The sequence below is a fragment of the Clostridium sp. DFI.1.208 genome (genome assembly GCF_024463855.1).
In the GTDB taxonomy this organism is placed as follows: domain Bacteria; phylum Bacillota_I; class Bacilli_A; order Erysipelotrichales; family Erysipelotrichaceae; genus Clostridium_AQ.
The window spans coordinates 1-57,671 of record NZ_JANGCA010000009.1 but is presented as its reverse complement, the minus strand read 5'-3'; the positions used below and the strand labels follow the sequence as shown (position 1 = coordinate 57,671).

Genomic DNA, 57,671 nt, shown 5'->3' with positions numbered 1-57,671 from the left:
GCTTCGGCTATATTGCAAGCTGGAGTCAGGGCAAGGAACTGAAAGAGCTGAGAGCCAGTTTGGAAACCATCAACAAGACCTCCGGCACTTTGATCTCTGACATTGAGCGCCACTATAAGGAAATCTGCAAAGAGCGTGGAATTGACCCCAATGCAAAAAAAGAGCCGGAAATGGCGGTTCTTGATGCGGAGGCAAACCAGCAGGAGGCTTTGTTTCTAATTGACGATGCCACCTATCTTCATATCCAGCCTTGTGACAGCGGCTGGGACTACACCATTTACGATGCCGCGTCCATGAAAGAGCTGGATGGCGGTCAGCTGGATATGCCGGAGCTTTCCCGCATGAAGGCAGTTCTCCAGATTTGTGATGACAACGATCTGGACAGAGACTCTGTAAAATACGCACCGTTGTCCATGATCGAGACTTTGCAGGAAGCTGCCTACCAGCAGATGCAGGCAGAGGCCAGTCAGATGACTGCTTCTTCTCAGCTGCCGGAAGCACAAGAGCAGGCGCTGGATGAATACCCTATGCCTGATGAGCAGGTATCCACACCGGATATGCAGGAATACGGCTACTTCTATGATGGGATGCTCCCTGTCACCAGAGAACGGGCGCTGGAACTGGATGCCGCTGGTTTGACCGTCTATGTGCTGCATGAGGACAATACGGAGAGCATGGTGTTTGACCCGCAGGAAATCATGGATCATGGCGGTCTTTTTGGCGTGGACCGTGAGGAATGGGAGAAAAGCCCTCAGTTCCACGAAAAGGTCATGGAGCGTCAGGAACATCAGCAGGAACGAGAACAGGCATTTCTCTCCCAGAATAGAGATTGCTTTGCCATCTATCAGGTAAGCCGTGACGATCCGCAGAATGTGCGCTTTATGAATCTGGATTGGTTAAAGTCCCATGACATTTCCATAGACCGCAGCAATTATGACCTAATCTACACCGCTCCGCTGAGTGAGTCTGGCACTGTGCCGGAGCAGCTGGAAAAACTCTATCAGCAATTCAATCTGGAAAAACCCGTGGACTTTCACAGTCCCTCCATGAGCGTCAGCGACATCGTTGCGATCAAGCAGGACGGTAAGGTATCCTGTCATTACTGTGACAGCGTTGGTTTTACCCAGATCCCCGGATTCTTGCCGCAAAATCCGCTGAAAAATGCGGAAATGGCCATGGAGGACGATTACGGCATGATCGACGGTATCATCAACAATGGCCCAAAAGAGCCGACCGTGGCAGAGCTGGAACAGCAGGCCCGAAGCGGTCAGCCCATTTCCCTGATGGACTTGACTGACGCCATTCATCGGAAGGAACGGGAAAAGAAAAAGTCCGTCATGGAGCAGCTGAAAAGCCAGCCCAAAGCAGAACACAAAAAGACAGCGCAAAAAAAGAGCGCAGAAAGGGAGATTTGATATGGGAAACTTTACTTTTGAGGAAATGAACCTGATGTGCATTTACAATACCGGCAGCCGCACCGGGCTGATCGACAGCCTGCGTGAAATGCGCGGCGAGCTTTCGCCGGAGGAAACGGAACTGAGGGAGCTAACCGACAGCGCCCTTACGAAGCTCTGTGCGATGACCGATGAGGACTTTGACCAGCTGGAGCTGTACCCGGATTTTGACCAGTAAACACCATAACCGCAGGGATGGGGTGGCAATTTGCCACCCCACCTTTTACCCCAAAACTGAAAGGAGGACAGAATACCATGCCAACCAAAGCTGAACTATATGCACAGATGGCGGACAAGGTGGCAACACAGCTCACGGGGAGCTGGCAGGAATGGGCAGAGTTTCTCACCACTGCTTCTCGCCTTTACAAGTACCCGTTCCATGAGCAGCTGATGATCTACGCCCAGCGACCGGACGCTACCGCCTGTGCAGAGTACGATTTGTGGAATGAAAAGATGGGCCGATATGTAAGGCGCGGTTCCAAGGGAATCGCTCTGGTGGATGATTCCGGGGACAGACCTCGCCTGCGTTATGTCTTTGACATTTCAGACACCGGAACCCGTGAACATTCCCGCACTCCCTGGCTGTGGCAGCTGGAGGAGCGCCATCTGGATTCAGTGCAGGCCATGCTGGAGCGCACCTATGATGTTTCCGGTGATGACCTTGCAGGACAGCTTACCGAGGTAGCCGGAAAACTGGCTGAGGAATACTGGACGGAGCATCAGCAGGACTTCTTCTATATCGTTGACGGTTCCTTTTTGGAGGAATATGATGAGTATAACATCGGAGTGCAGTTCAAGGCAGCCGCCACCGTCAGCATCACTTACGCTTTGATGTCCCGCTGCGGACTGGAGCCGGAACGCTACTTCGACCACGAAGATTTCATGGCGATCTTTGATTTCAACACCCCGTCCACCATCGGGGCGCTGGGAACAGCGGTCAGCCAGATCAACCAACAGGTGCTGCGGCAGATCGGCGTCACCGTCCGAAATGCAGAGCGCGAAGCCAACCAAGAAAGGAGCAAACAAGATGAACAATCCCATGACCTATATCCAGAACGGAGACTATCTGATTCCCGACCTGAAGCTGAGCCAGCAGCCGGAGAAACCTCTGGGCAAGTACGGCAGGATGAGGAAAACCTACCTGAAGGAACACCATCCCATCCTCTACAACCAGATGTTGCTGAGCGAGAAGCTGTACCCGCACCTTCTGGAGATCGACGAGACCGCCCAGAACAGACTGGAGCAGATGATACCCCAGCTGGCGAAGGAAGCAGGAGCCACCGAGGAACTGAAAGCCAGCGATCCCATGAAGTGGGTGGGGCTGATGAACACCTGCAAAGCCCAGGCAGAGGAAATCCTGATGGCGGAGCTTATCAACAGCTGACCCTAAACCTGTTCCTCTCCGAAGCGGAACAGATCCAATCCATAGATGAAGCAGAGAATGTAGCGCATACATCCTCTGCTTTTTCTTTTACCCAAAACGACATTGACCATGTGCTGCGTTTGGGCGGCAATACAGACCGCCAGAGGGAGTGTGTGGTTGCAGCCTTTGAAAAGCAGAAAACCACCGCTGAGATTGCCGAGATACTGAAAACGCTGTACCACGGCGGCAACGGCCTTGGTAGTGTGAGCGCATGGTATGCTGAGGATGGTATCCATCTTTCCCACGGGAAGTCTGTCCGTTATGACAGGTCTGCTCAGGTTGTTTCCTGGGAGAGCGCCGCAGAGCGTATCGGGGAGCTTTTGGAGAGCGGCCAGTTTGCCTCCAATGTGGAACTTGCAGAAGCGGCAGGCTATGAACGCTCCCTCCTTGCCACAAAGTTCTGGAACCTATATCACGATCTCAGTGAGGACGCCAGAGAAGCCGGATATTTGTCCTGCCTGTCAGAGATCAAAGGCAATGGGTTCCCGGAGGAGACCCACCGCCTGACGGAGCAGTTGAATGACCCGGCTTTCCGCCAGACACTCAAGGAAGAATACGCCGCCTTCTGGACTGCCTATCAGCAGGACCGTGACCTGTTGCGCTTTCATTACCATAGGCCAAGGGAAATCTGGGAGAACCTGAAAGACCTTGACCTGCCCCGCAGGACTTTTTCTTCGGACCTTTCCCAAGTGCCAACCGTCCAGCATTTCATTACAGAGGATGAGATCGACACCGCCATGACCGGCGGCAGCAGTTTTGCCGGAGGAAAAGGCCGTATCTATGCGTTCTTCATGGAAAACCATACGGATAAGGAAAAAGTGAGATTCCTTAAAGACGAGTATGGCATTGGCGGACGCTCTCATGCCCTGTCCGGCGCAACACACAGCGGCGAAGATCACGATGGGAAAGGACTGCACTATAAAAAGCAGGACTGCCCGGATGTTCACTTGAACTGGGAAAAGGTTGCCAAGCGCATTACCTTACTTGTCCAGAAAGGCCGCTATCTTACCGAACAGGAACAGGCGCAGTATGACAAAATCCAGGCTGAAAAGGAATTGGCCGAAGAAGATGCCATCCAAGCCCAGCAGCCGGAGGTGGAGGAAGAAACGCCAAAGCCTACCCTTCGGGAGCAGTTTGAGCAGTATAAGCCTGTGGTGACTGCCGCCATATCTGAGGATGTGGCATATCGAAATGCCTGCGGTCATTCCGACCGTGAAAATGCTGTCATCGAGGGCAATGCCGCTGTGCGCCGTGCGGTTCTTGGCTCTAAGGATATGGAGCTGATCCGCCTTTATTCGGATGTGCCGGAGTTCCGCCAGCGCCTGCACCGGGAAGTGATCGACGAAACCTATCCAAAGCTCCATGAGCTTCTGCGCCCTCTTTCTCAGGAGGATATTGACAAAGCTCTCTGTGTTTGGAACGGCAATATCGAGAGTAAACACGCTGTCGTCCGTTATATGAAAGACCATGCAAGAGAGAAGGATACAGCTGCATGGCTGGCTCAGGAATACGGTGGCAGCAACAGCCCGTTCGTTGTCCGTGCCGGAAGCCCGGAGGAAACACAGCTGCCCTGGCCGAAGGTACAGCGCAGGCTTGCCCAGCTGATTCAGGAGGACCGGTTCTATACCGAAGAAGAACAGGATCGTTTTGACAATATCGACCCTATCGCCATCCGGGAAGCTCTGGAAGAAAGAGGAATCGTCAACGGACAGGTGACAGACCCGGAAAAACTGGACAATGATCCGTTTATCCAACAGGTGATGTCGGATGCCGAGCAGATCGCAGCTGCCGAGACAGAACAGACTTTCGAGGTTTCCATTTCCGATGAGGAATATGATGCAGTTCGCCGCCCGACTCCGCGAAGAACCTCCTATGATCCTGCCGCCCCGGTTTATGCCGTGGGCGATACCGTGTATATCGAGGATGACGCCTATCAGATCACCGAGCTGCGGGATGACACCGTGCAGCTTCTGCCTACCGGCATGGTATATCCCATCTATCGGGCAGAGCGCAAAGAACAGTTCGAGCAGCTGCTTCGGGCAGACCGCCGCAATGCTTACTATACCGAGTTTCTTCCCATTGACCCGGACAAGGCAGATCAAGACTTGCGGGATGTATTGTCCCATGGACTGATGGATGAAGCAGATAAACAGCAGCTTTCCACGCTACTGCAATCCGGCAGGAGCAACAGCGAGATCGCCTACTGGCTGAGTAGAAACTATCCCCGTGAGATCGAGACCCTGAATCTGGAGACCGGCGATATTGCCGATTACCGTACCACGACACAGGGCATGGAGCTGGAAGTCATGGATGCAGAGGAAAAGCGTCTGGCTGTGCTGTATTTCCGCTGGGATGAGGTTGCGCCTTTGCTGCGCGGGATGTATGCCCGTCAGCTGGATGGCTTTGGACAAGAACAGCCCCAACCGTCTGCTGAATCCCCGGCCTTTCATTCCGAGACCGTGGCCGTCTATCCGGGCGATAAGAACCATCTACCTTATGATGTGGTGGTGGAACGGTTGCATATTGAGGAGCCGGAGCCGCCAGCCCCTGTAACAGAGCCGGAGAAAACCTTTGAGGAAGTTCTGGATGAACACCCGGTTTCCATTCAGGTCAACGGCCAGTGGCAGACCTTCCCCAATGCCAAAACTGCCGAGGAAGCCTCCTATGAGGAATACAAGGCTAACCTGCGCCGCAATGCACAGAACTTCCGCATTACCGATGAGCATTTGGGTGAAGGCGGTCCAAAAGCCAAGTTCCAGGCAAATGTTAATGCCATTCGTTTGCTGAAAGAGCTGGAATCTGCCGGACAGCAGGCAAGCCCCGAACAACAGGAGATTCTTTCCCGTTATGTGGGCTGGGGCGGTCTTTCAGATGCCTTTGACCCGGAAAAACCGGCATGGGTTTCCGAGTATGCCCAGCTGAAAGAGCTGCTGACCCCGGAGGAATATGCCGCCGCCAGAAGCTCCACCCTCAATGCCCATTACACCAGCCCTACGGTTATCCAGGCAATCTATGAAGCGGTGGGGCGCATGGGCTTTGAGACCGGAAATATTTTGGAGCCATCTATGGGTGTGGGCAATTTCTTCGGTATGCTGCCGGAGGAAATGCGAAACAGCCGTTTGTACGGTGTGGAGCTTGACCCGGTTTCCGGGCGTATCGCAAAGCAGCTCTATCCCAAGGCGGACATCACAGTAGGCGGCTTTGAGACCACTGACAGGCGGGACTTCTTTGACCTTGCCATCGGCAATGTGCCTTTTGGTCAGTATCAGGTCAATGACAAAGCCTACAACAAGCTGAATTTCAACATTCATAATTACTTTTTCGCCAAAGCACTGGATCAGGTGCGTCCCGGCGGTGTGGTAGCTTTTGTGACCTCCCGCTATACCATGGATGCCAAGGATTCCACCGTGCGCCGCTATCTTGCCCAGCGTGCCGAGCTGCTGGGAGCGATCCGTCTGCCTAATGACGCGTTCAAAAAGAATGCCGGTGCCGAGGTTGTATCGGACATTATCTTTCTCCAAAAGCGGGACCGTCCGCTGGACATTGCACCAGAGTGGACGCAGACCGGCATTATCAGGGTTCCCGCAAAGTCGCAAGACTTTGTGGGAGAAGGAGGAGCGACGGAGCAAGCGAGCTTTTCGCCGCAAGGCGGAAACGAGCAGGCGCAGTCCGCGACGACGCAGGATGGGTTTGCCATCAACCGGTATTTTATCGACCACCCGGAAATGGTGCTGGGCAGACAGGAGCCGGTAAGCACTGCTCATGGTATGGACTACACCGTGAACCCTATCGAGGGACTGGAGCTTTCCGACCAGCTGCATGATGCTGTGAAGTACATTCATGGCACTTATCAGGAGGCAGAGCTGCCGGAGCTGGGCGAAGGCGAAGCTATTGACACCTCCATTCCTGCCGACCCCAATGTGAAGAACTATTCCTATGCCATTGTAGACGGGCAGGTGTACTACCGGGAAAACAGCCGTATGGTGCGCCCTGACCTCAACGCCACCGCCGAAGCCCGCGTGAAAGGTCTTGTGGGACTGCGTGATTGTGTGCAGGAACTGATCGACCTTCAGATGGATGCAGCGGTTCCAGACAGCACCATTACCCAAAAGCAGGCGGAACTGAACAGCCTCTATGATAGCTTTTCTGCAAAATATGGCCTTATCAATGACCGTGCAAACCGACTGGCCTATGCAGACGATTCTTCCTATTACCTGCTCTGTGCGCTGGAAGTCATCGACGAGGACGGGAAACTGGAACGTAAGGCAGATATGTTCACCAAGCGGACCATCAAGCCCCATCAGGCGGTGGCTGTGGTGGATACGGCAAGTGAAGCACTGGCGGTGTCCATCTCGGAAAAAGCCTGCGTGGATATGGACTATATGAGCCAGCTTACCGAAAAAACAAAAGAAGAACTGGCCGGAGAGCTGCAAGGCGTAATCTTCCGTGTACCGGGACAGTTGGAGCAGGACAGAACGCCCCATTATGTGACTGCTGATGAATACCTCTCTGGCAATGTACGCCGAAAGCTGCGTCAGGCACAGCGGGCAGCACAGCAGGACCCGGTTTATGCAGTCAATGTGGAAGCTCTTACCGCCGCCCAGCCCAAAGACCTGGATGCGTCGGAGATCGAGGTGCGTCTGGGCGCTACCTGGATTGACAAGGAATATATCCAGCAGTTTATGTATGAGACTTTTAATACCCCGTTTTATCTCCAGCGCAGTATCGAGGTCAACTATTCGTCCTTTACCGCTGAATGGCAGATCAAGGGAAAATCTTCTGTATCCTACAACGATGTGGCAGCTTATACCACCTATGGGACCAGCCGCGCCAACGCCTACAAGATTCTGGAGGATTCCTTAAACCTGCGGGATGTCCGCATCTATGACACCATAGAGGATGCGGATGGAAAAGAGCGCCGCGTGCTGAACGCCAAGGAGACCACTCTGGCTGCCCAAAAACAGCAGGCTATCCGGGAAGCCTTTAGGGACTGGATCTGGAGAGACCCGGAGCGCCGCCAGACTTTGGTGCGCCAGTACAACGAGGAAATGAACTCTACCCGTCCCCGTGAATATGATGGCAGCCACATCACTTTTGGAGGCATGAACCCGGCCATTACCCTGCGGGAACACCAGAAAAGCGCTATCGCCCATGTGCTGTATGGAGGAAATACCCTGTTGGCACATGAAGTAGGCGCAGGCAAAACTTTTGAAATGGTAGCTGCTTCGATGGAAGCCAAACGCCTGGGACTGTGCCAGAAATCTCTCTTTGTGGTTCCAAACCATCTGACAGAGCAGTGGGCGTCGGAGTTTCTGCGTCTCTATCCTTCCGCCAATATCTTAGTCACCACCAAAAAGGACTTTGAGACCCATAACCGAAAGAAGTTCTGCGCACGTATTGCGACGGGTGATTATGATGCCATCATCATGGGACACAGCCAGTTTGAGCGTATCCCCATCAGCCGGGAGCGTCAGGAACGGCTTCTCTATGAACAGATCGACGAGATCACTGAGGGGATTGCAGAGGTACAGGCCAGTGGCGGCGAGCGTTTTACCGTCAAACAGCTGGAGCGTACCAGAAAGTCTCTGGAAGCCAGACTGGAAAAGCTGCAAGCCGAGGGGCGAAAAGACGATGTGGTAACCTTCGAGCAGCTGGGTGTGGACCGTTTGTTTGTGGACGAGGCCCACAACTATAAAAACCTGTTTCTATACACAAAAATGCGGAATGTGGCTGGTCTTTCCACATCGGACGCGCAGAAATCCTCCGATATGTTTGCCAAGTGCCGCTATATGGATGAGATCACCGGAAACCGTGGCGTGATTTTTGCCACCGGCACCCCGGTCAGCAACTCCATGACCGAGCTTTACACCATGCAGCGTTACCTTCAGTATGAACGCCTGCAAGAACTGAACATGACCCACTTCGACTGCTGGGCTTCCAGATTTGGGGAGACCGTCACAGCATTGGAGCTGGCACCGGAAGGCACCGGCTACCGGGCAAGAACGAGATTCAGCAAGTTCTTTAATCTGCCAGAGCTGATGAACCTGTTCAAAGAAGTGGCGGACATCAAGACCGCCGACCAACTGAACCTGCCCACCCCGGAGGTGGAATACCACAACATCGTGGCGCAGCCTACCGAACATCAGCAGGAAATGGTGAAGGCACTCTCTGAGCGCGCTTCCGAAGTACACAGAGGCAGTGTGGACCCGTCGGTGGATAATATGCTCAAAATCACCTCGGATGGCCGCAAGCTGGGACTGGACCAGAGGATCGTCAACCAGATGCTGCCGGATGAACCTGGCACAAAGGTCAATCAGTGCGTGGACAACATCATGCAGATCTGGCGGGATGGCGAAGCTGACAAGCTGACCCAGCTGGTGTTCTGCGACATTTCTACACCGCAGGCAAAAGCTACTGCAAGCAAGGCGGCGAAAACGCTGGATAATCCACTGCTTCACGCACTGGAAGGTGCCGTGCCTCTGCCGGAGCAGGAACCGACCTTTACGGTATATGACGATATTCGTCAGAAACTCATTGCTCAGGGGATGCCTGCCGACCAGATCGCTTTTATCCATGAAGCCAACACCGAAGTGCGGAAAAAGGAGTTGTTCTCTAAAGTCCGTACCGGTCAGGTGCGTGTCCTTTTGGGCAGCACCGCCAAGATGGGCGCAGGCACCAATGTGCAGGACCGTCTGGTGGCACTTCATGACCTGGACTGTCCGTGGAGACCGGGAGACCTTGCCCAGCGCAAGGGCCGTATCGAGCGCCAGGGTAACCAGAATCCTCTTGTCCATGTGTACCGCTATGTGACCGAAGGAACCTTTGACGCATACCTCTGGCAGACGGTGGAGAATAAGCAAAAATTCATTAGTCAGATCATGACTTCTAAATCGCCGGTACGCTCCTGCGATGATGTGGATGAAACCGCCCTCAGTTTTGCAGAGATCAAGGCTTTGTGTGCCGGAGATCCCCGCATCAAGGAGCGTATGGATTTGGATGTGGAGGTATCCCGCCTGAAGCTGATGAAAGCCGACCACCAGAGCAAGCAATATCGTCTGGAGGACCAGCTGCTCAAATACTTCCCGGAGGAGATTGAAAAGCACAAGGGCTTTATCAAGGGCTTTGAATCTGATCTGGAGGTTTTGGCAGCTCACCCGCACCCGGAGGACGGCTTTGCCGGTATGGAGATCCGTGGAGATCTGCTGACCGATAAGGAGAACGCCGGTGCTGCCCTTTTGGATGCCTGCAAGGAGGTCAAAACCTCCGATCCGGTACAGATCGGCAGCTACCGGGGCTATGCCATGTCCGTGGAATTTTCCGCTTGGAAACAGGAATATACGCTCCTGTTGAAAGGCCAGATGACCCACAGGGCAACCCTTGGTACAGACCCTCGCGGAAATCTTACCCGCATCGACAATGCCCTCGCCCAGATGCCACAGCGTCTGGAGGCGGCAAAGGCCCAGCTGGATAACCTTTGTCAGCAGCAGGCTGCCGCAAAGGAGGAAGTTGGAAAGCCATTCCTTTATGAAGAAGAACTGAGAAGCAAAAACGCCCGTCTGGTGGAGCTGGATACCCTGCTCAACATCGACGGAAAGGGACCGGCACACGATGAAGCTGTCGTTGCCAAAAGCACACGGCCTTCGGTATTGGATCATCTGAAACGCCCGGTGCCGCCCCGCAGTACTGACAAGAAACCAAAACAACATGAGGAGGTGCGATAACATGAATACCAACGATTTGAATATGGCCCTTTATGAAAAGATGGCCGCTGAGCAGGACAAATACAGGGACTGGCTGAAAAGCCAGCCCCCGGAAGAAATTCTGCACCACACCTATGAGTACACCATCCGTGAGGACATCGTGATGGCGATGGAGGAACTGGAGCTGACCGATGCCCAGGCAGAGGCGCTTTTGGAATCTCCCTCGCCGCTGGCGGATGTGTACCGCTATTTTGAAAAGCTGGAGACCGGCCACATGGATGTGATCCGGGACAGCATTGAGAACCGTGCCAATGATGTGTGCAGAGCTAAAGAGGAACTGCGAACAACACCGGTCTATCCCCACTCTGCCGCCTATGCGAGAGAACATGGGGAGCTGGAGCAGTACCGAGCTTTCAACAATGTAAATCTCCAATGCAAGGAGTCCATTGAAGCGGCGGTGCGGGAACACTTCGACGGAATGTATCTCAGTCACGATGCGGCAAAGGGTGTGATCGAGACCTATGGCATGGAGCGTGTGGCTTTGGTTCTGGCCAACACCGTCCAGCTTCAGGACTGGGATGGGCGCTACTCCCGACGCAATAAGGAATGGGCTAAGACCATTCCCAACGAGAACCCCGAAACCGTCCGTTGTGGTTATGTCCTGAACAGCCACCCTGCTGTACTGGATGGCTTTATTGATCTGGTGCGTGAAGAACAGCAGCGTAGCCGTACTCAGGGAGAAAAACTGCAACCGTCCCGTCCCTCAGTACGGGATAAGCTCAAACAGGAGCTGCCGGCCCATAAGCCCGCCGCCTCAAAGAAACGGGAGCCGGAGCGATAACTATGGCAAAGCGTAAGCGGGATATGCAATTAAACTTTAGAGTTTCAGCGGAGGAGCTTGCTGTGATTGAGCAAAAAATGTCTCAGTTTGGAACCTCCAACCGTGAAGCCTATCTAAGAAAAATGGCGCTGGATGGGTATGTAGTCAAGCTGGAGCTGCCGGAGCTGAAGGAGCTTGTTTCCCTGATGCGCCGAAGCAGCAACAACTTAAACCAGCTGACCCGTAAAGTGCATGAGACTGGGCGGGTTTATGATGCTGACTTGGAGGATATATCCCAGCGGCAGGAACAGTTATGGGAGGGCGTAAAGGAAATCCTTACCCAGCTTTCCAAACTTTTATAACGGGGATAGATACTCCATTTGCGGAGGGAGGAACGGCATTACTTCGCTGCTCCTCTCTCCGCTTTTTCTTTTTATCGGTATCCTTGTCTTTTGCCTGCCCATGCCGGATAATATGATTAGAAAAGATACCAAGAACGCTGCAAGGAGGAAATGACATGAAGATTTTGAAAGGGCTTTTGATGATTATAACTGCACCGGTCATTTTGGTTCTGACACTTTTTGTCTGGCTCTGCACAGGGCTGATCTACATATCCGGTCTGGTGCTCGGCCTGTTCAGTACCGTGATTGCTCTGCTTGGTGTGGCTGTGCTGCTTACCTATTCCCCGCAGAATGGTGTGATTTTGCTGGTTATGGCATTTTTGATTAGCCCTATGGGGCTGCCGTTGGCTGCAATCTGGCTGATGGGTAAGGTGCAGAGTTTGAAATTTGCAATTCAGGAGTTGGTTTATGGATAAAAATACGCAAAACCATAAAAATGCCAGACACCGTCTGTTAAATTTGGAAAGAGAAACTATATATCCACGACTTTACTTTTGAACTAATATCGCGTATAATATTAGTGCGAAAGGAAGTGATATGATGGGACAATTTGAACAGCTGGATCAGATGCTAACAGAACAAGAAGGAATGCTGCGAACATCGCAGGTCGTATCTTCTGGAATTTCAAAGCCGGTATTTTATGATTATGTGCGTTCACGAGATTTGGATAGAGTCGCACATGGGATTTATCTGTCCAAAGATTCCTGGGTGGATGCCATGTATCTGCTTCATTTGCGATTTGAACAAGCAGTATTTTCACATGAAACAGCTTTATTTTTTCACGATCTGACAGATCGTGAACCAATAGAATATACAGTTACGGTCAAAACTGGATGCAATCCAAGCAAAATGAAAGCAGAAGGCATTCAAGTTTTTACGATTAAAGCAGACTTACATGATGTAGGACTTACAACAGCGAAAACTCCGTTCGGGCATACTGTGCCGGTTTATGATATGGAGCGAACAATCTGTGATTTGCTCAGAAGCCGTAGCAGAATTGAAATTCAGACCTTTCAGGGAGCACTGAAAGCGTATGCCCGTAGAAAAGATAAGAACCTGCGAGCTTTAATGCAATATGCTGGGATGTTCAAGGTGGAAAAAATTTTACGACAGTATTTGGAGGTACTTTTATGATAAAAACAGCAAGACAGCTTAAAGATTTAATACGAAACCTTTCCAGAGAAAAATCCGCAGATGCTCAGATTTTAATGAGGAACTACATGATGGAGCGTTTTTTGGAGCGTATTTCTCTTTCTGAGTATCGTGATAAGTTTATCTTGAAGGGTGGTATGTTGGTAGCGGCTATGGTTGGATTGGATGCCCGCTCTACGATGGATTTGGATGCAACCATAAAAGGAGCTAATGTTAATGTGGAGGATATTGAGAATCTAATTTCATCAATCGTAACTGTTCCGATTGATGATGGTGTTAAATTTCAGCTGAAAAGTATTTCGGAGATTATGGATGAAGCAGAGTATCCGGGGATTCGTGTCAGCATGAGTACAACATTCGATGGTGTAGTGACCCCTTTGAAAATTGATATTTCTACGGGAGATGCAATCACTCCAAGAGAGGTTCGGTATTCATTCAAACTTATGCTGGAAGATCGCTCCATTGATATTTGGGCTTATAATTTAGAAACTGTGCTGGCAGAAAAACTGGAAACCATTATTACTAGAACCACAACCAATACCCGCATGAGAGATTTCTACGATATTTACATTTTAGAACAGCTGCATGGAACCACGCTGAACCCGAAAATTTTACATGATGCGCTTCTGGCAACTGCTCATAAACGGGGATCGGAGAAGTATCTTAACCAGGCTGAAGAAGTTTTTGACGAAGTGGAAAATGATTCGGTTATGCAAAAACTTTGGGAGGCATACCGTAAAAAGTTTTCTTATGCTTCTGATTTGGAATGGGATGTGATTATGAAAGCAATTCGCAGGTTATATGTTCTTTGTGAGAAGGGCATCAGCTTATGAAAAAGCATGGACACTATTGTAAAGTTTGTGGTGAATACAAAGCCAACGAAAATTTTTCAGGCAAAGGTCATGCATCCCACATTTGTAAATCCTGTGCTTCGCTACCAGCAGAAAAGCAGGCTGAACTGATGACACTGAATCGTCTTTTGAATCTTCCATGGAGGCTATCGAAAGAGCAGTTGTCCTGGCTGAAAAATCGACTAAAGAATAGGCGGCCTGATGTCCGTGCATTGGCGCAAGAGCAATATGAAATGAGATTTCCACCAAGACACTTAGAAGATGATGAGTTCAATTTTTTCGATGAAGAAAGTTTTATAGAATAGTGAAAGCGGTCTGCTATGGCAGGCCGTTTTCTTTTCGGGAAGGAGGTCTGACCTATGGCAACCACAAGAATCATGCCGCTTCATGTCGGCAAGGGCCGCACAGAAAGTCGGGCGATCAGTGACATCATCGACTATGTGGCCAATCCCAAAAAAACAGATAATGGCAGGCTCATTACCGGCTATGCGTGTGACAGCAGGACTGCGGATGCAGAGTTCCTTCTGGCAAAGCGGCAGTACCTTGCCGCGACCGGACGAGTGCGAGGTGCGGATGATGTGATCGCCTATCATGTGCGCCAGTCGTTCCGCCCCGGTGAGATCACACCGGAGGAAGCCAATCGGCTGGGTGTGGAATTTGCCAAGCGATTCACCAAGGGCAATCATGCCTTTGTGGTCTGCACCCACATAGACAAGTCGCACATTCACAATCACATTATCTGGTCATCGGTCAGCTTAGAATATGACCGGAAATTCCGAAACTTTTGGGGCAGCACCAAGGCAGTCCGACAGTTAAGTGACACCATCTGCGTCGAAAACGGACTATCCATTGTGGAGAATCCGAAACCTCACGGAAAGAGCTATAACAAGTGGCTGGGCGATCAGGCAAAGCCCTCTCACCGAGAGCTGCTGCGTGTAGCGATTGACAACGCATTATCACAAAGTCCTGCTAATTTTGAGGAACTGCTGAAGCTGCTAAAAGAGTCCGGCTGTGAAGTATCAAAGCGCGGAAAATCGTATCGTTTGAAACTCCCCGGCTGGGAGAAAGCCGCCCGAATGGACAGCCTGGGCGAAGGATATGGATTAGATGATTTGCAGGCGGTTCTCTCCGGGAAGAAAGCGCATACCCCACGAAAGAAAATAGTTACACAGGCAGAGACGCAGAAGGTCAATCTGCTGGTGGACATTCAGGCAAAATTGCAGGCTGGAAAAGGTGCTGGCTATGCTCGATGGGCCAAGGTGTTCAACCTCAAGCAGATGGCGCAGACCATGAATTACTTGTCAGAGAATAACCTGCTGGAGTATGCGGTTTTGGAAGAAAAGGCTGCGGCTGCCACGGCACATCACAATGAGCTTTCGGCGCAGATCAAAGCGGCTGAAAAGCGCATGGCAGAGATTGCTGTTCTGCGTACTCACATTGTAAATTATGCCAAGACCCGTGAGGTCTATGTGGCATACCGCAAGGCAGGCTACTCTAAGAAATTCCGGGAGGAACATGAGGAAGAAATTCTGCTCCACCAGGCTGCTAAGAATGCCTTTGATGAGATGGGCGTCAAGAAGCTGCCCAAGGTCAAAGAGTTACAGACGGAGTACGCGAAATTGCTGGAAGAAAAGAAAAAGACCTATGCCGAGTACCGGCGTTCCCGTGAGGAAATGCGGGAGCTTTTAACGGCAAAGGCCAATGTGGATCGAGTGCTGAAAATGGAGGTAGAACAGGATGTTGAAAAAGAAAAAGACCACGGCCAGCGATAAGCTGGTCCTGGTCAAAAGCGTTCGTAGAACGCGCAGCCACAGAATGAAATTCTGTGTTCAAAGGGGCTTGGGGGCACTGCCCTCAACAAGCAGTTTGTGGCGAAATGGATAGCCACAAGCATTGCTTGCCACAATATGCTGCGCATAAAATGAAAAACTAACGACGGGACGCTTACTGCCTCCTATCGTTAGTTTTCTGTGTTTAAGCGACTTATAAAACCAATCAGCATAATCAAATCGTCATCTGACATCTTTCTCATTCCGTCCAAAGCCTTCTTGATAAGCTGAGGGTTATTTTCCTGTGCATCAAAAAATTGAAGCGGTGTGATTTCAAAATACTCACAGATGTTGAGGAACTGCTTCATAGACGGCATAGAACGCCCAGAGGAAATCGCCTGAATATAGCTTCTGTTCTGCCCTAACTCCATGCTCATCTGATATTCTGAAACACCTTTTTTCAATCGCAATTCTGTGATCCGATTGCGGATAAATTCTTCGTCCATACGCTCACCTCTCTGCTCTTTTAGCATAGCAGAAAGCAATTCTTGATACTTCGTATGTATTGTGTTATAATTTTATAGTACAACCTTTATACGCATTATTATTTGCGTTATTTTTGCTTTATATGCGTAATCAAGGCAGTTATCAAGGGTGATTTATATGAATCAGTATGCCTGCGCCATTACCGGCCACCGACCAACAAGATTTTGCTTTGGATATAATGAGGAAGATCCCCTATGCCAAAAATTAAAAGAATGTCTCCTGGAGCAGTTTCGGATACTTCATGACGAGAAATTTGTCCGTACTTTTTTTGTCGGCGGTGCTCTTGGTGTGGATATGTGGGCTGGAGAACAGCTGCTGACATTGAGGGCACAAACGGGATACGAAGATATTAAAATTGTCGTTGTAGTTCCCTTCATCGGTTATGACTCTAAATGGCCGGATCAGAGTAGACATAGATTGAAAAAGCTGATCCAAAACGCAAACGATTCCATTGTTATTTCACATTCTGCGGATGTTTCCAGTTATAAAAAAAGGAATTACTATATGGTCGATCATGCAGAGTACCTTATCGGTGTGTTTGATAATCAGAAAAAGCTGCGCTCAGGTACATCACAGACAGTCAACTATGCCTTGCATAAAGGAAAAGCAATCACTCTAATCCATCCAGATACTATGGCAATAACACCCCTTGCGACTTAACAAATTCACAAAAATTTTTCATTGGCATTTCCAACAAAATATTTTCATTGAAGGAGTGCTGTGATATAATAAGATATAAAACTACGCTCAGAACAAATGGTGCCGCTATGAACAAATATATTGGACAGCAATTTGCTGCTTTAAGATACGAAAAAAATATTTTGGTTGTTGAAGAAACTACATCCGCTGGTGGATGCGGCTCCTTCAACGCGGCTTCTTCATGTCCTGCGTCAGCCTGTCTTTATGACAGTGCGGCGTGGGGCTTTTTTATTGTCTGAAAAGAGGTGATCAAGCATGAGTTTGCCAAAACGCGACGGCGTACATGACCGCTACTATCTGATTCATAAACCGGACACTTCCCCGGAGGTGCTGGCGGAGGCGGATCTCTGCATTCAGGATGTGCTGAACGGAACCGCTCGTGAAAATCACTCTGCCTACCCGACCGTGGTGCGAAATCACAACGGGACACCGTTTCTTCCCGATCAACTGCTGGAGCGGTATTTGACCGGACTGCTGCTGAAGAAATTTCCCTGTGAGGATGCTGTTTCCGTCTGCGATGCCATGCGGCGGCTGGTTGGCTGGGAAGAGATCCGCTATACATTGGAGAAGTACATAGAAAAGCAGGTGCAGGAGCGGTTCTTCCTTGTGGGAGAGCGGGACGATGGCTTTACAGTCTTTCCGCCATGCACGGTGTTGCCGGAATTGCGCCCGGAGGATGTGGACGAAGGTCTGCTGCACTTTGCCTGCTATGTGGCGGTCTGCTGCACGATGTATGGACAGAGTTTTGAATCCCTTACCACCGAACATATCCTCGGCCTGGTTTCCCAGCTTCGCCCGGATCTGGTAAAGCAGCTGAAAACAGCCGGCAGCGGCAAATTGCCAAAGGACATCCAGCGCCGTAAGACGGAGCATTTCACCGCATCAGCCAACGATGCGTTTGCCACCATCCGCATTACGGCTAAGGACTGCACCGAGGAGTGCTATGCGGAAATCCTGGACTACCTGTGTGCGGTGTTGGAGCAGGAGGAATTTCCCAACAGTTACTCGGTAGAGTTCCGTGGGAAGGAAAAACTCTATCTGCCCATTCCCGGCCTACCCAAGAAGGGAGTCAATCAGCTCTTTGCCTGCGCTGTGCAGTACCCCAGTCTGCATCCAGCTATGGAGCGATATGCTCGTCTGGCTATGCGGGAGTTTGAGTGGTACCAAAACCTCGCGGATGAAGCCTGTGCAATGCCCGGCACCTTTGCTGTGTTCGCCCTGGGACTGGAGGGAGAACGATGGGCACCTCTGGTGGCGGAGTATTTGGATCTCTGTGACAACGAGCACTCCTCACTGCAAGAGAAATTCCTTCATGCCTTTATCCGGAAGTTTGGTTTCCAACTATGGACACTGGGAATATTGGTGCGGGGCGCATTGTCTATGCAGTGGCTGAAGCCTGCCAAGGAATTCCACAGCTTGATTGCCAATGCGGAAAGCCTGGATGCGCTGCTGACAGTCAAGCGCCGCTTTTCCGCTTATCTCCTGCCGGAAGAGGACAAGGACCCGAAATTCCGGGCCATCGCTTGGCAGAGCCTTCTCTGGGCCATCTGGGGAAAAGATTCCGAAAATGGTGGCAGCAAGACCATCAAGACGGCACCGAAGGAACTGAAAGAGAAATACCAGCAAGTATTTGCGTAAGGAGGGAGTAGAATGAACAGCGAACAGATCACAGCATTTTTGCAAGAGCATTGGTACATTGCCTCGGTGCTCATCGGGGCCGTGATTTTAATTGGGGCGATCCGCAACTGGAACTGGCTCTGCGACCCCACTGGTACGCGGGATGCCCACCGCCACAGCAGAGGATACCGGCGTATGGTTTTCTTTCTGTTGGGTGTCCTCCTGATTGTGGTGAGCATCTGGGGATTTGTGCTGAAATTGAAATAAGAGGTATATCTATGAAACTGAATTGTAAACGCATTGATTTAACATATACACCCGGTGAGGAAATCTTCAACTTTCCCGAGGAATCGGGACTGCCCTTTATCTTCGATGTAGAGGAAGAACTGACTGCTGATCCTGCTGCCATGGATGTGGTGGGAGGAATGTTGGATGAGGCGGAGCAATTGGCGGAAAAGGCCAAAGCCGCCATCAAAGCGGCGCTGGCGGACGAGGACAGCCGCTACCATAGCGTTGTGACATTTTTCATGGAGTTCCATCGGGACGATGTAGGCCCGGATATTGCGGCGGAACTTTTTCCGGGAACCGACCCGGCCAAGCTGTCCTTTGCCGAGATGGTGGACTTTTTGAAGCTCAAGCGGTTCGGCAGTCTGGTAGATGACGAGATGAATCAACAAGTTTTCATTATGGATCTGTCCTTCAACCCGGAAATCACTGACGAGCTGATGGTAATCTACTTTGACTTGAACAAGGAGATTTTCTGTATTACCCATGAAAGCTGAATTTGTTGCCTGTATTTTTGAGCCTGAGCCTGTCCAGTGGGGGCTGCGGGGTGACCCTTTCCTGTGGCGGCTTCTGAAGGAGCGGTATTAGGCGGTGGAACTGCCGTATCCCCCCAATGTTCTCCGAGAGGAAATCCTCCACATCTTTGCGGATTTGACCGGAGAGCTGCCGGAGCCGGGCAAACACTACTATGTAGATCAATTTGCCAAAACTCATGTAGGAATGTCCACTGGTTGGATAAGCGGAGATTTTTGGCAGGCTACGGCAATCCCACTATTGATGAAACGGCTGGAGCAGGCCAATCGTTCATAAAGTGACGCCAGGAAAGGAGGTGCGGCGATGAGACAGAACAGTAATCAGACGAAGCATCTGCCCACACTTCTGGTTCAGCAGATCCGCCTGCAATGGTATAAAGACTGCCGGGGCGGAAACGCGGCCGCACAGCGGAACCAGTATCCCAGAGCCATGCGTCTGCCGAAAGACTTCTTCTCCTATTATCCTTTTGGTCTGCCTACGCACTTTGCATCTATTGTACAGAGGCCCGATGGATTTCAGATCGATAGGGACTGTCGCAGGCTGATGGAGTGGAAGCCGAATGGCACAATGCGGCTTCACCCTTTTGAACTGATTCAGCAGGAGGCCGGAATCCATGTGCGCTACCGCAATGATTGGCACATCGGTGCCATGCCGGAGCGATATACCTACGATAAGACCGGGCAGAAACAGCCTCTCAATGAGCTGGCATTGGATTTGGCTCCCGGCGAGTATGGGAGAGCTGTCTGCAATGGGCGGTTCCGGGACTGGGATACAGGAATCTGGTATTATGTACTGGATATTTTGAATGTGATGCCGCTTACAGAACCCACTGACTCATTGACCAGTTTTACGGACAGAGAGCCGAATAAGATATATACACAGATTGACCGGCCGTGGTGACGAAAAACAGGAGGATACTACCATGATCAAAGAACGCATCCCTATCTCTGGCGATCTGGGCAGCAAAGTTAAACAGCTGATGGAGTACGCCGGATGGTACGAAGGCCGCAGTGTGGATATTTCCATTGCGGAGAAGTATTACGCCGATCATGGCGTCCCAATGATGAAGACCACCCAGCGGTTTTACCGCAAGTATTTCGGCCTGTGCTGCGAGTGGTACTTGGCACAGAAAAAGCTAAAATGGGCGGCGGATTTTGAGTTTGCTTTGTTCCCTTACCTGGTCAACGGGATCAAAAACCATTTGGAAGAAGCCTATTTTCGGGATATGTCCGGCTGTGAACTGGCAGAGATCGAACAGGCTGCCGGTGAAAAATGCCAGCCCATCGGTCATATCGGCTACTACTACCCGGCGGAGGTTTGGATCTCCGAGTACGGGAAACTATATGCGAAATATGAGTATCAGGATGAGATTGAGTGCTTTCCAGATGTGTTTGCCCTGATTGAACGGGAGTTGCGGCAGTGCAAATTTGATTCCGCTGCCATGAAAACGGTTGAGGCACTGGACGGAAAGATATGAAACAGGACTTTACTATTTGGCGCAATCAAATATTGCAGAATCCACGGGACATTTCACCGCTGAAATTCGGAATATCGCAGGATGAGATCATAGAAATCTTCGGGAATCCCGATGTCGTTTCCACCATGAGAAGCGACGGGAAACCTTTGATCCTCAAATATCATGACATTGAACTGCATTTCGATAGAAAGGCCCCTCATGGGCTCTACTTAGTTTATAGCGACGACGAGATCGAACTGAGCATAACAGATCATCACGAAGAACCGCTACAACCAATCAACAGCACAGAGCCGGTGGACAATGAGTTTTTCCTTCAAGATGAGGCCGTTTATTTCTCCGGCCTATATGAAAACAGCCTGCTCAAGGGTGTTGCGCCCAAAGACTTCTGCTACTGGCATTACTGGGGAAAATCCTCTACGGCCTGCTTTCTCGGCGGGATTCGCCTGCGTGGAGCAGACCCGGCATCGTTTCGGGTGTTAAACTATGCCTATGCCATGGACAAAACAGCCGTCTACACCACCAGCGGGAGAATCCCAGGTGCAGATCTGGCAGACTTCCAGGTATTAGACAATGGCCAGAACGATTCGGGTGCGCCCCAGGGATATGCAAAGGACAGCCGACAGGTCTACTTCCACAACGGAGACGGCAAGGTGAAGATCATTAAAAGCGCGGAAGTTTCCTCTTTCCTCTCGTTGGGCGACACCTATTTTGCCAGGGACGAGAAACGGATCTATGCTTACGGTAAGCAGCTTCCCAAGGCGGATCTGCCCTCATGGGAATTGCTCAGTCACTGGTATTCCCGCGATGCCAAGCGGGTGTACTACCTCAACCGGGAGATCAAGGGGGCGGATCGGGACAGTTTCACCGTATGCACCCCGCTGGACGCACCTCCGCTCGCTGACCATTTGGCCCGCGACAAAAATCACTTTTACCAAAATGATGAGATGATTGAAGAACCGCTGTGGCGGGAACAGCTACGCAAAATGACCCAAGAACCGTAAACGGAGGAAAACGACTATGGACTATTTGAAAATACTGCATGAAAACCCTGATTTGGCGGATGAATTTGATTCACTATTTGACTTCTTCCTGATGGATGAGTTATCCCCTCGGGATGACGCAGAAGGCCGATGCACCTTTTCCCTACCTGGTATGGCCTTTGCCAGAGATGGCTCCGGCGGAGAATACCACCTGTTGGAAGATGGCTCCATTGGATATTACAGCAGCGAAGGGGAGGCAGGCCGTTTGGCCGAGAGCATGGACGACCTCTTTTCTCTGTTTGTGAGCTGTATTTGCTGGCACGACTGCTGTGACACAAAGCAGTATGTAGATTCCAAGACATTGGAGGAGTATGGGCAGAGACAGCGTAACTGTAACTTGGAAGATATGGATATGGACAGCTTGCAACGGGTATCTGATGCCCTCGGCATCCCTACTGGTGAGCCGCTGGCTCCTGTTCTGGAGCGGTTCCACAAAGCAACCCAGCGTGAGCCTCTGTATCAGTGTATATTTCACGAGGACGACGGTAGCATGACCGAATCATACGGTTTGATGTTTGAATGAGAAAGGAGAAATCACAATGAAAGCATTTGACCCCAATTACAAACTGCTGGACGAGATGTATCAGGACAATTACTATCCCACTTTTCTGGTGGACAAGGTAAAGGACGAGCTTCAGAAGGTCATCGACCTGCTGGAGAGCGGCGAAACCGACACCGAAGTGGTGCAGGAAACGCTGGATGAGGCGGTCTGCGGCATCAATGATCTCCAGGAGGAGTTTGACGAGCACGACAGCGAGATCGAAACGGTGGCCCGTGAATGTATCGCGGCAACCGTGGCCTACATTCTGGAGTGGTTTGGCATTCCTATTGACACCGAGGAGGCCATCCGGGAACGGGACTGGTGAACCCTATGGCAGAAAAAGAACTGGCCGTTTGTGATGAGTGCGGAAGCCTGTTTTTCAAAGGCTCCTCACAGATGATAGGGCTGTGCCCGGAATGTGCCCATGTTCTCTATGGCTACCCGAATTGTGACCATCATTTTCAGGATGGCCGGTGTGTGAACTGCTACTGGGATGGCTCAAAGAGCGTGTACATCAAGAAACTGAATCAACAGGAGGAAACTGATATGCCTACAACTGAATGGCTGAACAAATACGAAGCAATCAAGGATAGACTGACCTGTAAAGATGACTTAGAGGCCCATTTCACAGAGAAAGTGATTGGGAACATGGCGGTGGATGTACTGGACATCGGTGCCGTCCATTTCCCTACCGGGCAGATCTTCGCCTGTGATCCGCTGGTGGAGCTGGAGGACACTCTGCCCTTCCTTCAAACGATCCCCGCCGGAACTTATCCCGTGAAAATCTGCGTGGTGCCCAGCGAACAATACGGCGACCGCTACGCCTGCGTCAAGGTGGAGGTCAGCCAGGAAAAGCCTGTCCGCTATGAGATGGGCATGGTGGGCAACGAGAATCTGGACGCGGCACTGGGAGATGATGACTACTTCGGTTTCGGCGTAGATGCCGGAATGGGGTGTATTGCAGACATCCAGACCCAGGCGGCTTTCAAAACATACTGGGCCAAGCGGCTGGAGGAGGACCCGGACATCGACCCCTACAACGACCTGTTCTGCGACTTACTGGAGGAAAACGCCAAAGCCCACCCCAAATATCAGGGAGACTGCGGCGACTGGCTCAACTGGACGATGCCGGACACGGACTGCAATCTGCCCATCTTTGCCTCTGGCTGGGGTGACGGTTACTATCCCGTCTACTTCGGCTATGATGCAAAGGGCGAAGTCTGCGCCGTGTATGTGCGCTTCATCGACATTGAAGCCAGTTACAAAGAGCAGGAATAAGGAGGCGCGCTATGGAATTACCAAAACGGGCCCGAACAGCGGATTGGGAAAACGGTGTCCTAACTTTAGATGGAGAAAAGAAATTTGATATTCCGGAGCTGACCACAGAGATCATGGAGCAGCTGGCCGGTTACACCCTGGTGGGCTTCCATGTGAAAAGCTATCCGGTGACGGATGAACTGCTTGCCCCTTTTGCCGGACATAAAAGCATGGCCAACTTCGGCGTGGAGGACGGTGCGCTCACTGACGCCTGTTTCCCCGTTTTTTCCGCTATGCCCAAGCTGCGTTATCTGCTGCTGGACGGTAACGCCGCCATCCACGGCAGCAGTCTGTCCGCTCTGCAAGGCTGCAAGCTGGACCTTCTGACGCTCAACCGTACCGGGCTGGATGATGCCGGTCTGCTCCAGGCGGCCTCCATCCCCAAGCTCTCTCACATCCAGATCGACCATACCGCCGTTACCTATGAGGGCCTGCTGGCCATCGCTGGCAACAACCGCATCGAGCCAGTGGCCCATGTGCAATTCACCCAGGAGCAGATGGAACACTTCTTCCAGCTCCAGCGGGAAAAGGCCAAAAAGCCCGTCCAGCTGGATGAGCAGGCGGCGGCGGAATGCCGCAGGGTGCTGTCCGCTTTCTTTGCCGAGATGACGCAGTGGGAGCAGTACATGGAGCAGGCCGGGTTTGAAGGTGCTGAGGCAGTGCCCTGCCTGCTGACGATCTGGGAGAAATATGTGAGCGAAAAGCCCCGTCCGGGCTATCGACCTCTGGGCCTCTCATACAGCGCCCAGGGCACCTACAACGGGGAAGAATTCCTTGACGCAGAGCAGATCACCAAAAACAAGCTCTACATCTACACCAGAGAGAAAAATACCGGCTTTGACCGCCGTTTCCTCATGAAGCGTGTGGGCGATGTTTGGATGATCGACGCGGTACATGAGCGGCTGGACGGCTGGCAGCGCACGGAAGTGTGAGGCATCACATGGCTTGGGAATATGAAACCTTTGGCCCGGACGGTCAATGCAAATTGTTCGGTGTGAACATCTTTGACTACGACTGGCAAACCACCGGCAAGCGGGTAAAAATCAAAGACCCCATCTATCACCAAGACCATACCTTCGAGGTCTGGCAGGTAGAGATTGATGGGCAGATCCACCGCTTTGCTGCTGGAGAGTTCTCCAACTGCGTATGGGGATTTTATTTAGAGAAAGACGGATGAAAGGAGTGTAAACCCATGAAAGCCAACGCCGGAGAGGTCTATACAGTCTATAACCAATATCTTAAACGCTACACCGCCTGCCAGGTGGCCTATATTACGCCGCCGGACACGGTGAGCAAAGAGTCTTGGGCAGTGGTCCTCTCTCTGGATTGGGTGGGCAACGCCCCTCTGACTGCGGAGGAACTGCCCCATCTCCGCCCGCTCTACAAGGACTTTATGTACTGGCCTCGTGACCTTCACCTGCTGCGGGTACCGGTGGAGGTCCCGCCCCAGTACACGCTGGTGGGCACACTGCCGCCCTTCACCGACCAACCCTGCCGCTCCTACGGCGGCTGGAGTGACGGCTATGATGTGTATCTCCAGATCCGGTGGCAGGCCATTCCGGAGGAACGGCGGCGGGCCTTCAAGGAGGCCATGGACAGTGACGAGCAAACGGAGATCGGCGGTATCCCGGTGAAGGTCAGCAGCCATCGGGTGACGGACCAGTACGAACCATTCGATTCGGCGCTGGAACTAAAGGCGCTGCCCTGCCTCTCCGAACTCATCTGCGAGCGGTGGCACCCGGATCTGCTGGAGTTTTTGCGGGAAACCCCCTTTGTTGATGAAGTGACTTTGCTGAACCACGGTCAGAGGACACTTGATCTGCGGGGCACCAGCATCAGAAAGCTGATGCTGGACATGACTGGCCTTCAGGAACTGTGGCTGTGTGAGGGAACGGAGCAACTCCTGTTCCAGAACAAGGGGCCGGACGCCTGTGCAATCCATGCCCCCGAAGATGGCAGCGGTTTGACCCTCCAATTTATCGGGCAATACCGCCCGCACACGGAACTGCCGAATCTACGGGGGCTGCATGGCATCGAGCTGAAGGACTTTGATCTGACCGGGCTGGCTGCTGTCCATCCTCACCTGAAGGAGCTGAGGCTCTGGGGCGAGCCGGGAAACCTGGGGAACTTCTCCGCCGTGGGAGAGTTTCGGGAACTGAAGAACCTCTCCACCTTTGACCTGTTCGGCTTTAGCGCAGCTGACATTCCCACCCCGGAGCAGATGCCGGAGCTTCGCTGGTTCTGGATGACCAGCCTGCCGGAGACGGCGGCAAAAGCGGCAAAGCAGCTCTGGAAAGGCAAGCCGGGCATGGATCTGCGGATCACCAAGCCCCGGAAACCAGAGTGGCTGGCGCAGAATCTGGACAATCCCTTCCGGGGCTGGGACGGCGCGGAGCATATCCCTGCCGCCGCTGCGAAAAAGGCAGCCAATCAATACCGCAAGACCCGCTCCCAGCTGATGAAGCTGGCCGCTGAGCCAGGCGAGGCCGCCCAGGCCCAGGCGCTGGAAGCCGTGGCCGCCTACACCCAGACCTTCAACAAGATGGGCTTTATCGAAACCGAGGAACGGGATGAAATTTACATGGCCCTGCGGGGTATCCTGGATGCCCTGCCAGGCGACACGCTCCAGAAAGATTCCCTGATTGAGAAGTTTGAGGAGCTTCGAGATTTTTGAGGAGGTTGAAAAAACAATGGATACAAGAATCACAGAACTGTTGGAAGAGATAAAAAAGGCAATCGACAAGGCTGCCACCACAGGCGACAAATATCAGTTTATAGATCCGGTCTTTGATTTAACTGATGAACTGGAACAGTGCGAAACACCTTTTGATGCTGTAAGACCGATCTTGGAACTGATTGAATCTTCTCCCAATATTGATTTTGGCGGTCCTGGGCCGTTGGGTAGCTTTATGGAGAAGTTTTACCATGAAGGCTATGAGGAAGAATTGGTCGCATCGCTGAAAAGAAAGCCAACTGAATACACAATTGCTCTCATGTTCCGCATCATTGCAGATAAGAAAAATCCCAATCTGAGTGAATACAAACATCTGTTAAAGACACTTGACTGCACCTCTGAAATTGATACTTTCTGGTTGGATGAGATTGCAAAACTGTAAAGGATTTGAACCCATTTCGGTTTCGGCTGTGAAAGCAATTTCCTGAAAGGAGTGGAGGCGCATGAGCCGAATCATTGATGAACCCTACTTTACATACAGTGCATACAACGCCCTGACCTCCGGCATTCAGGTAAAATGCCCCAAGTGCCACGGCGCAGGTGTGGTGAAAGCGGATGATGAGAACGCCTATTTCCGCTGCCTGAGCTGCGGACATCGGGAGACCCGCGACCGGACGATCTACCGCTACGATGTCCATAACCAGTGCAAAAACTGCGGCAGATACTATCGGGTTGATATTGAAAATACGACAAAGCAGCACTTTTCCGTCCTCCATGTGGCCTGCCCCTACTGTGGAACAATCATGTCAGGAGAAGTTCATAAAACAGCGGAGGCGTTTTCATATATTGGCGAAATCAGAGATGGACGAGAACCTTACTTCGGCCTGGAACTTTGGTTTTTGACCTCCTTCCAGGGTAAGCCAGTCTGGGCCCTCAACCGGGAGCACCTTGCCTATCTGATCGACTATCTCAGTGCCGATTTGCGGGAAAAGCCACCGGGAAAAGCGAAAATGACTCAGGCTGACCATCTCCCCACCTTTATGAAAACCGCAAAGAACCGGGAGCGGATCGTGAAGCTGTTGAGGCAAATGCAGGAGAAATGAGGATGGACCAGACAGTAATTTACAATGGCCAAATTCTTACCCTGACGCGCTTTTGGGCGACGGGAGAGCCTTGCCTGTGGATCACCGACCCAGAGCAAATCGGGATGCCCAAAATGGAATTTGTGGGAGGCCACCCGGACGAATACTGCATTTTCCTGAAAAATCTGACTGAAGCAGAGCTGGCACAGATCACATCCCTGGACGGCGCTCCACTGGATATGAAAGAAGAACGAAACGACATCGAATGAGGAGAACACTATGAAAGACTTTTCCCAATACGGAAACAGACCGGACGACCAGTGGGAGATGCTGCCCTGGATACCCGATCCACGCCCGCCTTTCAAAATCTGGGTGAAGCCGGAGCAGATCGCGCCATTCTTTCTCGTTCCCCACCACCCCTATGCGATCTCCCTTCTGCTGAAAATCAGTGACGGATTCCGGACGGAAGAATTCCGTCGGTTGGGACTGACTGGAAACAGCGGAGACTGGGAGCGGCTTGTCCGGGGCGTGATCCAGGAGTTCGAGGAAAATAACAGCGGCGTGGATCTGTTTCACTTCGACTCCGACGAAGATGTGTTCTGCGTGTACTCCCAATACATCGACGATTTAATGCTGCTGTCCAAAATGATCCGGGCGGCCTGTGACAATGAAAAAACGATGGGGATGTATCTGAACATGAGCGAGGTTGTGAAAGCATGAAAGAGTTGACCACTCAAACAGGGATTATAGTAAAATGCAGTAAAACGGCCATTGAATTTTTCCAAAATGCTCAATCAGTGGATTTCTTCTCTGCACTGGAGATTCCGAAGGAATTTCAAGACATAGCGGTTGAGTTTTATGATTTGATTCTGGAAAACGACCATCCTACAGCTTTGCTGGGCTGTCGCGGCAATTATGATATTGCGGTACAGATAGATGAGGTAACCGGCACCATGACGGGGTGGCATTGGTTCAAATGAGGGAAATGGAATGATCGAGTACATCAAACTCTTTTGGGAGGGCGCACCGGAGGGAGAACTGTCGGTGATCCTTTATGAAGTGGATACAGGAAATGGGCGGCTGGCTCTCCGCTCCATTGACATCTTTGCAGATGGCCGCACCCGCAATATCCCTGACCTTTACGACGGAGCTATTGAAATCACGCCCATCCCCACCGTGGAGGAATTGAACGCCCATGTCTGGGGCGAGGAATTCCACGCCTGCATCATAGAAAAAGCGGAATTTGAGGCCATCTGGGAAAGCCACACCTATGATGGAGCGTTAAAAGAATCAGGAGGGTTCTGATGAAACAGACAGATATTTATACCGAAGCTCTGACCTGTCTGCGCTCCATCCTTCTGGCAGACCATCCAGAATTTCAAAACTGGATCGACTGGCTGGAGAGGGATATTCAGGACTGGACCCAGCGCCGTGAGGTTGCCCACCATCTTCGGGCATACGGCGGCATGGGCTCGTTCAATGACCTGCCCAGTATGCGTGGAAATCATGACTATATTTTCGGCTTTCTCAAGTCCGTGTGCTATGCCTTCGGCCATCTTTATGGCAAACGGGAAGGCATTTCTCCGGAGGCACTGATGGAGGAGTGCCTGCACGATGTAGAGCAGGCAGCCTATCACCCCCATAAGCCACTGAACCAAGCCATTGCCCAGCACTTGATGCAGGGCGATTTACAGGAAAACCTGGATGCTCTGTGAGGGAAATACAATGCATGACATGAATTTGGAAAAAAACCGCAGTAAAATTCAAACTGCTTATAAAGTAAGCCCCTTCACAAAGGGTACCTGCCCAGAACCGGAGGATGCTGTGAAACGATTTGAAAGCAGGTATACTCCCATCCCCGCAGAGTACCGCTGGCTACTTTTGAACTTCGGCGGCTGCTATTTGGCGGAGCCATGGATCTTCACACTGAAAGAGTTGGAAGAAGCCTACCCGATTTTTCAAGAGGCTTATGAGGATTACATGAGCGAATATGACCACGGTTCCGCCTTTCCAATCGGAGGATTGGGTGACGGGAGTATCGTATTTATCGACTTGGAGAGCGGCAGAGTCCGGGGCTATAACTGTGACTATGCCGATCTGGAGGAGATTGCCGAGAATTTTTCCAGCCTGCTCCTGGACCTTGTGGAACAGGCATTGGAACTGGGAAAACTGTGCAGAGAATTGTGAGGTAAGCGTATGGCAAAGGACATCAGGGAGTGCCTGCTGGAGCAGGTAGGAAAATTTCATCAGTGGCAGGAAATCACTTATCCCGGAAAAACCACCGAGGAGATTGGCGGTGCGTGGGAGGTCGATTACCCTGCGTGGAATGATATATTTGATGCCTTTTGCCATGTGTTGACCCAAATGAATGCAGAAATGGCAGACAGCGTCCTGCTGGATGAGATGGTCTATTTAATTGCCAGGGCCAACGAAGCGGAGGGATTTATACAGGAGACCACTTCCCATCCACAATGGTTTGAGTGCCTCTGCCGCAGGGCCGCAGCTTCCAATGAGAATGAGGCCAAGTGGCAGTTTGCTGCCTATCTGCCGGAATGCTCATGTAGTCAGAAAGTCAGGGATATAATTCTGGATTTCGCAAAGGACCCTAATGAATATGTGAGCCGGCGGGCGCTTTTGGCAATGCCTGCTCTGCGTCCTGACTGTGTGGAACAGTTCGCTCCGCTGTTCTGGGAGCGGAACTGTTATTCCCTCGAATTACAGGAATACCAGCGGATCGCTGTTCTGGTCTCACTGGACGCCATCCATTCCGACCTGCTTCCACAATACTTGGAACGGGCCAAGCAGGATGGTCGGAGCTATCTGCTGGAACACGCAAAACGAATCGAAGGAGGACTTGCCATGAATGAAAAACTGTCCCGTCCCCAATTCAATCAAATGGATACAACCGAGAAGCAGACGCTGATGGAAAGCCTGGCTGCCCGTTATGATATGACCTTTCTCGGTCTACATACTTTTGACCGCTGGGGCCAGAGCTGCACCACCGGCATCTTCAAGAAAGATGGTCGGGAGTTCGTCTTTGTCCCCGGCGATACCGTCACCCTGGGCTGGGAGCAGTTTGCCGAGGGACTGAATCAGGAGAGCCGGGAGGAATTGGACTATCTGTTCCAGGAGTGGGAGATGGAACCGCAGAACCCGGAAGAGATGATCCGGGAAAGCATGGCTCCCGTCCGGCAAGCGGCCATTGGCCCCATGCTGGTGGGCCGGGAGCTGGAGGAAATTAACTGGGAGCCAGTCAAAATGGACGATCCCAGGCTGACTGCCCACCCTGACTGGCTGAAGGAGTTCCGGGATTTTGCCTGGAGTGACAGCAGCAGTCTTACCTTGCATCAGTCAGCTCGCATAGAACGGACAGAAGATGGATTTCAGATCTGTATCTATAACCGCACAGACTACGATGCGCTTCTTGCCATGCTGGAAAACAGGAGCTTCTCCCTGCCCACGGCGGACGAGTGGGCCTACCTGTGTGGCGGCGGATGTCGAACCCTGTTTCCATGGGGAGATGGGTTAGACTACTCCATGCGTCTGCACTGGTTTGAGGACATGGATGAGGATGAGAACCGGTCCTATGACATGGAGGAACCCAACTTCTTCGGCTTGTCCGTCGCCTACGATCCCTATATGCGGGAAGTGGTGCAGGCTGATAGGCTTACCACCTGCGGCGGCGATGGCGGATGCAATATCTGCGGTGGGCTGGGCCCATTTCTCGGTTTCCTACCCTGTTCGCCCCACTGTAAGCCGGAAGTGCAGGAGGACAATGAACTAAACGGAGATTATGACTTTTATCGGCCTATTATTCGGGTAGATGTGAACTGATAGAATGGAGAACAGCAAATGAAGGATGAAACTCTGACCGCCCCAATTTACCACGGCTTCTTGCCGCTTAAGAGCCGGGAAAGGCAAATCGACCTCACTCCCCGCCTATACACCCAGAGTGGCGAGAAGATCCACTTGGCCTTCTTGCCCCTTCGTCCAGACTGCGGAAATGACCCGCAGTGGGAGGACTGGAACTGCTACCGCTCCATCCTCACCATCGGCTGGCCGGACTGTGAACAACTGCTGATCCCCACGCTGAAACAAATCTTTCCGGTTAAGGACCCCACCAATGGAGAGGTACAGGAGGAATTTGACCTCTGCTTTGACAACTGGATTGGGAAAGAGGACTGGGAACGCTGGATGCTCCTTGTCCGGGACAGTTTGCCCGATATGACAGCAGAGGAATCTGACTTTCTCCGCTCGATCCTTGAATGGGCGGAAATGGCACTCACCCAAACCAGTGTAATGGTTGTAGAAAGCAATTTATAATCTAAAACCCCAGGAAATGGAGGATTGAACATGAGTAAGGAACTGGAACTATATCAAGCTTTTATTGACGGCCTTGTGGAGCGGAAAGACAGCATGACGGCTCTGTGGGTCAAGGGTGATGGCTTTCCAAAGACGGAGAACAACAAGGCGAAGAATGATCTTCTCACCGCACTGACACCGGAGCAGAAAGATGTGCTGGCCGAGATGCTTCAAGACGAACATATTGCGGGTATCCACGATACTCTTGCATATATCAATGAGATGATGGATCTGGAGGGGCTGGAGCTTCATCAGGACGGTGAATCCTATCCCAACGACTATTTTGAGAGCCTGCACTATGACTTCATCAGCCGTTGTGACGGAGATGAGTGGCCGGAATAAAAGGAGGCGTGACAGATGTATATCAAAAAATACTGGGGCAACTTTATCGGAGGCTCGGATGACAGCCTGAACCTTGTGGCATTTTTAGAAGACCAGAAGAAGGAGGAGATCCCCCTCAGCGAGATTTTTGCCAAGATCGGGCTGGACAAGCAGAACTGGGACTTCCGCCAGACCGTGGAGTACTTGGAGTTTACACATTCCGATGGCGTGGAGATGGACTTCCACTTCGCCATTGATGTGGTCACTGATCTGGCCGCCATCCTGCTGGAGTGCAGCGTCAGCGGCAGTGTAAACCTTCAGGATCTGGACGAGTACAACACCCCTGCCCGCCGCATCCGCATCACCGTCACGCCAGAGGAGCATGACGCCATGAACAAGGCACTGGCGGATTTTGCCCAGAATCCGCTGGAATATGACCTCAGTGAGATGATGGACAACGAGGAGATCCAGGAGATGGCTCGGGATGTGGAGGCGCTGCGGAAGGAGCTGTACGAGGCCGCTGGCCGCAACCGGGACTACCATGTGAAAGCGGAGGATGTAAAATCTCTGCTCCCTGACTGGAAGGGTGTCGATGGCTGCATTGCCACCAACCGTATCACGGTGGAGGGCTGCAAGGTCGGCTACTGCTACCGGGAAAAGCCGGATGGCGACTGGGACAGTGGCTGGCGCTTCACCGCCGGTGATGAGAGTGAGGAGTACATGGACGACCCCAACAATGCCGGGATCTACAAGCTGAATACGATCTGCAACGACGATCACGATATTATCCCGCTGCTGCATACACCCGCCCCCTGCGCCTTTGCCAGGGACGAGAATGGCGTATTTCAGCCGGAAGTATTGGAGCCAGAAGAAATGGAGGAGCCTGATATGGATATTTTGAAGCAGTGCCAGAAGTGGCATGAGGAGAGCAAACAACATAAAATTATTGATGCGCTGGAGGCCATACCCGCCGAGGAGCGTACCCCTGAGATGGACAGCGAGTTAGCCCGTGCCTATAACAATCTGGCAGACCCACATAAGCCAACTTGCAAAGAAATGCTCAAAAAGGCCCTCGCTCTGCTAAAGCCCCATGAGGAATACTTCGAGGACGACTATTACTGGAACTTCCGCATGGGTTACTCCTACTTTTATCTGGATCAGGAGGGCCGGGCTCTGCGATATTTTGAAAAGGCATTGGAAGCCCGCCCTGGTGACGAGGACACCAAAGAGTTTATCGAACGGTGCAAGAAGGGTATTTCTCTGCCGCAGTTCTGGGAGTGCTTCCGGGAGCGGACAGAGAACTGGTGGGAAACCTTTGCCGAGATGGAAGCAGAATTGCGCCAGATGATGGATGAGGACAAAGATCACACCCGCGGCGCAGAACTCGTGGCCCAAATGCAGGAAACCCTGAATCTGGTCTTTGATGAAATCTCCTTTGAGCTGGGCGTGGGCGGCGAAAAGCATGAACTGATCCTCACCCCAGAGGGCGACAAGGTCAAATTGTTTGAACTGGTCTACTTCCAGAAGCACGCCCCCAAAGAGGTACTGGAGCACTGGAACATCCTTGTGGGCCGTCAGCCCCTCCAGAACATCGGTCTGCGTACTGAGAATGGCTGGGACATCTCCGGGGATGATGTGCAGATCTGGCTGGAGGAGCAGGGTGAAAACAGCTTCGCCATCTCCGCCTACTGCGAAAAGCTGCTGCCTATGCTCCGTGAGGAGGAAGGCCGGGCCTGGTGGATGCTCACTACCCTTACCGACCAAGTGCTGGGCGAGATCCCCCACATGAGATACATAGACAGCTTTGATGTGCTGGAGGAACCCAAGGCAGAGCCGTCCTTCCTCCTGTCCCAGCTGCCCGACAAACTGCGGGAGCAGGGCCTGGAGCTCTCCACTGATCCAAATGCCTATCTGGAGAGCTATCTTGGCTACAAAATGGAACCCAACCAGGACCCGGACGCTGACTGGCGGCTGGATGTGATGGTCGGCTCTACCTGCTGTGTGCCGCTCATCAACGGCTATCTGAATGCCGACAATGATTTTATGGACGATCTCCATGCCGACGGCGCAGTAGCGGGCTTCTTCTGCTATCCTCTGGATACCCTGCGGGAGGAAGAAGGAACCCAGAAGATCTTTGACTTCCGGGACAAGCTGGAAGAAGTGTTTACCACTGATGAAGGATCGGAAGTGCTCACTCTCACCGGCGGAGCCACCGGCCTCTACTGCGGCTATGTGGACTTCATCGCCTGGGACATCCGAGAGGCGCTGAACATGGCGAAAGAGTTCTTTGAAGGCACGGACATCCCCTGGGCCATCTTCCACACCTTCCGCCGTGAAGCCGGTTCTGTACCCCTAAAGCAACAAGATGATGGGACAGAAACTGAGAATCAGGATGACGAGTTGGATGAAACGCTTACTGGCATGGACTATATTCCTTATACCCAACAGAACGCCGAAGCATTCTTCGCTCAGCTGGAGCAGTGGAACGACGAGGACGAGTACACCCGCTGCATCCAGGCACTGAATGCCATCCCGGAGGACTGGCGGAACTACCGCATTGCCTACGCCATGGCACGAGCACTGGAGAACTACGCCATCATTGGGGACCATGACGAAGGCACTTTGAAATCCAAGGGAGACAAAGCCCTCCTGAGGGCCATTGAGGTGCTGGAGTCCGTCCGGGAGGAAGGCCAGGACAAGGCGGAGTGGAATATGCGGATGGCCTACGGCTATCAGTATCTCTACGGCCAGGAGGAAAAAGCCATTCCCTACGCCCAGCGTTGGGCGGAGCTGGACCCCGAGGACGAAAATGCCCCGGCAGTAATTCGGGAGTGTAAGGCGGAGATCCGGAAACGCCAGCGCAGCTGGAAGAAGAAGGCCAAATTCGTGCCCGGTGATACCCCATTTGAGGGCTTCGACCTCACCAACTTCTGGGATGATAATTGGTATACACTGAAAGAATATGTCAGTGAGCCGCCTTCCGATGAGCTGATCGCCAGCGTGGAGGAGGAACTGGGCTACAAGCTGCCCGCCGCCTACATCTGGCTGATGAAGCAGCACAACGGCGGCATTCCGGTGAACACCTGCTATCCCTGCGATGAACCTACCTGCTGGGCAGATGACCATGTGGCCATCACCGGCATTTTCGGCATCGGACGAGAAAAGAGCTGCTCCCTCTGCGGAGAGCTGGGCAGCCAGTTTATGATCGATGAGTGGGAGTATCCTGCCATCGGTGTGGCCATCTGTGACTGTCCAAGCGCCGGACACGATATGATTTTCCTGGACTACCGAGCTTGCGGTCCCCAGGGAGATCCTGCGGTAGTCCATGTGGATCAGGAAAATGACTATAAAATTACCCATCTGGCAGATAGCTTTGAGGAATTTATCCGCGGACTGGAGCATGAATCCCTCTATGATCCGGATGAAGATGCAGAGGATCTTGAGGATGACGCCGACGAGGAGGAAACCGACCATAAGGGTTCCTTTGCCGGATCTGTGCTCCTCTCCAAAGCAGAGTGGGACAAGGAGCAGTTGATCCGAGATCTGCGGGAAGAATGGGGCATCGTGGACGATGAGCCGGCTGAGGGCGACGAAGATGTTGAGAACAGCGATGACGCTGTGGTAATGCGGGTCGGCAATATGATGCTGATCGTGACACTATTCCACGGTCACATCCCTGACAATGAAGCAGAGATCAACGCCGAAAACAACTATATGTGGCCAGAGGCCGTAGAAGTGGCCACAGCGCACAAGGCCCATATCATGGTGGCTGTGTTGGGCGAGGAGGAAAAACTGCTGGAACGAGGTAAGCTGTTCACCAAGGCGATGGCAGTGTGCTGCAAGCAGAAATACGCCACCGGTGTCTACACCAGCGGCGTGGTATTTGAGCCTCGTTTCTATGAGGGCCTTGCCGATATGCTCAAAAAGGACGAACTGCCCATCTTCAACTGGGTTTGGTTCGGCCTGTACCGGAGCGAGGGGGGCCTAAACGGCTACACCTACGGCATGGATGTGTTTGGCAAGGAGGAAATGGAGGTGTTGAACACCGACGCTGAGCCGGAGGAACTACGGGACTTTTTGGCAAGTCTTGCCTCCTATGTGCTGGCGTGTGATGTGACGCTGCAAGACGGTGAGACCATCGGTTTTTCTGCGGACGATAAGCACACCATCACCCGCAGCCCCGGTGTCTCTCTGCCAGAGGAACAGATGACCCTGAAGATCGGTTACGAGCCTATAAAGGGAGATCCGGAGGATGACAGCTGCGACCACTCAGACAATGATGACACACAGGATGAGGAAGAATTCAGTAATCCCGAAGTCTACACAGAGGAGGAGATGGAGGCCGTCGAGGGTCACATTGAGCAGTATTTCGGTAAGGTCGAGAATGTGTTCCACGAGTTGGTCTCCCCGGACATCCATGTGGACATCTGCATCGTGCCGCCCACTGAGGAGCGGGACTATTATACCCTGGTCACCATGGGTATGGGTGCTCACCGGATGAATGTGCCGGAGGAACTGGCGGAATACAAGCTGGAGCGGGCGGAGCTGGCCATTGCCCTGCCTGCGGACTGGAAGCTGGATCAGGAGTCCATGAAAGACGAAAAGTGGTACTGGCCCATCCGCCTGCTGAAATCCTTGGCTCGTCTGCCCATCAACTGTGACAGCTGGTTGGGGCATGGTCATACAGTGGAAAACCGGGAACCATTTGCAGACAACACCAAACTGTGTACTGCTACCCTGATCGGTCCCCAGGGTACGGAGGATGGCAGCGAGGTCTGCACTCTGCCGGGCGGCGAGGAGGTCAACTTCTATCAGGTCATTCCGCTTTATGAGGACGAGTTGGACTATAAACTGGAACATGATGTAGACGCTCTGCTGGACAAGATGGCGGGGATCAGCTTTGTGGTGAACCCCACCCGCCAGGATGCAATCACCCGTGGCACCCTTTCCAATGATGATTTTGACGGTGAGATGGACGATGCTTCCTATCATATCGAGAGCATTGAGGAGAAGGAACTGCCTATTGACCCCATCAATGCTTATAACCATATGGCCATCTACCTGCGCTGGTGTATGGAGCACGACCTGATGGGCGAGGACTTCCTGAAAGAATACAGCGAAGTGGCCAAACAGGTCAAAGATGATTCTGCCAGTGTGGATCTGAGGGAGTTTATCCGGGATGAGCTGGACGGCTGTCTGTTCTCTGTGCTGTTCAATCAGCAAGGCCGTGCATTTGCAGGCTATTACTACGGAGAGGGCGACAGCCCCTACTATCCTGCCGATGTTGACGACAACGCCCTCCGCTTCTTCGGCCCGGGGCGGTATCACTCTGATGAGTTCCAGGATGAAGCCTACCTGTTCATCCCCTTTGACGAGGACTACTATCAGGCTATGGCAGAGGTGATCGAAGAACGCTTTGAAAACTGGCAGGGACAGGACTTCGACGAGGACACGCTGGAGCCTTCCGAGGTGGCTCATGCCATCATGGAGTATCTGGACTGCGAGTGTACCTATTTCCCGACCATGGCAGATGATGACCCCATCATGTCAGCATACAGCTACGCCCAGCGGCTGGGGGTACGGGAAGGCTTTGTTCCCGTGCTTATCCAGGCGGATGATGAAACGCTGTTGGAGTGTTTGGTAATGAACGCCGATCCGGAGCATGATGCGGACTTCTATGAATTTGACCTCAAAACGGTAACGGAGTACCGGAAGAAGATGCTCTCCGCTCCCGTCAAGGACGGAAAGGCGGTTTTGGAGGAATTGACCGGCCAGCGCAAGGAAGAAGCCGAGGACGATGATCTGGACTGGGAGGAGGAAGTCCTGGGCGAGATGGAGGGCGGAGAACCCAATGACCGCTTCGCAAACTATTGGAACGATGATACCGGAATGACATATCCGCTCATTCTGGCTAAAATTCCGGTAAAGAACCCCTGGGAGATCTTCGCCTACCTGCCCTTTGGAAATTGGAATGAGTGTCCGGACACACCGGACCTGATGGCAGTGGCGAAATACTGGTTCGAGCAACATGGTGCCATTCCTGCCGCCATGAGCCACGATGAATTGGAGTTTGAACTTCCAACTCCAATCTCCAAGGAAAGAGCTATGGAGGTGGCTGTGGAGCAATATGGTTTCTGCCCAGATCTGGATCAGAATGAGGATGGAAGCATTGGCTCCTTGGCAGATGTCCTGTGGCAGTCCACCGTCTGGTATTTCTGGTGGGATTGATGGGAGGTGCGACTAATGACAGAATATCAGAAAACCTATATCGAACTAAAAAAACAGTTTGTTGCGACCAATGAAGGTCCGGACAGTGTCCGCGCTCTATATACCTTCAAGGAAGAACTTGAGCAGAGTGAGGATCAGCAGGCCAAGGAAGTGCTGGTGGATGTGTATGATCTACTGGACTTCAAGAAAGATGCCTATGAACTGCTCTGCCAAATCGGAAATCGTTCCGATAAAAAGACCCTCAAGCGGCTGGGCACGCTGAAGGACTATGCGGAAAACTGGGGCAATCATTATGCTCTCCCCAAGCCCAAAACGCCGGAGGAAAAGCAGAAAGAAAAGGAACGGCAGGCCCAGCTGGGCATGCCCGCCTTCCGGTATCACCCAAACCCTCTGGAAACTGGGGCTTTTGAGGAATCCGCAGACGGCGTTGTCTGCGACTGCTGTGGCAAGACGACCCATATTTTCTATACCAATCCGTTCTTTTCAGTGGAGGATATTGCATATCTGTGCCCGGCGTGTATCGCCAGCGGCGAGGCGGCCCGGAAATATGACGGCAGCTTTCAAGATGATTTCTCTGTGGACGATGGCGTAGACGATCCGGAGAAGCTGGACGAGCTGATCCACCGTACTCCCGGCTACTCCGGCTGGCAGCAGGAATACTGGAGGGCCCACTGTGGCGATTACTGCGCCTTTTTGGGCTATGTGGGCGCCAGAGAACTGCGGGCACTGGGTGTGCTGGAGGAGGTGCTGGACGACCCCATGTGGGACGAGGAGCAGAAGGGAATGATCCGGGAATCCGTCAATGGCGGGCATCTGCAATGTTATCTGTTCCAGTGCCTCCACTGCGGAAAGCACCTGGTCTGGATGGATTTTGATTGAGGAGTTTTCAAAAGGTAGGATACAAGCAATGAAAACTAAAACGCTGACCATTCAACTGAATGATGAACAACTGCCCATCCTCCCAGTGGAACCAGAAGTTCACCTCTCCTTTACCACTCATGCCGACGGAAATGAATTGGAGTTAACAGGAAACCGGGCGGGGCTGCTTCTATTGGCGAAAGCCGCTCTTGGTATGGCGGAAACCATTCGTGAGGATGGATTTCATATCCATTTGGATGACCTGTATGGCATCAACGCCGTGGGAAAAAGCATCCTGATCCGAAAGGAGGAACAATCAAAACCATGATTGAAAAAAACTTTTTCAACCCCGCCACAGATAAAAGGAATCAGATAGTAAAGGTGAAATGATGATGGATCTGTCCATAAAGGAAATAAGCATAGAAAATGAAAAAATCAACAGAGAGAAATTTTTTTCGGTAGGGTTTTGCCCAGAAATACAGCGGTATTTACTTTGCGTTCATATTTCGTGGGTTGTGGGATATGACCGGTATTATGCTATAGATGAGGAAGATATAGCGCTCTATGAAGAAAGTCCAGATGAATTTTGTCAAAAATATGCAAAGGAAATTAACGCTTACAGAACAGAAAGACTGCTTGGTGCAGGAGCATTAAGAGATTATGATTTTAGATGTTTACCAGATGAGATATTAAAGAGTTTGGATGGATACCCATCATTCAAGAGATATTGTTATACAAACGGAATGCTTTATGCCCAAATAAAGATAGATGATAGTTTCTTTACTATTCCGCCAATTCGTGATGAAAAACAGATGGATTGCTAAAATAAAGAAATTGAGGGCTATGGGATTGGAAATCTTTCGCCCGCCGATATGAAATTCCGAAGCAAGTTCAGAAAGGAGGCAAGTACCTATGTCAACCTGGAGCGGAATCCGAAACAAACTGGAAAGTGACTACCTGTGCCCGGCACTCCGGGGTCACATCCAGTATTTTGCCACCAGTTACAGCAAAAGTGCTGACCATGAGGGCCGGGCAGCCATTCGTGTGGACGGCGTGGAAGTGCTGCGGAGCAACTACTACACCTATTTTGAGAATGTGTGGACGAAATTCACGCAGCTCAGGTCAACAACCATGAAAGACTGTGACTCCACAAAGGAGGCAATCAACCTTTCTCATGCTCATGCACTGGAGCAGGGCACCTTTGACCAAAAGGTGTTCTATGAGGCGTTTGGTATCTTTGACAACCAGAGCATCGAGAAAAGCCTTGTCAGCGAGAATCCTCTTGTCCGCATCTTTGCTCTCCTGGATCGAAGGCTGGGAAAGCGCCGCCTGCTGGCTTTGGAGGAATCCATGGAGCAGGAGCTGGACTGGGTGCGGGCCTTCTATGTGACCCGGATGCAGGCAGAAGGGCTGATGGACAGAGAATAACGAGGGTTAGGAGAATTGTGCAGCATGAATTTTTCGGATATTGTCCAAGGTGAAGACGGTTTTTTGGTAGAACTGCGTTGTAATAACACATTTCAGGTGCAGTTGTTTGGAAAAATAAAAGCCTATCTTCTTGAAAATCAACCAGCATGGAAGGCAGCAGGAGCGATCCCTATTCCCGATGCAGTTGCTATGTTCAATCTGATTGACCAGCTGGCTGGTGGAAATCGGTATTGGAGCGAGGAAACAGGACGCCAGGCAGAAGATGCTCTTTTTGAATTACAGGAAATAATCGATTCGTTAGAGGAAACATAATTTCGGTGAGGAGGAATCACCATGTCACAGATCGCATACTTTTATCTGCTCAAAAACGGCCGACGGCAGGAGCTGTCCAACGGCGACTGCTCCGGCGCGGTCTATATGTTCATCTGGGACTGGTGTGAGTACGAGCTGGATCTGGATGTCCGTTTTCCTGCGCCCCAGACGGAGGACACCCTGGACTGCGCTCTGCTGGAGGGAGAGCTGGCGTCTAAACTGCTGGCAGCTCTGCAGGAGCAGGACCTCCCGGAACTGGCCGCTGAAATTGCCCCGGACTGGGACCTGCCCACCGAGGCGGTGCAAAGCGGACTGGAAACGCTGCGCTCCCACCTGGAGCTGGTGCAGGGCAATACAGCCCTGCTGTATGAAATGATATAGACAGAAAAGGAGAAAAACTTATGGGACTTGACATTTATGCCGGGACGCTGACCCGGTACTATTCTCACAACTGGAAAACTGTTGTTCAGCAGTGGGCAGAGGAAAACGGATATACCTTCAACCGGATTACGCCGGATGGAGAACCTGCTGACAACGAGGAGGAGCTGTCCCCGGCCGAGGTTCAGGCGGCAGTGGAGGACTGGCGAGATCAGATCTTAACCGCCATTTCCCAGCCGAACCAGCCGCCCTACACTCCATGGCCGGAGGACAACGAGCGGCCCTATTACACCGATAAGCCGGATTGGGATGCCTTCGGCGCTATGCTGCTGGTAGCCGCCTGTCATACATACGAGGAACCGGTGCCTCCCACCGTGGAGAAGGACTGGGACTTCGGGGAGCATCCCCTGATTGCCCGCCTTGCATCGGACGAGGAGCGGGTGTGGTCCCTGTTTCGTGGGGCTACCTGGTGGCTCCCTCTTTCCGACAGCTTTCTGTTCCAAGGCCCTCTGCCCACCGATGATCAGACGATGATTGCCACTTTGGGCGGACTACGGAAGGAGCTGGAAAAGCTGAACCAGCTGGCGTGGCAGACCGATGAGGACACCATCCTTGGCTGGGCAGACACGGAGGGATACCCGGTAGACGGAACCGTAGACGCAGATGGACAGTACAGCAAGGCAGACATCCCAGAACACACCCAGTATGACACTCAGTCCCTGGCCAAGTTTGCCTTCTCCATGTTCTGGCGGGCCATGCGGTTTGCCGAGGAACAGCAGGTGCCCATCCTGCTGGATTATTAAGGGGGAAACCAAATGAGCAATAGAGCTTTCCAGCAAAACCTGAACGACAAAAAAGGCCCCCAGCCCGGTGACCCCTATCTCATTCAGATGCTGTTCAAAGAGCCGGTAGAAATGCCGGATAAAGAAAAAATGACTGCCGTAATGGAGAAGCACATCGGGTCAGCAGAGTGCTTCTGTTATGATAAGAAAATGGCCGGCTTTGCCGCGCAGGACCATATTGCAGAGTTCAAGGACGGAAAATGCCCGGTGCAGCTGATGGTGATGAAATGCGACAAGTTCAAGGGCAAAGGCTTTGATGCCTTTCTCATGAGCCAGATGTGGGACTGTCAGGAGGACCGGGAGAGAATCTTCCGGGAGTGCAAATATCAGGTGGTAGCCACCGATATGCTGGCTGCGGCGCTTCCGGCACTGGAGCGGGCCAACCTGGATGCCGACTTTTTGGAGGCCCTGGCGGAGCTGTACCCCACCTGTGAGGCATTCTATTTCCAGAACTGCGGCAAACTGTTTCTGGCGGAGGATGTGCGTTCTCACCAGATTGAAGGCCCGGACCGGTTCATCCGCTTTGGCGTCAATGTCCGCTTCTTCAACATTGAGGGCACCGAGGATATGCTTATCGACACGGTGGGCATGAGTACCCTGTTCCTGCCAGACCTCCAGTACCACTTCCACGGCATGGACCCCAACTGGGTGGTAAACCACGCCTACAATGTGGCATCTTACATATTGGAGCATGATAACCCCATTCAGGATGGGGAAACCATAGACGGCGTGGCGGATGGCCAGATGTGCCGAGAGATTCAGTGGAAGTGTCAGTATGAGGACGCCCTGATCCAGCCGCCCAGAGGGGTGCTGGACATCAACATGGGGAAATATGCCTCGGGAGGACGCTGAATGAACGGCGTTGTGCTCCTGGTGGGCGGACTGCTGCTTGTGGCGGTAATCAAGCTGATTATGGATTGAAATTGGCTGGGCCTGCTTCTCTGTGTTGTTGCCCTGCTTCTGGTCTTTGGGGCTGGACACCATACAAAATAGGCCATTTTAAGAATCGAGGAGGTGAAGTATGCAGAATTCAACAAATATGCGGGTACTGGAATTGCTCCGGTTTCTCTATGAGCGGACCGATGAAAACCATCCCGCCACAGTATCTGACATCATTGCCCATCTGAATGGAAAAGGAATTCAGGCAGTGCGGCAGACTGTTTACGCGGATACCAATGCGCTGATCGATGCAGGAATTGATATTGTGGTGGTCAAGAGTACCCAAAACCAATATTTTATGGGAAGCCGACTGTTTGAGTATCCAGAACTAAAAATGCTGACAGACGCAGTAGCTTCCTCAAAGATTATTTCTGCCAAGAAATCCGAGGAGCTGGTGCAGAAATTATGCTGTTTAGCCAGCACACATCAGGCAGAGCAGCTTCAAAAATTTGCTGCTTTATCCAGCCGTGTCAAACCGCATAATGAAAAGGTTTACTATATCATTGATAATATCCAAACAGCGATTGGAAACCATCAGCAAATTCGGTTCCAATACTATGAATATACTCAGGAAAAAAAGAAAATCTTAAAGCACGATGGATATTATTATGTCGTAAATCCCTATGCGCTTGAATGGAAAAATGACCACTATTATCTGATTGGATTTTCTCTAAAGCATCAGAAAATTGCTCACTTCCGTGTAGATCGGCTAACAGGCGTAGAAACCCTTGAAACCTGCTTTATACCGATAGAGGGATTTGATGTAGCCTCCTATACAAACAAAATGGTGGATATGTTTACCTCAGAGTCATCGAAAGAAGTAACCCTGGTATGTGAAAACGAACTGATGCGTGTAATCATAGATCATTATGGAGAAGATGCTGCTGTTGATAGGTATGATGATACACACTTCACAGCCAAAATTGAAGTGAACCCCAGTGGAACTTTTTATGGCTGGATATTCAAATTCAAAGGGAAAATAAAAATTCTCTCTCCCAAAGAGTGCATTACGGAAATGCAGCAAATCGCTCAGGAATTTATATAGTGCAAAAGAGGTGTTATTGATTTTTAACACCTCTTTTCAAATGGAATTTTTGTCCTTGAAGTGAACGGATGTTCGATATACAATATAAGCAAGATGTTCGCAGTTCGTCGAACAAATGAGAGGTGAATGCTGTGGGCAATATAACTTTTGGATCATTTATAGCCGAGAAACGCAAGGCGCACAAATTCAATTTACGCGATACAGCCAAGCATTTGAATATTGCTTATGGCTATCTGTGTGACATTGAACAAAACCGCCGTCCTGCTCCCACTGGAGATTTTGTGGAACGCATCTCTGCCTTTCTGAATTTGGATAAATCAGAACATGAGTTGCTTTTGGATCTGGCCGCAAAATCACGCAATACAGTATCTGCTGATTTGCCAGACTATATCATGGAAAAAGATATTGTTCGGGCGGCCTTGCGTGTGGCAAAAGAAGTAGACGCTACCGATGAAGAATGGCAGACATTTATGAAAATGCTAAAGGAGCGTAAACGATAGGGGGGATAGCTTTGTCAATTCCACAAATCCGTACAGAAGCAATCGAGGCGGTAGGGCGAAAAATCCTGATGGAATATGATCCCTCTCTGCTATCCGGGCAACCATATCCTGTGCCAATCGAAACCATTATCGAGACAAAGTTTGACCTAATCCTGGAGTTTCATACACTAAGCAAAAACCCCAAGATATTAGGGGAAACCATTTTCGATGACGGTGCTGTTGTCTTATATGACCAGATACAGAGACAGTATCGAATGATTGCAGTAAGAGCCGGTACAATCTTAATTGATGAACGGCTTTGTGATCCGTCAAAATTAGGGCGGCTCCGTTTTACCTGTGCCCATGAGTTGGCTCATTGGGTACTGCATAAGAAGTTATACTCCGGTACTGGAGATGTTGCTGCGTATAACGGAAATGTTTCTTCCGACGAAAGTCATGGCATAATTGAGCGTCAGGCAGACACTCTGGCCTCTGCTCTGCTAATGCCTTTACCGCAGATCAAAAAATGTTTTTACCAGCTTAGAATAGGCCGGACAGATGAACAGCTCATTGTAGAAATGGCAAATATTTTTGAGGTTTCCAAGCAAGCAATGCAGATTCGTCTAAAATCCAGGAACCTGATATAACCAAAGAGCGGGAATAGAGAGAGGTTCTCCCCTCTCTCTATCTCCTCCGCTATGCTATTTTGTACCTAATATGTTCGCAATATTGCGAACAAGGAGGAATATTCTATGAGGAAAGAAAGCACAACAATTCAAAAATGTAACAGCAGACTAACAGCTTTAGGGCTTAACAGCGACGCTGCGTTTCATAGAAGCAGGCTGATTCTAAAGATTTACCGGGATGTAGTCTGGGTTCTGAGTGAACGGGCAGAAGAATTGCAAGAAACTGCTTGGATTATGGGAGAACAAGATATAGAGTCTGGCCTCTGCTATCTTGAAAATTTTGCACCAGATATTGAACTGCAAGCCTTTGAAGAAAAAGTTTGCTGCCTTGTTCAAAATCAAATGCTGGTCAATATTATTGACCGTGCACTCCTTCGTCTGAAACGGTATCCGGATCGAGGAGAACTTTACTATGAAATTTTGACTAAGCAATTCATCTATCGGTTCAACAGCACAGAGAAAGAATTGCTGGAAGAACTAAATATAGAGCGCAGTGTCTTTTATGACCGAAAACGAGAAGCCATCTATTTATTTTCTGTTTGCTTGTTTGGATATTCTATTCCAGAAGTCCTGGAGGAGCTGCCCCGACTAAATCCCGACTAAATCCCGACAAATCCCCGACCTAATCCCTACTCCCTTCCGACTTCCGACCTGCTATACTTGGTATAGTGGCAGGAATGCACTAAATTGAATACTTTTCTACATAAGGCCCGGCATTAACCGGGCTTTTTTCATTCCTGCTGCAATATGGCGGCAGGAACATGGCTGGAGGTGAAAACACTTCCGGCCTTTTTCTTTGCCCGGTATTAGGAGGCCGGTATGCGCTGGGAGGCGTACATAGCAAAATATCCATGACACCGTTCAAATTCGCTGACTACCAAGAATTTGAACGGAGGAAAGGATATGACGAGAGTATTCATTTGGAAAAATAACAGCCCACAGGAATGGGAGGAAATCAGTTTTTCAGCGTTCAGTAAGGCACGCCGCAATGGTTGCTTTACTGGGCGCTTTTTTGTTGAAACAGTCAAAATGTTCCGTGATGAAGATGACCGCATTATCATGGAATGTTCTCGCAAAGATTTTGAAAAATACCAACAGGAGGACCGCCACAGCCGCTATCTCCAGGAACATGAGAAAAGTCGCTCTATATTCCCGGCTTCTCATGTGGGAGATCGTGACGGCACAGAGGAAGGTTATCAGGATACAGATTTGTTTGTGGATGAATCTGTTGATACTGCGGAACAAGCAATTTGTAATCTTCTTATGGCCGATCTGCACCGTGCTTTGCAGCAGCTGAGTCAGAAAGAACGCTCTTTTATCTTGGATTATTACGGCATGGAAAAGCCAAGTACACTGCAATTAGCCAAAAGATATGGCATTAGTCAGCCCGCAGCTCATAAGCGTCTGAAAAAAATTGAAGAAAAAATAAAAAAGTTGGTTATAGATTTCTAAAAAAAGTGGCAGTAGCAAGTGAGAGGGAAATCCTTTCACTTGCACCTTGACAACCTCATATACGAATCATTAAGTTTGATCCTCTTTGGGCGTAATAGCCGCTACATCAGCGGTATATTTTCTGAGAGCTGCCACTCACATAACAGGCCAACCCATTTTTGCTGTATAGATGAGTTTGCGGTTTATCAGAAATATATCAGGCTGGAATACATCGGATGGCATCCGGTCATGGCATAACAAGGAGGAAAGCTCTCTTACAGCCATAGTCCGAGCGTGATAACAACCGTCGCAGGCCATGGGTAAGACCAAACGAAGTGGAGGTGAAATTCCTGAGAAGCAGGCCAGCCACCTGCGGCTTAATGATTACCCAAATCCCTGGGGTGTCGTGGACAAGTAAGGGATAAAACAGGCGCTAAATTGAAGGAGACTCTGTAATTTGCAGAGCCTCCTTCTTACATAATCAAATCTCAAAACATAGGAGGATGAACATGAAAGAAGATTGGATTTATAAGCGTGGGGATTTATATTATGCCAATTTGAACCCTTATTTTGGATCAGAGCAAGGCGGCACCCGTCCTGTCCTGGTTCTTCAAAACAATGTGGGGAATTTTTTCTGCCCCACTTTGATCGTAGCTCCGCTCACCAGTAAATGGATTAAGAAAAAGGAGCTGCCCACACACTATGCACTGGAGAGCGTTCCAGAGCTTGGACTGAAATCTGTTGTTCTGCTGGAGCAAATTAAAACGATTGATAAAAGGCGTGTTTTATCGTACATTGGGCGCGTATCTCGCGAAGAAATGAGAGCGATTGATGAGGCTCTGCAAGTTAGTTTAGATATTCATATTCCGGAGGAAATGGAGGCTCCGTAAGGCCACTTACCGGATAAAGGAGGCGTTTTTATGTTTGAAGCAAGAATTGCGGAATTGAACCGCTTTAATGAACAAAATCCTGTCAGCTATGACAAAAGGACCTATACGGTCGATGAGATTCAGGACATTCTGGGTATCAGTCGTCCCACAGCATATAATCTGGTAAAACAAGGTGTATTCCACAGCGTCAGAGTCGGCGGTCATATCCGCATTTCCAAAAAGAGCTTTGATGACTGGCTGGATCACACAGATGAATGATTTGTCAAGGATGCCGATCTCCAAATCGACATCCTTAACTTTTTTTCTGCTTTCTCTTACAATGAGGCCATAGCAAGAAAAACTTTATAGAGGAGGCAAAAGCCATGCAGAAACAAAGAGTAAAGACCAGTATGTCTGTACCAGAGATGGGCAAAATGCTTGGGCTTGGTAAAGTAGAATCCTATTGGTTGGTTAAAAAGAACTATTTCAAAACAATTCAAGTGGCCGGACGAATGAGAGTTATGCTGGATAGCTTTGAAGATTGGTATGCCGGCCAGTTCCACTATAAAAAAGTGGATGGTACACCGCCCGGAGAGAAATGGCGGCATACTACGATGTCAGTACCGGAAATGGCGGATCTTTTGGGGCTGAAATCTGGCACAGCTTATGACCTTGTTAAAAGGGGCTATTTTGAGACGACCTTGATTGATCGAAGAATTCGTATCATTACCAGCAGTTTTGAAGCCTGGTATCAAAAGCAAACTCATTATGTGAAAATCTCAGAAAGGAGCAATGAAAATGGCATCTATCGTGAAGCGTAAAAGCAAATATTCTGTGGTGTATGATTACACAGATGAAAACGGAAAACGCAGACAGCGTTGGGAAACCTTCAGCACAAATGCAGAAGCAAAAAAACGAAAAAAGCAAATTGAGTATGAGCAGGACTCTGGAACCTTCTTTATTCCTACGGCAAAGACCCTGAACGATCTGCTCGATGAATATATGTCCATCTATGGTGTAAATACCTGGGCAATGTCAACATATGAAAGCCGCCGTGGTCTGGCGAGAAACTACATAACTCCTATTATCGGAGATATGTTACTATCCGACATCACTCCAAGGATGATGGATAAGTATTACCGCGATCTGCTCTCTGTGAAAACGGTAAGCGTCAACAACCGCAAACCCACAAGTGAATATCTGACCCCGCATACAGTAAGAGAAATTCACAAGCTACTTCGCAGTGCCTTTAATCAGGCGGTGCGTTGGGAACTAATCAGCCGTAACCCTGTCCTGAATGCGACACTTCCCAAAGAAGAACATAAAGAACGGGATATATGGACTGCCGAAACTCTGAGCAAGGCTATGGAAGTCTGTGATGATCCTATCCTCTCCCTTGCCTTAAATCTGGCGTTCTCCTGCTCTTTACGCATTGGCGAAATGCTGGGCCTTACCTGGGACTGCATTGATATTGCACCACAGAGCATAGAAAATGGTTCAGCTTATATATTCGTCAACAAAGAGCTGCAACGGGTTACACGAGGTGCATTGGACGATTTGAGTGACAAAGGTGTTATTAAGAAGTTTCCACCTTGCATAGCCAGTACCCATACTGCTCTGGTCCTGAAAGAGCCTAAAACCAAAACCAGTATTCGCCGTGTGTACCTGCCGAAAACAGTTGCCTATATGCTGGTAGAAAGAAAAAAAGAAATTGATGAGCTGATGGATCTGTTTGGAGATGAATACATCGACAATAACCTGGTCTTTTGCTCCAGCAATGGCCGTCCGATGGAAAGCCAGGTGATTAACCGTGCTTTCAATAAACTTATCAAAGAAAACGGACTGCCTCATGTTGTATTCCATTCTCTCCGTCACTCCAGTATCACCTACAAGCTGAAACTCAATGGCGGCGATATGAAATCCGTCCAGGGCGACTCTGGTCATGCTCAGGTAAAAATGGTTGCAGATGTCTACTCTCACATCATCGACGAGGATCGCTGCATAAACGCTCAGCGATTGGAGGAAGCATTTTACTCATCCAAGACTCCTGATCCTGTCGAAGATACAGAGCCTAAAACTGCGGATACTGCCGTCACTGAAAGTGATGAAAGTGATGCAGCGAAGATACTGGAACTGCTTAAAAATCCCGAAACTGCCGCACTGCTCAAGCAGCTGGCAAAAGCTTTATAAAGTCCCTCCCTCAGAAGAACGCCTCTCACTTTGTGAGAGGTTTTCTTCGTTTGAACCACTTTGCACAGTGACCAAACACTTTTTTTGTTAGCAAGGTTCTGAAAGCATTTTTGAGCGATGTTAGCAAATTCGCGATTTTGTTTGCAACTTCCTCTAATTTCTGCTAACAAATGTTTGCAAGTTCCTTTGGTAAAAATCGAACCTCTGACTTACCGCCTTTCTTAGCAAAAGGCCAAATCTCGTTAGCAAATGTTAGCAAACCAAGGTTTTTTGCAAAAAAGCCACAAAAGCCGCAGAAATAAGAAAAGCCGAAAACCCTGATAAATCAAAGGTTTTCGGCGTGTTTGCTGGCGTCCCTGGCGGGATTCGAACCCACGGCCTTTCGCTTAGGAGGCGAACGCTCTATCCTGCTGAGCTACAGAGACATCTATTCAATTAAAATTGGTAACGATCACTTTTCATCGTAAGGCGGCCGGTAGAGCATAACCTTAGGAGGCGGACCCTCTATCCTGATGAGGTACGGGGACATTTGTGAAATATTCAGGTTTTTGTTTGAAATTCCTAACAAGAAGGTCTTCAGTGAGATAAGGCTCAGGAGAACTGTTGCATACATGTTTACCTACGAGGGTAACTGTATACTATCCCGGAATCAATCAGAAACATAAAAAATAGACATACGTTCCTAGTGGCTTCTGCCCTGCATACAACCTTATTATGGGATAGAAATAAATGCCGTCCTTAGTATTATACCATAATCTTTTATAATGAAAAGATGATAAACGCAAAAAATGAACAGATACAATTCAAAAAATCAGTTGCTCCACAAGAAAGGCAGAACAGTAAGAGTATACACCGTTCTGCCTGTTTTAAACATCAGGATAGGGAATGCTGTCTGGCACCTTTTTGCTGGGGGCGAAAGCCGGGAATCCATGGCAGCAACAGCATGAGAATCTGTCGGATCACAACGGCAGATAGCGCAAGAATTGCGGTCAGGACAAGGAGTCGCAAGGACAGTAACGTGATATGAAGAAGCTCATGAAATAATAGAATGGCCAATATGAACCCTACAGTCATACATAAACAGATCAATGCCCTTAACCGATTCAGCGGGCGTGAGGAATGATATACAGCCAGCATTGAAATAACTGTGACACATAAATACATCATGGTAACCGCCTCATCATAACGAATGGCAAAGCCATCACTCATGAATTCAATGGCTAGAAAGCTGAATACAATGGCAATCGCGTTGGGTAGCGCATTGCAGAGCACGGTGGTAAGAAAATCACCGCCCACTCTTCTATGATCCGGCTCCAGCATGGTAAGGAAGGAGGGAAAGGCTTCGATTGCAAGATCAATTAACGTAATCTGAATCGGAATGAAAGGAAATGGAAGATTCATGAGAATGCATAGGATAGAAAGCAGAATGGAATATATGGTCTTAATAAAGAATACACCAGCTACTCTTGTCGCATTGTTCACTACACGGCGTCCCTCTTTCAGAATCATGGGCAAAGCTGAAAAATCAGAATCAAGCAAAACAATCTGCGACATCTGTTTAACCGCATCACTGCCCTGTGCAATCGCAATACTGCAATCTGCCTCCTTCAACGCCAGCATATCATTGACACCATCGCCACTCATTGCGACTGCATGCCCCTTTTTCTGCAATGCCTGTACGAGCAGCTTCTTTTGCAATGGCGTTACTCTGCCAAATACGGAATACTGTTCAGCAAGCTGGTCGATCATCAAAGGATCATCCCCGATGCCACTCATATCCAGACAGGCATTCCAGCTATGGAGTCCGGCCTGTCGGGCGATTGCGGAAACCGCGGTTATATGATCACCGGATATGATTTTGATCTCCACATTCTCCTCACGAAAATACTGCAGTGTTTTTTCTACATGCGGACGTATGGTATCGGTAAAGACAACGGCATACAGAGGATGAATTGATGGAAGAGGTGCATCCTTACGCACCGGATCAGAGCACTTTCCCAAAACAACGATTCGCTTACCTTCCTCCATAAGAGCGGAAAAGGAAGCGTCCAGCTCTTCCAGCAGCTTTTCCGGTGCACCCATAATCAGGGAGCCATATCCCTCAAAATAAGCGCTGCTCCATTTACGAAGAGAGGAAAATGGAATACGTGCCTGTGGTTCATATACAGCACGGGGGCTGATCTGCTTACAAAGCGCCTGATAGGTTGCATTGTTGTCGTCGCTATAGTGCAAAAAGGAGCGAATATAATCCATATCCGTTTCTGTTTCCTCACACAGGGGGAGAATGGTTTCTACCGCTAAATCTCCTGTGGTGATAGTTCCTGTTTTATCCAGACAAAGTGTATCAACATTAGCAAGTGTTTCCAGCGAATACAAATCCTGTATAAGAACCTTATGCTTTGCCATACGGCTAACTCCAGCGGCAAGGGATACACTGATCAACAGAACAAGCCCCTTGGGAAGCATCCCCAGCAATGCGGCCGAGCTTGTGATAACACTTACCTGTATGGAATCCCCACGAAATCCCCATGCCTCCAGAAATAACAGAATACCTAAGGGAATGATTGCATAGCCGGTCAGCTTTGTCACCCGCTTCATGGCATTTAACAGGCGGGAATTAACTGCACGTACCTTCTTTACCTCATTGGCGATACGATTGGCATAATTATCCGCGCCGACATGAACAACCTGCGCATAGCATTTCCCGGATATAATTGAGCTGCCGGATAACAGCTGATCCCTTTCACGCTTATGAATGGGATCGGACTCTCCGCTTAAAAGAGCCTCATTGATTTCTGCCTCCCCCTGTAAGAGAACGGCATCGCAGAGTATTTGTTCCCCGCTGGATAATACCATGACATCGTCCACAACGAGATCCTGAGCATTCACACTGCATAAAACGCCATCCCGCATAACCGAAACCCTCTGCCGCATAAGCAGGGACAGATTATCCACCAGCTTTTTTGCATGTAACTCCTGCAGGATGCCGATGATGATATTACAGACAATAACAGCTAGAAAAAATAAATTCGACCAGGCTTGTACCAGCACCAGTGCCAGTGCGATCAATATATTAAGCAGATTAAACAGGGTGCAAATGTTTTCTTTGTATATCTGACGGTATGTCTTTGTGATAGACTGTGATACACTGTTCTTCTGATGATTTTTTATGCGTTCTTCCACCTGCTTCTGCGTTAGTCCTTTGATGGCTGTATTCGTAGCTTCCATTTCATCACCTAAACTTTCTTCACTGTCTATTATGGACAACAATCGTAAAGATTCCTTTCGTATCTTCTTAAGAATGTATAAACTTTTTGTTATCTGTGAAGAAACCTGGCTATTTTCTTAAAAAATACAGAAATTAAAGTGCATAAACACAAAGTCTTTGGTAATTCTGTTATAATAAAACTGTATATATGAGGTGAGTGGAATGAACAATGATAAGAAAGCAAGACGTCGGCATCAGAGAATCTGTGAAGTGCTTCAGGAGCAGGAGCATATGCAGGTTCTGGAGCTGTGTGAGCTGTTTCATGTCTCACCGGCAACGATTCGTAACGATTTGACAGTCCTTGAAAAAAAGCAGCTGCTGAAACGTATTCCAGGCGGTGCGGTGAGTATTGGCAGAATGCCGCAGAACACTATTTTTACTGCCAGAGAATCGCAGCATATGGATCTGAAGATTAAAATGGCTGATTATGCAGTGGAGCATCTGATCAAGGAAGGGATGAGCATTGCACTGGATGCAGGTACCACCTGCTATGCGATTGCTAAAAGACTGGCGGATGCATCTCTTCGCTGTACGGTTATCACCTATTCTCTTCCGGTAGCCAATGCACTTGTCCATTGCGAGCAGGTAGAGGTGTTTTTAATGGCTGGCAGGCTGGATAAGCAGCATGAATCCTTCCATGATGATGTGGCAGTTGAGGCTATGAAACGAATGAACAGCGATTTGTTTTTTCTTTCACCGAATGGAATTGATGCGCATGCTGGAATTACCAGCTCTGCAACAGATGAAAATATTATGAAGCTTTTGATGCACGAGCATGCAGAGGAAACAATCGTCTGTGCAGATCACAGCAAGTTTTTCAAAAAGGCATTTAAAACCATTTGTCCGCTATCGGATATTCAGGGAATTCTGAGTGACAGTGAACTGCGTGCGGAGATACAACAGAAATATAGCGATATGGGTGTGCGCCTGTATCTGGCTAAGAAATAATATTAAAAAAACAGGCGGTGCTATGATCATTCTGATATGAATGATTGATCACCCTGCCTGTTTTTTAGTATTCATAATCAACGGTTGCACTGCCGCTTCGTACGGCATGAATATAAGGCTTCACCTTTTCTACATGATAGGTGTTTTTCTGATAATCCTCCAGTGCCTGACGATTATCCACCACAAGCTCCAAAACTACATCATAGGAGCGCTCGGAATGCAGATAGTCAATACCGACCTGCAAATCGCGCAGGAAGGGAATGTGTTCCTTCATGGATAGAAACAATGCCTTCACTTTTTCACATTCCTCCATGGAATTATCTTTCATTTTTACAAATAATACATGCTTTACCATAGCGTGTCTTTTCCTCCTTATGATTTGAATTTCACTTCAATGCTGTAATTTTCCTTTATTTCCGGTATCATCTGAAAGAATTTGCGGATTGCGGATTGTGATTTCGTCGCTGCCTCGCTGAGCAGACCGTTTTCCACTGCTTCATCCGCCACCTTATCCTTCTGCTGAGTAGCAAATGCCGTATAATCCTCAATACTGATCGGATTAAATATATTCTTGGTTTCATCATATACCTCGATGCTCTTTTCATCGATGATATTACTCAGGATTTCAACCTCCGGTAATAAAACGGTTATCGTATTCCCTTTTACATCAACCTCTGCCTGTTCCATCCTTACACCGGCTTTCAGCTGTCCTGCATAGGTGAGCAGAAAGCTTTTCTTAGTCAGCGGGATATTCCAGCCATTCAAGGTCAGAGAATTCTCAAATTTCCCCACCTTAGTATAATTATATTCCATGACGGCCAGATCACTGACCTCCTGCAGCTGCTGTGTCAGTGCTGTCGATGTAATTTTCGGTTCACTTTGCTTTCCTCCGAAAACGGTTCCCGCAAAAAAGATGACAGCAGCCAGTATACAGATGGCTACAACACCGCCGATGGCCTTCTTTGTTTTCCCCAGAGTATCCAGTATTTTCATTCTCTACCTCCCGCTACAGGTAAAATTATATCATATTTGACAGATGAAGCCTATATGCGATATTCTTACATTTTTCTTTCTATTGTTCATGCTACTATCCCTGATTCCCATTCTAAGGCCAGCGCATAATTCTTATGTTTTTTTCTGTGCATGCTTCCTTTTCCCATCTGTTCGTGATACCATAGGAATACGCATGGAGGGATCATATGCTTTTTTCTATAAAATATGTACATAGACTGAAATGGAATGGTCTGTATCAGTCATTGATGTGGAGCTGCTTTGGTATTATGTTTATGCTTCTGTATCCGGTAAGCCCGGAGCTAATGACGTTTATCGGAGGGATCATGCTGCTGTTTCAGGGCGTACCGCAGCTTATTTTATTTCTGGAGGAAGATGAGCGCTTTCTGATTTCACTGCTGTCATTAGTAGAGTGTCTGCTGGTCAGCTTTCTGGGGGTGTGGATGCTGACAAATCCGGAGGAGGTGTATGATACACTGCCAGCAGTTCTGGCATTTGTTACCTTTCTGCATGCCTTCAGCAATTTGATTATCACAGGAAGAATACGGCATTTGCAGTATCCAAAATGGTGGATTGCAGCCCTTGTTACGGCAGCAAAGATGGGTGCCACGGCAGCACTTGCCGTACAGTTTCACCTACATAGTGAATTTATGGTTGTAGGAACTGGGATCTGCATGCTTCTGGATGCTGTGAGTGATATATGGATGTGGAAAAAACTTGAGATATTGATAATTCAGGATATGGGAATATGATGTGCGCGGAAAAACCGCGCTTTTTTGTTTGCAAATCATCTCATGGCTCTAACGTGGATCGGATTATCCGCATGCGTCTGGTAAGAACAGCTATCTAAATACTTCACAAACCTCTTTTTTAGGGGTATTTTTTGTATCTCTATCATTCTTTAAATGTGATAATATGTAGAAACAAAGGGAAGAACAGTGACGAAACAGGTACAAAAAAACGACCTTCCTCAGTCGTTGACGTGTTGTCCTACAGTACCTTACTGTAAGCTCATGTAATGATTTCTACACTCATATTTATAACACCTGCATCACAGTTTGTAAATGCTTTTGTAGAAATTTATGGCGAATTCCGCAATTTTTTGTAGGATTTCCCTTTTTATGGTTTTCAACGTTGATTCCAATACTTTTTGCTTCACACTCTTTTTCAGTGGATTTTCTTTTCCTCTGTCCTTTTGTGTGCGCATGCGGTACTGGAATTTTTTTGTGAAAGGAGTTTTATCTATGTCGAACAAGAAACGTGTTCTCGCATCTCAGGATATCCTGCGCTATGGCCGCAGTGAGGATCCCTTTGATCATATGCCCTCCCTTGAGGAGTGGCTGCTCTATTTCCTCGAGCATTTTGTGAGGCTGAGCGCAAAGCCGAACACCTATGCCAGCTTTCGCAGCTATATCTGTAGTCATATCTGTCCTCTGCTCGGTGATTATCCACTGAACGATATCACAGAATCCATCCTGCAGGCCTATGTGAATATCAAATATGAGAGGGGCAGACTGGATGGAAGAGGCGGACTGGGTGTCAAAACGCTGAAGGAGCACATCATGGTCCTGAAGCTCTCCTTCAAACGGGCGATCCAGCTGGGCATCGTCTCCTATGATCCCTGCCGCTGTGTGGAATATCCAAGAGAGGTGAAGAAGGAGGTCCGCGTATTGAACATGCAGGAACAGAAACAACTGACAACGGCCATCTCACCGGTATATAAGGAGAATTCCATGGTACCCGTGCTGGTTGCTATCCATGCGGGACTGCGAATCGGGGAAGTCAGTGCTTTACGTATCGAGGATATCTGCCTGTCCAAACGACAGATCCAGGTGGATGAATCCCTGAATCGCGTGATGACCTATAAAGAGGACTGTACGGTCTGCTGTCCGCTCATCTATCAGAGCACAAAATCCAGCAGAGTGCGCAAGGTGCCGATGAATGAGGCGCTCTATAAGGCTTTGAAGACGTATCTGGACACGATGCCGCGGGAGCGTAGAGAGGATCCGAAAGCACCGTTGTTTCATACCCGAAATGGCAATGTCATGGAGCCCAGAAGGATCTCCTACCATATGCACAGGCTGCTGAGAAAGCTGGATATCCACGACATCCATTTCCACAGTCTGCGGCATACCTTTGCGACGAGAGCACTGGAGGCCGGTATCCCCATCAAATACTGTTCCACTATGCTGGGCCATGCTTCCACCGGGATCACCGAAAATCTCTATGCTCATGCGAGTGAGGAACAGCTGAGGAAGGAAATAAAAAAACTGGATATCTCATATATTCCAGTCAGTGCAGCGTGCAGGATCGTACAGTAAGGTACTGTAGGCGTAGAGATAGTACCATGAAAAGCTAGATTTGACAATATATAAAAAGACAGGATTTGTGGAAATTACTGGAAGACAGCTACGCTTCATCAAAGAAAAGGCAATATCGTAAGGAGAAACCAGATGATGACAGATCAACAGTCATGATTTTTCTTATATTTATGCAGGCCTTTCAGAATTTGACGGGGATCGTAACGGAATAAGCAAAACCTGTCAGGAAGCTGATCTAAGCATTGGAAAAGGAAGAGGGATATGGATGTTTAAAAAATTATTGGCAGTCTTGAGTCTGTGTCTGGTGATGAGTGGCTGCGGCGATTCGGATATGCTGTTGACGAAAGAGGATGTTCAGCTGGATCAGATCAGG

At 50.0% G+C, this 57,671-nt stretch carries 63 protein-coding genes and 1 tRNA gene (1 of these 64 running past the window's edge); 58 read left to right on the top strand and 6 right to left on the bottom strand.

The features are described 5' to 3' along the window. Positions 1-1,415 carry the 3' portion of an LPD28 domain-containing protein gene (locus tag NE665_RS06635; protein WP_118651396.1) on the top strand. It extends 1,639 nt beyond the left edge of the window, so 1,415 of the gene's 3,054 nt are visible here — the last part of the coding sequence; its start codon lies beyond the left edge, outside the window; its stop codon occupies positions 1,413-1,415. 1 nt (position 1,416) lies between these two features. After that, positions 1,417-1,632, top strand: a complete 216-nt coding sequence (locus tag NE665_RS06630) for a transposon-transfer assisting family protein (RefSeq protein WP_008981161.1) — start codon at positions 1,417-1,419, stop codon at positions 1,630-1,632. Positions 1,633-2,066: 434 nt separating this feature from the next. Here the strand turns inward: NE665_RS06630 and NE665_RS06625 are convergent, their stop codons facing one another. Further along, positions 2,067-2,495: a hypothetical protein gene (locus NE665_RS06625; RefSeq protein WP_243101288.1), complete on the bottom strand. Its 429-nt coding sequence runs from the start codon at positions 2,493-2,495 to the stop codon at positions 2,067-2,069. On the opposite strand from NE665_RS06625, the gene NE665_RS06620 reads away from it, so the two are divergent. From NE665_RS06620 to NE665_RS06580, 9 genes are all read left to right on the top strand, one after another. Continuing rightward, positions 2,482-2,838 (top strand): TnpV protein, encoded by a 357-nt coding sequence (locus tag NE665_RS06620; protein WP_024739421.1) that lies wholly within the window; start codon positions 2,482-2,484, stop codon positions 2,836-2,838. The genes NE665_RS06625 and NE665_RS06620 overlap by 14 nt on opposite strands. Before the next feature lie 776 nt (positions 2,839-3,614). After that, a complete protein-coding gene (locus NE665_RS06615) occupies positions 3,615-10,598 on the top strand; it encodes an SNF2-related protein (RefSeq protein ID WP_347285921.1) in 6,984 nt (2,327 codons plus the stop codon). 1 nt (position 10,599) lies between these two features. Beyond that, positions 10,600-11,418 carry a DUF3849 domain-containing protein gene (locus tag NE665_RS06610; RefSeq protein WP_002588978.1) on the top strand — a complete coding sequence of 273 codons (819 nt, stop codon included), beginning with the start codon at positions 10,600-10,602 and terminating at the stop codon, positions 11,416-11,418. A gap of 2 nt (positions 11,419-11,420) precedes the next feature. Beyond that, positions 11,421-11,759, top strand: a complete 339-nt coding sequence (mobC, locus tag NE665_RS06605; RefSeq protein WP_002588979.1) for a plasmid mobilization relaxosome protein MobC — start codon at positions 11,421-11,423, stop codon at positions 11,757-11,759. A 155-nt stretch (positions 11,760-11,914) separates the two neighbouring features. Further along, positions 11,915-12,214, top strand: a complete 300-nt coding sequence (locus NE665_RS06600; RefSeq protein ID WP_002588980.1) for a CD1845 family protein — start codon at positions 11,915-11,917, stop codon at positions 12,212-12,214. Between the two features lie 121 nt (positions 12,215-12,335). Continuing rightward, a complete protein-coding gene (locus tag NE665_RS06595) occupies positions 12,336-12,932 on the top strand; it encodes a type IV toxin-antitoxin system AbiEi family antitoxin domain-containing protein (RefSeq protein ID WP_002588981.1) in 597 nt (198 codons plus the stop codon). Further along, positions 12,929-13,783: a nucleotidyl transferase AbiEii/AbiGii toxin family protein gene (locus NE665_RS06590; protein WP_002595844.1), complete on the top strand. Its 855-nt coding sequence runs from the start codon at positions 12,929-12,931 to the stop codon at positions 13,781-13,783. The genes NE665_RS06595 and NE665_RS06590 overlap by 4 nt, the downstream gene beginning before the upstream one ends. Next, the gene (locus NE665_RS06585) at positions 13,780-14,106 is read left to right on the top strand and encodes a hypothetical protein (protein WP_038270897.1); all 327 of its coding nucleotides are present in this window, start codon (positions 13,780-13,782) and stop codon (positions 14,104-14,106) included. Before NE665_RS06590 ends, NE665_RS06585 begins: the two co-directional genes overlap by 4 nt. A 54-nt stretch (positions 14,107-14,160) precedes the next feature. After that, positions 14,161-15,573, top strand: a complete 1,413-nt coding sequence (locus NE665_RS06580) for a relaxase/mobilization nuclease domain-containing protein (protein ID WP_002588983.1) — start codon at positions 14,161-14,163, stop codon at positions 15,571-15,573. 188 nt (positions 15,574-15,761) lie between these two features. On the opposite strand, the gene NE665_RS06575 is transcribed toward NE665_RS06580, so the two are convergent. Next, positions 15,762-16,076, bottom strand: coding sequence for a helix-turn-helix transcriptional regulator (locus NE665_RS06575; protein WP_002576937.1), 315 nt, complete (start codon positions 16,074-16,076; stop codon positions 15,762-15,764). 157 nt (positions 16,077-16,233) lie between these two features. Here NE665_RS06575 and NE665_RS06570 point away from each other — a divergent pair, with 157 nt between their 5' ends. The 44 genes from NE665_RS06570 to NE665_RS06355 all read left to right on the top strand — a co-directional run bounded on the left by NE665_RS06570 (position 16,234) and on the right by NE665_RS06355 (position 49,750). Then, positions 16,234-16,776 (top strand): SLOG family protein, encoded by a 543-nt coding sequence (locus tag NE665_RS06570; RefSeq protein ID WP_256302511.1) that lies wholly within the window; start codon positions 16,234-16,236, stop codon positions 16,774-16,776. A 107-nt stretch (positions 16,777-16,883) separates the two neighbouring features. After that, positions 16,884-17,054: a hypothetical protein gene (locus NE665_RS06565; protein ID WP_166434156.1), complete on the top strand. Its 171-nt coding sequence runs from the start codon at positions 16,884-16,886 to the stop codon at positions 17,052-17,054. 16 nt (positions 17,055-17,070) lie between these two features. After that, on the top strand, positions 17,071-18,453 hold the full coding sequence (locus NE665_RS06560; protein WP_256302510.1) for a DUF6138 family protein: 1,383 nt from the start codon (positions 17,071-17,073) through the stop codon (positions 18,451-18,453). Positions 18,454-18,465: 12 nt separating this feature from the next. Next, positions 18,466-18,699, top strand: coding sequence for a cytochrome D ubiquinol oxidase subunit II (locus tag NE665_RS06555; RefSeq protein ID WP_227062678.1), 234 nt, complete (start codon positions 18,466-18,468; stop codon positions 18,697-18,699). Positions 18,700-18,710: 11 nt separating this feature from the next. After that, positions 18,711-19,214, top strand: a complete 504-nt coding sequence (locus NE665_RS06550; RefSeq protein ID WP_256302509.1) for a DUF2004 domain-containing protein — start codon at positions 18,711-18,713, stop codon at positions 19,212-19,214. 94 nt (positions 19,215-19,308) lie between these two features. Then, entirely contained in the window at positions 19,309-19,527 is a 219-nt protein-coding gene (locus tag NE665_RS06545) for a hypothetical protein (protein WP_256302508.1), read from the top strand. A gap of 27 nt (positions 19,528-19,554) precedes the next feature. Beyond that, positions 19,555-20,151, top strand: a complete 597-nt coding sequence (locus tag NE665_RS06540) for a hypothetical protein (protein WP_256302507.1) — start codon at positions 19,555-19,557, stop codon at positions 20,149-20,151. Between the two features lie 22 nt (positions 20,152-20,173). Next, complete coding sequence (locus NE665_RS06535; RefSeq protein WP_256302506.1) at positions 20,174-20,728, top strand: SUKH-3 domain-containing protein; 555 nt, start codon at positions 20,174-20,176, stop codon at positions 20,726-20,728. Beyond that, complete coding sequence (locus NE665_RS06530; protein WP_256302505.1) at positions 20,725-21,729, top strand: DKNYY domain-containing protein; 1,005 nt, start codon at positions 20,725-20,727, stop codon at positions 21,727-21,729. Before NE665_RS06535 ends, NE665_RS06530 begins: the two co-directional genes overlap by 4 nt. Positions 21,730-21,745: 16 nt before the next feature. Continuing rightward, a complete protein-coding gene (locus tag NE665_RS06525) occupies positions 21,746-22,291 on the top strand; it encodes a hypothetical protein (protein ID WP_256302504.1) in 546 nt (181 codons plus the stop codon). A 16-nt stretch (positions 22,292-22,307) separates the two neighbouring features. Beyond that, complete coding sequence (locus NE665_RS06520) at positions 22,308-22,634, top strand: DUF5713 family protein (protein WP_055650636.1); 327 nt, start codon at positions 22,308-22,310, stop codon at positions 22,632-22,634. Positions 22,635-22,639: 5 nt separating this feature from the next. After that, on the top strand, positions 22,640-23,587 hold the full coding sequence (locus NE665_RS06515) for a DUF4241 domain-containing protein (RefSeq protein ID WP_256302503.1): 948 nt from the start codon (positions 22,640-22,642) through the stop codon (positions 23,585-23,587). 11 nt (positions 23,588-23,598) lie between these two features. After that, entirely contained in the window at positions 23,599-24,558 is a 960-nt protein-coding gene (locus NE665_RS06510; RefSeq protein WP_256302502.1) for an NTF2 fold immunity protein, read from the top strand. Between the two features lie 8 nt (positions 24,559-24,566). Next, positions 24,567-24,803 (top strand): hypothetical protein, encoded by a 237-nt coding sequence (locus NE665_RS06505; protein WP_002576922.1) that lies wholly within the window; start codon positions 24,567-24,569, stop codon positions 24,801-24,803. 15 nt (positions 24,804-24,818) lie between these two features. After that, the gene (locus tag NE665_RS06500) at positions 24,819-26,300 is read left to right on the top strand and encodes a hypothetical protein (protein ID WP_256302501.1); all 1,482 of its coding nucleotides are present in this window, start codon (positions 24,819-24,821) and stop codon (positions 26,298-26,300) included. Between the two features lie 16 nt (positions 26,301-26,316). Next, complete coding sequence (locus tag NE665_RS06495; RefSeq protein WP_003524793.1) at positions 26,317-26,742, top strand: hypothetical protein; 426 nt, start codon at positions 26,317-26,319, stop codon at positions 26,740-26,742. 61 nt (positions 26,743-26,803) lie between these two features. Continuing rightward, positions 26,804-27,403: a hypothetical protein gene (locus NE665_RS06490; RefSeq protein WP_256302500.1), complete on the top strand. Its 600-nt coding sequence runs from the start codon at positions 26,804-26,806 to the stop codon at positions 27,401-27,403. Positions 27,404-27,405: 2 nt separating this feature from the next. Continuing rightward, entirely contained in the window at positions 27,406-27,651 is a 246-nt protein-coding gene (locus NE665_RS06485; protein WP_256302499.1) for a hypothetical protein, read from the top strand. A gap of 10 nt (positions 27,652-27,661) precedes the next feature. Then, positions 27,662-28,102 (top strand): immunity 51 family protein, encoded by a 441-nt coding sequence (locus tag NE665_RS06480; RefSeq protein ID WP_256302498.1) that lies wholly within the window; start codon positions 27,662-27,664, stop codon positions 28,100-28,102. Further along, positions 28,099-28,362 carry a hypothetical protein gene (locus NE665_RS06475; protein ID WP_003524806.1) on the top strand — a complete coding sequence of 88 codons (264 nt, stop codon included), beginning with the start codon at positions 28,099-28,101 and terminating at the stop codon, positions 28,360-28,362. Before NE665_RS06480 ends, NE665_RS06475 begins: the two co-directional genes overlap by 4 nt. A gap of 10 nt (positions 28,363-28,372) precedes the next feature. Continuing rightward, a complete protein-coding gene (locus NE665_RS06470; protein ID WP_242915911.1) occupies positions 28,373-28,687 on the top strand; it encodes a hypothetical protein in 315 nt (104 codons plus the stop codon). Continuing rightward, positions 28,687-29,097: a hypothetical protein gene (locus tag NE665_RS06465; RefSeq protein WP_003524810.1), complete on the top strand. Its 411-nt coding sequence runs from the start codon at positions 28,687-28,689 to the stop codon at positions 29,095-29,097. Before NE665_RS06470 ends, NE665_RS06465 begins: the two co-directional genes overlap by 1 nt. Before the next feature lie 10 nt (positions 29,098-29,107). Beyond that, positions 29,108-29,569: an SMI1/KNR4 family protein gene (locus tag NE665_RS06460; protein ID WP_347285920.1), complete on the top strand. Its 462-nt coding sequence runs from the start codon at positions 29,108-29,110 to the stop codon at positions 29,567-29,569. Positions 29,570-29,578: 9 nt separating this feature from the next. Next, the gene (locus NE665_RS06455) at positions 29,579-31,216 is read left to right on the top strand and encodes a hypothetical protein (protein ID WP_256302497.1); all 1,638 of its coding nucleotides are present in this window, start codon (positions 29,579-29,581) and stop codon (positions 31,214-31,216) included. Between the two features lie 135 nt (positions 31,217-31,351). Next, entirely contained in the window at positions 31,352-31,705 is a 354-nt protein-coding gene (locus NE665_RS06450) for a hypothetical protein (RefSeq protein ID WP_256302496.1), read from the top strand. A gap of 30 nt (positions 31,706-31,735) precedes the next feature. Further along, on the top strand, positions 31,736-32,086 hold the full coding sequence (locus NE665_RS06445; protein ID WP_256302495.1) for a DUF6547 family protein: 351 nt from the start codon (positions 31,736-31,738) through the stop codon (positions 32,084-32,086). Positions 32,087-32,101: 15 nt separating this feature from the next. Further along, positions 32,102-38,293 (top strand): DUF2185 domain-containing protein, encoded by a 6,192-nt coding sequence (locus tag NE665_RS06440; protein ID WP_256302494.1) that lies wholly within the window; start codon positions 32,102-32,104, stop codon positions 38,291-38,293. 15 nt (positions 38,294-38,308) lie between these two features. Continuing rightward, positions 38,309-39,172: a CbrC family protein gene (locus tag NE665_RS06435; RefSeq protein WP_256302512.1), complete on the top strand. Its 864-nt coding sequence runs from the start codon at positions 38,309-38,311 to the stop codon at positions 39,170-39,172. Positions 39,173-39,200: 28 nt separating this feature from the next. Continuing rightward, positions 39,201-39,479, top strand: a complete 279-nt coding sequence (locus NE665_RS06430; protein WP_158358438.1) for a hypothetical protein — start codon at positions 39,201-39,203, stop codon at positions 39,477-39,479. A 64-nt stretch (positions 39,480-39,543) separates the two neighbouring features. Next, the gene (locus NE665_RS06425) at positions 39,544-39,975 is read left to right on the top strand and encodes a hypothetical protein (RefSeq protein WP_097784848.1); all 432 of its coding nucleotides are present in this window, start codon (positions 39,544-39,546) and stop codon (positions 39,973-39,975) included. A gap of 88 nt (positions 39,976-40,063) precedes the next feature. Beyond that, positions 40,064-40,579: a hypothetical protein gene (locus NE665_RS06420; RefSeq protein ID WP_148337435.1), complete on the top strand. Its 516-nt coding sequence runs from the start codon at positions 40,064-40,066 to the stop codon at positions 40,577-40,579. A 24-nt stretch (positions 40,580-40,603) separates the two neighbouring features. After that, complete coding sequence (locus tag NE665_RS06415; protein WP_003524826.1) at positions 40,604-40,891, top strand: hypothetical protein; 288 nt, start codon at positions 40,604-40,606, stop codon at positions 40,889-40,891. Positions 40,892-40,912: 21 nt separating this feature from the next. Then, positions 40,913-41,272, top strand: coding sequence for a hypothetical protein (locus tag NE665_RS06410; RefSeq protein ID WP_256302493.1), 360 nt, complete (start codon positions 40,913-40,915; stop codon positions 41,270-41,272). 20 nt (positions 41,273-41,292) lie between these two features. Next, a complete protein-coding gene (locus NE665_RS06405; RefSeq protein ID WP_154042481.1) occupies positions 41,293-42,072 on the top strand; it encodes a hypothetical protein in 780 nt (259 codons plus the stop codon). A 12-nt stretch (positions 42,073-42,084) separates the two neighbouring features. After that, the gene (locus NE665_RS06400; RefSeq protein ID WP_256302492.1) at positions 42,085-42,963 is read left to right on the top strand and encodes a DUF4261 domain-containing protein; all 879 of its coding nucleotides are present in this window, start codon (positions 42,085-42,087) and stop codon (positions 42,961-42,963) included. Between the two features lie 169 nt (positions 42,964-43,132). Then, complete coding sequence (locus NE665_RS06395) at positions 43,133-44,095, top strand: WYL domain-containing protein (RefSeq protein WP_256302491.1); 963 nt, start codon at positions 43,133-43,135, stop codon at positions 44,093-44,095. Between the two features lie 131 nt (positions 44,096-44,226). Continuing rightward, positions 44,227-44,595, top strand: coding sequence for a helix-turn-helix transcriptional regulator (locus NE665_RS06390; protein ID WP_256302490.1), 369 nt, complete (start codon positions 44,227-44,229; stop codon positions 44,593-44,595). A gap of 11 nt (positions 44,596-44,606) precedes the next feature. Beyond that, entirely contained in the window at positions 44,607-45,221 is a 615-nt protein-coding gene (locus NE665_RS06385; protein WP_256302489.1) for an ImmA/IrrE family metallo-endopeptidase, read from the top strand. Between the two features lie 105 nt (positions 45,222-45,326). Then, positions 45,327-45,863: a hypothetical protein gene (locus NE665_RS06380; protein ID WP_057571415.1), complete on the top strand. Its 537-nt coding sequence runs from the start codon at positions 45,327-45,329 to the stop codon at positions 45,861-45,863. A gap of 300 nt (positions 45,864-46,163) precedes the next feature. After that, positions 46,164-46,712 (top strand): hypothetical protein, encoded by a 549-nt coding sequence (locus NE665_RS06375; RefSeq protein WP_003524839.1) that lies wholly within the window; start codon positions 46,164-46,166, stop codon positions 46,710-46,712. A 488-nt stretch (positions 46,713-47,200) separates the two neighbouring features. Continuing rightward, positions 47,201-47,581, top strand: coding sequence for a type II toxin-antitoxin system PemK/MazF family toxin (locus tag NE665_RS06370; protein ID WP_256302488.1), 381 nt, complete (start codon positions 47,201-47,203; stop codon positions 47,579-47,581). A gap of 30 nt (positions 47,582-47,611) precedes the next feature. Further along, entirely contained in the window at positions 47,612-47,839 is a 228-nt protein-coding gene (locus NE665_RS06365; RefSeq protein ID WP_002589006.1) for a helix-turn-helix domain-containing protein, read from the top strand. A 104-nt stretch (positions 47,840-47,943) separates the two neighbouring features. Continuing rightward, complete coding sequence (locus tag NE665_RS06360; RefSeq protein ID WP_002569113.1) at positions 47,944-48,381, top strand: helix-turn-helix domain-containing protein; 438 nt, start codon at positions 47,944-47,946, stop codon at positions 48,379-48,381. Then, positions 48,359-49,750 carry a tyrosine-type recombinase/integrase gene (locus tag NE665_RS06355; protein ID WP_007862346.1) on the top strand — a complete coding sequence of 464 codons (1,392 nt, stop codon included), beginning with the start codon at positions 48,359-48,361 and terminating at the stop codon, positions 49,748-49,750. Before NE665_RS06360 ends, NE665_RS06355 begins: the two co-directional genes overlap by 23 nt. 348 nt (positions 49,751-50,098) lie before the next feature. Here NE665_RS06355 and NE665_RS06350 read toward each other — a convergent pair. Continuing rightward, positions 50,099-50,175: transfer RNA gene (locus NE665_RS06350), tRNA-Arg, on the bottom strand. Between the two features lie 448 nt (positions 50,176-50,623). Beyond that, the gene (locus NE665_RS06345; RefSeq protein WP_256302487.1) at positions 50,624-53,020 is read right to left on the bottom strand and encodes an HAD-IC family P-type ATPase; all 2,397 of its coding nucleotides are present in this window, start codon (positions 53,018-53,020) and stop codon (positions 50,624-50,626) included. Between the two features lie 160 nt (positions 53,021-53,180). On the opposite strand from NE665_RS06345, the gene NE665_RS06340 reads away from it, so the two are divergent. Then, positions 53,181-53,966, top strand: coding sequence for a DeoR/GlpR family DNA-binding transcription regulator (locus tag NE665_RS06340; protein WP_117444354.1), 786 nt, complete (start codon positions 53,181-53,183; stop codon positions 53,964-53,966). Between the two features lie 64 nt (positions 53,967-54,030). Here NE665_RS06340 and NE665_RS06335 read toward each other — a convergent pair whose 3' ends face one another. Together NE665_RS06335 and NE665_RS06330 are read right to left on the bottom strand one after the other, a co-directional pair. After that, positions 54,031-54,321, bottom strand: a complete 291-nt coding sequence (locus NE665_RS06335; protein ID WP_117444355.1) for a Dabb family protein — start codon at positions 54,319-54,321, stop codon at positions 54,031-54,033. A gap of 17 nt (positions 54,322-54,338) precedes the next feature. Next, positions 54,339-54,959, bottom strand: coding sequence for a DUF4230 domain-containing protein (locus NE665_RS06330; RefSeq protein ID WP_117444356.1), 621 nt, complete (start codon positions 54,957-54,959; stop codon positions 54,339-54,341). A gap of 206 nt (positions 54,960-55,165) precedes the next feature. Here NE665_RS06330 and NE665_RS06325 point away from each other — a divergent pair, with 206 nt between their 5' ends. Further along, positions 55,166-55,729 carry a hypothetical protein gene (locus tag NE665_RS06325; RefSeq protein ID WP_117444357.1) on the top strand — a complete coding sequence of 188 codons (564 nt, stop codon included), beginning with the start codon at positions 55,166-55,168 and terminating at the stop codon, positions 55,727-55,729. A 492-nt stretch (positions 55,730-56,221) separates the two neighbouring features. After that, positions 56,222-57,298: a site-specific integrase gene (locus tag NE665_RS06320; RefSeq protein ID WP_117444815.1), complete on the top strand. Its 1,077-nt coding sequence runs from the start codon at positions 56,222-56,224 to the stop codon at positions 57,296-57,298. Positions 57,299-57,671 lie beyond the last annotated feature (373 nt).

Bases quoted from the DNA above. Each gene is read 5' to 3' on its own strand.
- NE665_RS06630 (WP_008981161.1), top strand. From the start codon at position 1,417: ATGGGAAACTTTACTTTTGAGGAAATGAACCTGATGTGCATTTACAAT.
- NE665_RS06620 (WP_024739421.1), top strand. From the start codon at position 2,482: ATGAACAATCCCATGACCTATATCCAGAACGGAGACTATCTGATTCCC.
- NE665_RS06625 (WP_243101288.1), bottom strand. From the start codon at position 2,495: ATGGGATTGTTCATCTTGTTTGCTCCTTTCTTGGTTGGCTTCGCGCTC.
- NE665_RS06615 (WP_347285921.1), top strand. From the start codon at position 3,615: ATGACCGGCGGCAGCAGTTTTGCCGGAGGAAAAGGCCGTATCTATGCG.
- NE665_RS06610 (WP_002588978.1), top strand. From the start codon at position 10,600: ATGAATACCAACGATTTGAATATGGCCCTTTATGAAAAGATGGCCGCT.
- mobC (WP_002588979.1), top strand. From the start codon at position 11,421: ATGGCAAAGCGTAAGCGGGATATGCAATTAAACTTTAGAGTTTCAGCG.
- NE665_RS06600 (WP_002588980.1), top strand. From the start codon at position 11,915: ATGAAGATTTTGAAAGGGCTTTTGATGATTATAACTGCACCGGTCATT.
- NE665_RS06595 (WP_002588981.1), top strand. From the start codon at position 12,336: ATGATGGGACAATTTGAACAGCTGGATCAGATGCTAACAGAACAAGAA.
- NE665_RS06590 (WP_002595844.1), top strand. From the start codon at position 12,929: ATGATAAAAACAGCAAGACAGCTTAAAGATTTAATACGAAACCTTTCC.
- NE665_RS06585 (WP_038270897.1), top strand. From the start codon at position 13,780: ATGAAAAAGCATGGACACTATTGTAAAGTTTGTGGTGAATACAAAGCC.
- NE665_RS06580 (WP_002588983.1), top strand. From the start codon at position 14,161: ATGGCAACCACAAGAATCATGCCGCTTCATGTCGGCAAGGGCCGCACA.
- NE665_RS06575 (WP_002576937.1), bottom strand. From the start codon at position 16,076: ATGGACGAAGAATTTATCCGCAATCGGATCACAGAATTGCGATTGAAA.
- NE665_RS06570 (WP_256302511.1), top strand. From the start codon at position 16,234: ATGAATCAGTATGCCTGCGCCATTACCGGCCACCGACCAACAAGATTT.
- NE665_RS06565 (WP_166434156.1), top strand. From the start codon at position 16,884: ATGAACAAATATATTGGACAGCAATTTGCTGCTTTAAGATACGAAAAA.
- NE665_RS06560 (WP_256302510.1), top strand. From the start codon at position 17,071: ATGAGTTTGCCAAAACGCGACGGCGTACATGACCGCTACTATCTGATT.
- NE665_RS06555 (WP_227062678.1), top strand. From the start codon at position 18,466: ATGAACAGCGAACAGATCACAGCATTTTTGCAAGAGCATTGGTACATT.
- NE665_RS06550 (WP_256302509.1), top strand. From the start codon at position 18,711: ATGAAACTGAATTGTAAACGCATTGATTTAACATATACACCCGGTGAG.
- NE665_RS06540 (WP_256302507.1), top strand. From the start codon at position 19,555: ATGAGACAGAACAGTAATCAGACGAAGCATCTGCCCACACTTCTGGTT.
- NE665_RS06535 (WP_256302506.1), top strand. From the start codon at position 20,174: ATGATCAAAGAACGCATCCCTATCTCTGGCGATCTGGGCAGCAAAGTT.
- NE665_RS06530 (WP_256302505.1), top strand. From the start codon at position 20,725: ATGAAACAGGACTTTACTATTTGGCGCAATCAAATATTGCAGAATCCA.
- NE665_RS06525 (WP_256302504.1), top strand. From the start codon at position 21,746: ATGGACTATTTGAAAATACTGCATGAAAACCCTGATTTGGCGGATGAA.
- NE665_RS06520 (WP_055650636.1), top strand. From the start codon at position 22,308: ATGAAAGCATTTGACCCCAATTACAAACTGCTGGACGAGATGTATCAG.
- NE665_RS06515 (WP_256302503.1), top strand. From the start codon at position 22,640: ATGGCAGAAAAAGAACTGGCCGTTTGTGATGAGTGCGGAAGCCTGTTT.
- NE665_RS06510 (WP_256302502.1), top strand. From the start codon at position 23,599: ATGGAATTACCAAAACGGGCCCGAACAGCGGATTGGGAAAACGGTGTC.
- NE665_RS06505 (WP_002576922.1), top strand. From the start codon at position 24,567: ATGGCTTGGGAATATGAAACCTTTGGCCCGGACGGTCAATGCAAATTG.
- NE665_RS06500 (WP_256302501.1), top strand. From the start codon at position 24,819: ATGAAAGCCAACGCCGGAGAGGTCTATACAGTCTATAACCAATATCTT.
- NE665_RS06495 (WP_003524793.1), top strand. From the start codon at position 26,317: ATGGATACAAGAATCACAGAACTGTTGGAAGAGATAAAAAAGGCAATC.
- NE665_RS06490 (WP_256302500.1), top strand. From the start codon at position 26,804: ATGAGCCGAATCATTGATGAACCCTACTTTACATACAGTGCATACAAC.
- NE665_RS06485 (WP_256302499.1), top strand. From the start codon at position 27,406: ATGGACCAGACAGTAATTTACAATGGCCAAATTCTTACCCTGACGCGC.
- NE665_RS06480 (WP_256302498.1), top strand. From the start codon at position 27,662: ATGAAAGACTTTTCCCAATACGGAAACAGACCGGACGACCAGTGGGAG.
- NE665_RS06475 (WP_003524806.1), top strand. From the start codon at position 28,099: ATGAAAGAGTTGACCACTCAAACAGGGATTATAGTAAAATGCAGTAAA.
- NE665_RS06470 (WP_242915911.1), top strand. From the start codon at position 28,373: ATGATCGAGTACATCAAACTCTTTTGGGAGGGCGCACCGGAGGGAGAA.
- NE665_RS06465 (WP_003524810.1), top strand. From the start codon at position 28,687: ATGAAACAGACAGATATTTATACCGAAGCTCTGACCTGTCTGCGCTCC.
- NE665_RS06460 (WP_347285920.1), top strand. From the start codon at position 29,108: ATGCATGACATGAATTTGGAAAAAAACCGCAGTAAAATTCAAACTGCT.
- NE665_RS06455 (WP_256302497.1), top strand. From the start codon at position 29,579: ATGGCAAAGGACATCAGGGAGTGCCTGCTGGAGCAGGTAGGAAAATTT.
- NE665_RS06445 (WP_256302495.1), top strand. From the start codon at position 31,736: ATGAGTAAGGAACTGGAACTATATCAAGCTTTTATTGACGGCCTTGTG.
- NE665_RS06440 (WP_256302494.1), top strand. From the start codon at position 32,102: ATGTATATCAAAAAATACTGGGGCAACTTTATCGGAGGCTCGGATGAC.
- NE665_RS06435 (WP_256302512.1), top strand. From the start codon at position 38,309: ATGACAGAATATCAGAAAACCTATATCGAACTAAAAAAACAGTTTGTT.
- NE665_RS06430 (WP_158358438.1), top strand. From the start codon at position 39,201: ATGAAAACTAAAACGCTGACCATTCAACTGAATGATGAACAACTGCCC.
- NE665_RS06425 (WP_097784848.1), top strand. From the start codon at position 39,544: ATGGATCTGTCCATAAAGGAAATAAGCATAGAAAATGAAAAAATCAAC.
- NE665_RS06420 (WP_148337435.1), top strand. From the start codon at position 40,064: ATGTCAACCTGGAGCGGAATCCGAAACAAACTGGAAAGTGACTACCTG.
- NE665_RS06415 (WP_003524826.1), top strand. From the start codon at position 40,604: ATGAATTTTTCGGATATTGTCCAAGGTGAAGACGGTTTTTTGGTAGAA.
- NE665_RS06410 (WP_256302493.1), top strand. From the start codon at position 40,913: ATGTCACAGATCGCATACTTTTATCTGCTCAAAAACGGCCGACGGCAG.
- NE665_RS06405 (WP_154042481.1), top strand. From the start codon at position 41,293: ATGGGACTTGACATTTATGCCGGGACGCTGACCCGGTACTATTCTCAC.
- NE665_RS06400 (WP_256302492.1), top strand. From the start codon at position 42,085: ATGAGCAATAGAGCTTTCCAGCAAAACCTGAACGACAAAAAAGGCCCC.
- NE665_RS06395 (WP_256302491.1), top strand. From the start codon at position 43,133: ATGCAGAATTCAACAAATATGCGGGTACTGGAATTGCTCCGGTTTCTC.
- NE665_RS06380 (WP_057571415.1), top strand. From the start codon at position 45,327: ATGAGGAAAGAAAGCACAACAATTCAAAAATGTAACAGCAGACTAACA.
- NE665_RS06375 (WP_003524839.1), top strand. From the start codon at position 46,164: ATGACGAGAGTATTCATTTGGAAAAATAACAGCCCACAGGAATGGGAG.
- NE665_RS06370 (WP_256302488.1), top strand. From the start codon at position 47,201: ATGAAAGAAGATTGGATTTATAAGCGTGGGGATTTATATTATGCCAAT.
- NE665_RS06365 (WP_002589006.1), top strand. From the start codon at position 47,612: ATGTTTGAAGCAAGAATTGCGGAATTGAACCGCTTTAATGAACAAAAT.
- NE665_RS06360 (WP_002569113.1), top strand. From the start codon at position 47,944: ATGCAGAAACAAAGAGTAAAGACCAGTATGTCTGTACCAGAGATGGGC.
- NE665_RS06355 (WP_007862346.1), top strand. From the start codon at position 48,359: ATGGCATCTATCGTGAAGCGTAAAAGCAAATATTCTGTGGTGTATGAT.
- NE665_RS06340 (WP_117444354.1), top strand. From the start codon at position 53,181: ATGAACAATGATAAGAAAGCAAGACGTCGGCATCAGAGAATCTGTGAA.
- NE665_RS06335 (WP_117444355.1), bottom strand. From the start codon at position 54,321: ATGGTAAAGCATGTATTATTTGTAAAAATGAAAGATAATTCCATGGAG.
- NE665_RS06330 (WP_117444356.1), bottom strand. From the start codon at position 54,959: ATGAAAATACTGGATACTCTGGGGAAAACAAAGAAGGCCATCGGCGGT.
- NE665_RS06325 (WP_117444357.1), top strand. From the start codon at position 55,166: ATGCTTTTTTCTATAAAATATGTACATAGACTGAAATGGAATGGTCTG.
- NE665_RS06320 (WP_117444815.1), top strand. From the start codon at position 56,222: ATGTCGAACAAGAAACGTGTTCTCGCATCTCAGGATATCCTGCGCTAT.